At 37.5% G+C, this 57,671-nt stretch carries 49 protein-coding genes and 1 riboswitch (1 of these 50 cut by a window edge); of the genes, 38 read left to right on the top strand and 11 right to left on the bottom strand.

Annotated features, from left to right (window positions below):
* The first annotated feature begins 128 nt into the window (after positions 1–128).
* The gene (locus AC6CHR_RS10440) at positions 129–1,271 is read left to right on the top strand and encodes an SEC-C metal-binding domain-containing protein (protein WP_498248648.1); all 1,143 of its coding nucleotides are present in this window, start codon (positions 129–131) and stop codon (positions 1,269–1,271) included.
* Positions 1,272–1,353: 82 nt separating this feature from the next.
* Here the strand turns inward: AC6CHR_RS10440 and ade are convergent, their stop codons facing one another.
* Entirely contained in the window at positions 1,354–3,087 is a 1,734-nt protein-coding gene (ade, locus tag AC6CHR_RS10445; protein ID WP_498248649.1) for an adenine deaminase, read from the bottom strand.
* A gap of 402 nt (positions 3,088–3,489) precedes the next feature.
* Between ade and AC6CHR_RS10450 the strand changes: the two genes are divergently transcribed.
* The 16 genes from AC6CHR_RS10450 (at position 3,490) to AC6CHR_RS10525 (ending at position 20,338) form a co-directional block, all read left to right on the top strand.
* A complete protein-coding gene (locus AC6CHR_RS10450) occupies positions 3,490–4,245 on the top strand; it encodes a threonine/serine exporter family protein (RefSeq protein WP_498248650.1) in 756 nt (251 codons plus the stop codon).
* Between the two features lie 226 nt (positions 4,246–4,471).
* A complete protein-coding gene (locus AC6CHR_RS10455; protein ID WP_498248811.1) occupies positions 4,472–4,918 on the top strand; it encodes a threonine/serine exporter family protein in 447 nt (148 codons plus the stop codon).
* Positions 4,919–4,995: 77 nt separating this feature from the next.
* A complete protein-coding gene (gene purU / locus AC6CHR_RS10460) occupies positions 4,996–5,895 on the top strand; it encodes a formyltetrahydrofolate deformylase (protein WP_498248651.1) in 900 nt (299 codons plus the stop codon).
* Positions 5,896–6,377: 482 nt separating this feature from the next.
* Positions 6,378–7,193, top strand: coding sequence for a uroporphyrinogen-III synthase (locus AC6CHR_RS10465; protein WP_498248652.1), 816 nt, complete (start codon positions 6,378–6,380; stop codon positions 7,191–7,193).
* Between the two features lie 186 nt (positions 7,194–7,379).
* Positions 7,380–9,428, top strand: coding sequence for a catalase (locus tag AC6CHR_RS10470; RefSeq protein ID WP_498248653.1), 2,049 nt, complete (start codon positions 7,380–7,382; stop codon positions 9,426–9,428).
* A gap of 962 nt (positions 9,429–10,390) precedes the next feature.
* Positions 10,391–10,714, top strand: coding sequence for a PadR family transcriptional regulator (locus AC6CHR_RS10475; RefSeq protein WP_498248654.1), 324 nt, complete (start codon positions 10,391–10,393; stop codon positions 10,712–10,714).
* The gene (locus tag AC6CHR_RS10480; protein WP_498248655.1) at positions 10,707–11,261 is read left to right on the top strand and encodes an HAAS signaling domain-containing protein; all 555 of its coding nucleotides are present in this window, start codon (positions 10,707–10,709) and stop codon (positions 11,259–11,261) included. Before AC6CHR_RS10475 ends, AC6CHR_RS10480 begins: the two co-directional genes overlap by 8 nt.
* Positions 11,262–12,104: a DUF4097 family beta strand repeat-containing protein gene (locus AC6CHR_RS10485; protein WP_498248656.1), complete on the top strand. Its 843-nt coding sequence runs from the start codon at positions 11,262–11,264 to the stop codon at positions 12,102–12,104.
* Between the two features lie 323 nt (positions 12,105–12,427).
* A riboswitch (SAM riboswitch) is annotated at positions 12,428–12,536 on the top strand.
* A gap of 166 nt (positions 12,537–12,702) precedes the next feature.
* On the top strand, positions 12,703–13,719 hold the full coding sequence (locus AC6CHR_RS10490; protein ID WP_498248657.1) for a BMP family protein: 1,017 nt from the start codon (positions 12,703–12,705) through the stop codon (positions 13,717–13,719).
* A 75-nt stretch (positions 13,720–13,794) separates the two neighbouring features.
* A complete protein-coding gene (locus AC6CHR_RS10495) occupies positions 13,795–15,315 on the top strand; it encodes an ABC transporter ATP-binding protein (RefSeq protein ID WP_498248658.1) in 1,521 nt (506 codons plus the stop codon).
* Positions 15,299–16,375 (top strand): ABC transporter permease, encoded by a 1,077-nt coding sequence (locus AC6CHR_RS10500; protein WP_498248659.1) that lies wholly within the window; start codon positions 15,299–15,301, stop codon positions 16,373–16,375. The genes AC6CHR_RS10495 and AC6CHR_RS10500 overlap by 17 nt, the downstream gene beginning before the upstream one ends.
* Positions 16,362–17,279, top strand: a complete 918-nt coding sequence (locus AC6CHR_RS10505) for an ABC transporter permease (RefSeq protein WP_498248660.1) — start codon at positions 16,362–16,364, stop codon at positions 17,277–17,279. Before AC6CHR_RS10500 ends, AC6CHR_RS10505 begins: the two co-directional genes overlap by 14 nt.
* 150 nt (positions 17,280–17,429) lie before the next feature.
* Positions 17,430–18,092, top strand: a complete 663-nt coding sequence (locus AC6CHR_RS10510; RefSeq protein ID WP_498248661.1) for a sulfite oxidase-like oxidoreductase — start codon at positions 17,430–17,432, stop codon at positions 18,090–18,092.
* Between the two features lies 1 nt (position 18,093).
* Entirely contained in the window at positions 18,094–18,804 is a 711-nt protein-coding gene (locus AC6CHR_RS10515) for a nucleoside phosphorylase (RefSeq protein WP_498248812.1), read from the top strand.
* Between the two features lie 131 nt (positions 18,805–18,935).
* Positions 18,936–19,256 (top strand): hypothetical protein, encoded by a 321-nt coding sequence (locus tag AC6CHR_RS10520; RefSeq protein WP_498248662.1) that lies wholly within the window; start codon positions 18,936–18,938, stop codon positions 19,254–19,256.
* A gap of 98 nt (positions 19,257–19,354) precedes the next feature.
* Positions 19,355–20,338: an aldo/keto reductase gene (locus AC6CHR_RS10525; RefSeq protein ID WP_498248664.1), complete on the top strand. Its 984-nt coding sequence runs from the start codon at positions 19,355–19,357 to the stop codon at positions 20,336–20,338.
* Between the two features lie 108 nt (positions 20,339–20,446).
* On the opposite strand, the gene AC6CHR_RS10530 is transcribed toward AC6CHR_RS10525, so the two are convergent.
* Positions 20,447–21,643, bottom strand: coding sequence for an MFS transporter (locus AC6CHR_RS10530; protein ID WP_498248665.1), 1,197 nt, complete (start codon positions 21,641–21,643; stop codon positions 20,447–20,449).
* 5 nt (positions 21,644–21,648) lie between these two features.
* Complete coding sequence (locus tag AC6CHR_RS10535) at positions 21,649–22,074, bottom strand: MarR family winged helix-turn-helix transcriptional regulator (RefSeq protein WP_498248667.1); 426 nt, start codon at positions 22,072–22,074, stop codon at positions 21,649–21,651.
* Positions 22,075–22,285: 211 nt separating this feature from the next.
* On the opposite strand from AC6CHR_RS10535, the gene AC6CHR_RS10540 reads away from it, so the two are divergent.
* Entirely contained in the window at positions 22,286–22,831 is a 546-nt protein-coding gene (locus tag AC6CHR_RS10540; protein ID WP_498248668.1) for a hypothetical protein, read from the top strand.
* Positions 22,832–22,981: 150 nt separating this feature from the next.
* Here the strand turns inward: AC6CHR_RS10540 and AC6CHR_RS10545 are convergent, their stop codons facing one another.
* The 3 genes from AC6CHR_RS10545 to AC6CHR_RS10555 form a co-directional block, all read right to left on the bottom strand.
* Positions 22,982–24,358, bottom strand: a complete 1,377-nt coding sequence (locus AC6CHR_RS10545) for a class II fumarate hydratase (protein WP_498248669.1) — start codon at positions 24,356–24,358, stop codon at positions 22,982–22,984.
* Between the two features lie 177 nt (positions 24,359–24,535).
* A complete protein-coding gene (locus tag AC6CHR_RS10550; RefSeq protein ID WP_498248670.1) occupies positions 24,536–24,709 on the bottom strand; it encodes a Fur-regulated basic protein FbpA in 174 nt (57 codons plus the stop codon).
* Positions 24,710–24,919: 210 nt separating this feature from the next.
* Positions 24,920–26,125: a NarK family nitrate/nitrite MFS transporter gene (locus AC6CHR_RS10555; RefSeq protein ID WP_498248671.1), complete on the bottom strand. Its 1,206-nt coding sequence runs from the start codon at positions 26,123–26,125 to the stop codon at positions 24,920–24,922.
* A 398-nt stretch (positions 26,126–26,523) separates the two neighbouring features.
* On the opposite strand from AC6CHR_RS10555, the gene nirB (AC6CHR_RS10560) reads away from it, so the two are divergent.
* The 5 genes from nirB (AC6CHR_RS10560) (at position 26,524) to cobA (ending at position 36,282) form a co-directional block, all read left to right on the top strand.
* On the top strand, positions 26,524–28,953 hold the full coding sequence (nirB, locus tag AC6CHR_RS10560; RefSeq protein WP_498248672.1) for a nitrite reductase large subunit NirB: 2,430 nt from the start codon (positions 26,524–26,526) through the stop codon (positions 28,951–28,953).
* A gap of 215 nt (positions 28,954–29,168) precedes the next feature.
* Entirely contained in the window at positions 29,169–31,301 is a 2,133-nt protein-coding gene (gene nasC / locus AC6CHR_RS10565; protein ID WP_498248673.1) for an assimilatory nitrate reductase catalytic subunit NasC, read from the top strand.
* Positions 31,302–31,733: 432 nt separating this feature from the next.
* Positions 31,734–34,148: a nitrite reductase large subunit NirB gene (gene nirB, locus AC6CHR_RS10570; protein WP_498248674.1), complete on the top strand. Its 2,415-nt coding sequence runs from the start codon at positions 31,734–31,736 to the stop codon at positions 34,146–34,148.
* A gap of 58 nt (positions 34,149–34,206) precedes the next feature.
* Positions 34,207–34,536: a nitrite reductase small subunit NirD gene (gene nirD, locus AC6CHR_RS10575; protein WP_498248676.1), complete on the top strand. Its 330-nt coding sequence runs from the start codon at positions 34,207–34,209 to the stop codon at positions 34,534–34,536.
* A gap of 255 nt (positions 34,537–34,791) precedes the next feature.
* Positions 34,792–36,282 carry a uroporphyrinogen-III C-methyltransferase gene (cobA, locus tag AC6CHR_RS10580; protein ID WP_498248677.1) on the top strand — a complete coding sequence of 497 codons (1,491 nt, stop codon included), beginning with the start codon at positions 34,792–34,794 and terminating at the stop codon, positions 36,280–36,282.
* 165 nt (positions 36,283–36,447) lie between these two features.
* Here cobA and AC6CHR_RS10585 read toward each other — a convergent pair whose 3' ends face one another.
* On the bottom strand, positions 36,448–36,600 hold the full coding sequence (locus tag AC6CHR_RS10585) for a hypothetical protein (protein WP_498248679.1): 153 nt from the start codon (positions 36,598–36,600) through the stop codon (positions 36,448–36,450).
* 364 nt (positions 36,601–36,964) lie between these two features.
* Positions 36,965–38,479: an FAD-dependent oxidoreductase gene (locus AC6CHR_RS10590; RefSeq protein WP_498248813.1), complete on the bottom strand. Its 1,515-nt coding sequence runs from the start codon at positions 38,477–38,479 to the stop codon at positions 36,965–36,967.
* A 267-nt stretch (positions 38,480–38,746) separates the two neighbouring features.
* Here AC6CHR_RS10590 and AC6CHR_RS10595 point away from each other — a divergent pair, with 267 nt between their 5' ends.
* The 6 genes from AC6CHR_RS10595 to AC6CHR_RS10620 all read left to right on the top strand — a co-directional run bounded on the left by AC6CHR_RS10595 (position 38,747) and on the right by AC6CHR_RS10620 (position 43,536).
* The gene (locus tag AC6CHR_RS10595; RefSeq protein WP_498248680.1) at positions 38,747–39,097 is read left to right on the top strand and encodes a lmo0954 family membrane protein; all 351 of its coding nucleotides are present in this window, start codon (positions 38,747–38,749) and stop codon (positions 39,095–39,097) included.
* Positions 39,098–39,393: 296 nt separating this feature from the next.
* Complete coding sequence (locus AC6CHR_RS10600) at positions 39,394–40,041, top strand: PspA/IM30 family protein (protein WP_498248681.1); 648 nt, start codon at positions 39,394–39,396, stop codon at positions 40,039–40,041.
* A 188-nt stretch (positions 40,042–40,229) separates the two neighbouring features.
* Positions 40,230–40,964 carry a cell wall-active antibiotics response protein LiaF gene (liaF, locus tag AC6CHR_RS10605; protein WP_498248682.1) on the top strand — a complete coding sequence of 245 codons (735 nt, stop codon included), beginning with the start codon at positions 40,230–40,232 and terminating at the stop codon, positions 40,962–40,964.
* Complete coding sequence (locus AC6CHR_RS10610) at positions 40,961–42,001, top strand: sensor histidine kinase (protein WP_498248683.1); 1,041 nt, start codon at positions 40,961–40,963, stop codon at positions 41,999–42,001. Before liaF ends, AC6CHR_RS10610 begins: the two co-directional genes overlap by 4 nt.
* On the top strand, positions 41,998–42,630 hold the full coding sequence (locus tag AC6CHR_RS10615; RefSeq protein WP_498248684.1) for a response regulator transcription factor: 633 nt from the start codon (positions 41,998–42,000) through the stop codon (positions 42,628–42,630). The genes AC6CHR_RS10610 and AC6CHR_RS10615 overlap by 4 nt, the downstream gene beginning before the upstream one ends.
* A gap of 69 nt (positions 42,631–42,699) precedes the next feature.
* Complete coding sequence (locus tag AC6CHR_RS10620) at positions 42,700–43,536, top strand: STAS domain-containing protein (RefSeq protein WP_498248685.1); 837 nt, start codon at positions 42,700–42,702, stop codon at positions 43,534–43,536.
* Positions 43,537–43,810: 274 nt separating this feature from the next.
* Here the strand turns inward: AC6CHR_RS10620 and AC6CHR_RS10625 are convergent, their stop codons facing one another.
* Positions 43,811–44,251 carry an Rrf2 family transcriptional regulator gene (locus AC6CHR_RS10625; protein WP_498248686.1) on the bottom strand — a complete coding sequence of 147 codons (441 nt, stop codon included), beginning with the start codon at positions 44,249–44,251 and terminating at the stop codon, positions 43,811–43,813.
* Positions 44,252–44,477: 226 nt separating this feature from the next.
* Between AC6CHR_RS10625 and AC6CHR_RS10630 the strand changes: the two genes are divergently transcribed.
* The 4 genes from AC6CHR_RS10630 (at position 44,478) to AC6CHR_RS10645 (ending at position 48,344) form a co-directional block, all read left to right on the top strand.
* Entirely contained in the window at positions 44,478–45,347 is an 870-nt protein-coding gene (locus tag AC6CHR_RS10630; RefSeq protein ID WP_498248687.1) for an SDR family oxidoreductase, read from the top strand.
* A 395-nt stretch (positions 45,348–45,742) separates the two neighbouring features.
* Positions 45,743–46,141, top strand: a complete 399-nt coding sequence (locus AC6CHR_RS10635; RefSeq protein ID WP_498248688.1) for an Rrf2 family transcriptional regulator — start codon at positions 45,743–45,745, stop codon at positions 46,139–46,141.
* A 269-nt stretch (positions 46,142–46,410) separates the two neighbouring features.
* The gene (locus AC6CHR_RS10640; RefSeq protein WP_498248689.1) at positions 46,411–47,274 is read left to right on the top strand and encodes a class I SAM-dependent methyltransferase; all 864 of its coding nucleotides are present in this window, start codon (positions 46,411–46,413) and stop codon (positions 47,272–47,274) included.
* 164 nt (positions 47,275–47,438) lie between these two features.
* Positions 47,439–48,344 carry an NAD(P)/FAD-dependent oxidoreductase gene (locus AC6CHR_RS10645; protein ID WP_498248690.1) on the top strand — a complete coding sequence of 302 codons (906 nt, stop codon included), beginning with the start codon at positions 47,439–47,441 and terminating at the stop codon, positions 48,342–48,344.
* Between the two features lie 343 nt (positions 48,345–48,687).
* Here the strand turns inward: AC6CHR_RS10645 and AC6CHR_RS10650 are convergent, their stop codons facing one another.
* Positions 48,688–50,238, bottom strand: a complete 1,551-nt coding sequence (locus AC6CHR_RS10650; protein WP_498248691.1) for an ABC-F family ATP-binding cassette domain-containing protein — start codon at positions 50,236–50,238, stop codon at positions 48,688–48,690.
* Positions 50,239–50,473: 235 nt separating this feature from the next.
* Here AC6CHR_RS10650 and AC6CHR_RS10655 point away from each other — a divergent pair, with 235 nt between their 5' ends.
* Positions 50,474–52,651: a DNA topoisomerase III gene (locus AC6CHR_RS10655; protein WP_498248692.1), complete on the top strand. Its 2,178-nt coding sequence runs from the start codon at positions 50,474–50,476 to the stop codon at positions 52,649–52,651.
* A 20-nt stretch (positions 52,652–52,671) separates the two neighbouring features.
* On the top strand, positions 52,672–53,136 hold the full coding sequence (locus AC6CHR_RS10660; protein WP_498248693.1) for an SRPBCC family protein: 465 nt from the start codon (positions 52,672–52,674) through the stop codon (positions 53,134–53,136).
* Between the two features lie 783 nt (positions 53,137–53,919).
* Here AC6CHR_RS10660 and AC6CHR_RS10665 read toward each other — a convergent pair.
* Entirely contained in the window at positions 53,920–54,192 is a 273-nt protein-coding gene (locus AC6CHR_RS10665; protein ID WP_498248694.1) for a spore morphogenesis/germination protein YwcE, read from the bottom strand.
* 277 nt (positions 54,193–54,469) lie between these two features.
* Between AC6CHR_RS10665 and AC6CHR_RS10670 the strand changes: the two genes are divergently transcribed.
* From AC6CHR_RS10670 to AC6CHR_RS10680, 3 genes are all read left to right on the top strand, one after another.
* The gene (locus AC6CHR_RS10670) at positions 54,470–55,678 is read left to right on the top strand and encodes an MFS transporter (protein ID WP_498248695.1); all 1,209 of its coding nucleotides are present in this window, start codon (positions 54,470–54,472) and stop codon (positions 55,676–55,678) included.
* A 105-nt stretch (positions 55,679–55,783) separates the two neighbouring features.
* The gene (locus AC6CHR_RS10675; RefSeq protein WP_498248697.1) at positions 55,784–57,082 is read left to right on the top strand and encodes a hypothetical protein; all 1,299 of its coding nucleotides are present in this window, start codon (positions 55,784–55,786) and stop codon (positions 57,080–57,082) included.
* Positions 57,083–57,224: 142 nt separating this feature from the next.
* On the top strand, positions 57,225–57,671 hold the 5' portion of the coding sequence (locus tag AC6CHR_RS10680) for an SDR family oxidoreductase (RefSeq protein ID WP_498248814.1). Its footprint extends 459 nt past the window's final position; only the first 447 of its 906 coding nucleotides appear in the window; the start codon lies at positions 57,225–57,227; its stop codon lies beyond the right edge, outside the window.

The following is a 57,671-nucleotide window of genomic DNA, read 5'->3' on the forward strand; positions in this document are numbered from 1 at the left end:
TCTTGCAACATTGTTTCAATAAGATACACGTGATAAAACATATGTAAGAATATTGTTTTTTTTAGGCTGAAATGACCAAAAGTAATCAAATTATAATAGATTGATTTGACAGAGGAGACAATTTAAAAATGACTTTTATCGAAAGAATTGAGCCATTCCTTTTATCAGAGGATGTTATTATTCAAGACTTTGTTTTACATGCTTTGCATGATTACCCAGGTAAAAAAAGAAGCTGGAATGAACAACTAGTCAGAGAAGGGATCAGAAATGAAGAAAAGCGTACATCAATTTTAATATACTTATCGATTGACCCAATGCATGAAGAGCTTGTTAGTTTGTTAGTGGAGGGGGTAAATCAAGCGCCAATTGAAATTCAACATATTTACAGTCAAGTAATTGCAGATATAGCTCCTGAAATTGCATTGAAATATAAGCAGATTCTTTCTCCATTTATTCCTAAGGAAACGTGGGATTTATATGAATTGGTAATGAATGGAACCGAAAAGGAGGTAAAGGGGGTATACCAATCTATTCTTATGTATTTGAATAGCGGCGAAGGCAATCAATCAAGTTTATATAATCAAGCTAAGAAGGTTGCTTTTATGCTCGTCAAAAAGGAATGGATAACTGAAGCAGAGATCGATCGAGATTTTGAAGCAAGCCTTTTAGAAGAATGGTTTGATTTTAAAGGGATTTTAACTGTATATATGATAGGGCTAATCAAGAAGCATCAATATATCCATAAATTAGCACCGCTGCTGGTTCGAGACGATGACATTCTTTTAGATGAGGTAGCTGCAACGTTAATCACCTTCCAAACGAATGAAGTAGTCGAGGCAGTGTCGCCCTATATTAATAAGGTAGAATCCAATATCTACGCAACCTCAATTATAGAAAATATCAAAACAGATCGATCAATCAAGGTTTTACGCGATGCGTATCATCAAGTTGACGATGAAGATCTAAAAGCTACGGTAATCGAAGCTCTTGCCCATCAGTTAAGTGTAGAGGCCGAACCGGAGATTAATGACTATGTAAGTAAACGACCTACAACTTTTTTATATGATGTTGAAGAGTTAGCGTATAGCTATTATAAAATGATCGGTATGGACCATCCGCTTCTTAACGAATGGAAGGGAATTATTGAAGGAAGAAACGATGATGAAGATGGCATCACAACCTTTGACCAGCCTGTAAGTATAGAAAAGGTTGGTAGAAATGAACCTTGTCCGTGTGGTAGTGGGAAAAAGTATAAAAAGTGTTGTGGATAGGAGAAGGCTGTTATCGGTCAGGAATATAAAAAACCTATCACTTCAGGGGACCATCCTTAGGAGTGATAGGTTTATTTTTGTGCTAATGATCTTTCATTACATCAACATGTGTAAACTTACTGACTTGAAAGAGTCCAAGATCGGTTATCTTTAGTTCTGGAATAACAGGTAAGGCTAAAAAGGATAGTGTTAAAAAGGGATTGAAGCTTCCAATGAAGCCAATCTTCTGCAAAGCAATGTTAAGTGAAGCAAGTCGTTCATTTACAAATTCAAACGGCTTTGTCGTCATTAAACCTGATAATTCTAAAGGCAATGAAGCAAGGATATTTCCATCCTTAACGACAACTATTCCACCACCAATTTCCGTTAAGTAGTCAGTGGCTTTGCAAAGATCGTGATCGTTTGTTGTCAGAACAACGAGATTATGTGAGTCATGGGCAACAGTCGTTGCAATAGCTCCACTCGTTAACCCAAATCCCTTTACAATGCCAAGACCAATGTTTCCAGTGTTAGCGTGTCGTTCAAAAACAGCTATTTTTAGCTGGTCTTTTTTTACGGAGGGTTTGAAAAATCCATTCTCTGTTTCTATTTCTTCGATAAGATGTTTTGTGATAATTTTATTAGGAATGATTTCAATGATATTAGCCGTTGTTTTTTTCTTGCATGTAATTTGTAGTTTCTCAACACTGTAAGGTTTTAATTTTACAGTGTTCAATAACGTTTGTGGTATCTTCTTTTTATTGTTCGTATCCTCAATAATTTCACCCTTTTTAGATACAAGGCTCCCATTTATAATGACTTGATCTATTTTCACAGTTTCAAGGTCACTCAAGATAACAAGATCAGCATCATAACCAGGTGCGATAGCTCCTTTTGTTTGCAACCCAAAGCATTCTGCGGCATTTAATGTTGCCATTTGATAGGCGATAATGGGCTCTAATCCATTTTTAATCGCTAAGGATATATTGTAATCAATGCTACCTTCATCAACTAAATCATCTAAATGCTTATCATCTGTAACAAATAAGCAGCGGCGTGCATTTCTTTCTGTAATGACAGGTAGTAGGGATACTAAATCCTTTGCGGCTGATCCTTCTCTAAGCATGACGTACATACCTCTTTTTAGTCGGTCAGATGCTTCCTCAGCTGTTACACATTCATGATCAGAGGTAATACCAGCGGTTAAGTAAACATTCAAAGGATCTCCCGATATCCCTGCAGCATGACCATCTATTTTTTTCTTAAGCAGATTTGCAGCAGATAATTTTTTTAGCATAGCGGGATCTTGATTAAAAACCGAGGGGAAATCCATCACTTCACCTAAGCCTAACACATTGTCATACTCGTAAAATGGCTGTAAATCCTTCGCAGAAAGGATAGCTCCTGCATTCTCAAATGAAGTTGCTGGAACACAGGATGGTAGCATGTAATACGTATTTAATAACGTATCCTTTGCAGCATCGATCATATATTGAATTCCATTTGCTCCACTAACATTTGCTATTTCATGTGGATCGGCAATAACCGTTGTAACTCCATGAGGAATAACCACATGGGAGAACTGTTTAGGTGTAACCATTGCAGACTCAATATGTACATGTCCATCGATAAAACCTGGAGAAATATATTTTCCTTGTGCATCAATGGTTTGCTTTCCTTGATAATCGCCAATGCCAACGATTACACCATCTGAAATAGCAATAGTCTCTTCAATAAGTTCACCATTAAAGACATCGATTATTTTCCCATTTTTAATAACTAAATCTGCCTCTTTTTTCTTAGCAGCCACTGCCAGTTTTCTCTTAAATGAGTCCATTTTCAAACCCCCTTTTTGTATACCTTTGCTAAAGAATGAATGTTAGCGTAAATTGTAAAGTTTCCACTATTGTATAACATTTAAAAGTTCTTTTACTCAATAATGTTCTCTTTTCTAACAAACTTTATAGCGTATTTAAACGAACAATTTCTCAGCTAATGATAATAAGTCTATTAATAAAAGGTAGTGGATTTCGTAACAGTACTGCAAAACAAAATATAATCTGTGCGTTGTAGCTTGCTTTTAAAATAGCTCCAATTTATATCGTGAAAATCCAAAAGTCGATTTTCAATTTATCACAGAGCTGCAAATTTTACATAAAAGCCTGCTAGAAAGATTTGCTTAATTGAATGTTCTTATTTAAACTCATTATAGACATAGCTAATATGGAGTGAAGGAAAGTTGGAAATTGAAAAAAATCAAACCTTTGAAATAATCGAACTCGTTTTATTAGCAGGGAAAATTATGCTGAGAAGTGGCGCCGAGACGTATCGTGTGGAAGATACAATGACACGGATAGCAGCATCATTTGGCATTCTACATTCTCATAGCTATGTAACACCAACAGGGATCATTTTTTCAATCGATAGTCATAATCCGACCAAGTTAGTAAGAATAGTTGATCGTTCCACAGATCTTCAAAAAGTGGAAAAAGTAAATAGTGTATCAAGGCGGATTTCAAATGGAGAGCTTACGATAGGGGAAGCATTTGATTCGCTTAAGGAAATTGAGCGCGATCCTCATGCATACCCAATATGGGTACAAATCATGGCGGCATCAATTGCGAGTGGCTGTTTTTTAATTATGTTTCAAGGGGGATGGATAAACTTTATTCCTGCGTTAATTTCGGGAGGAATTGGGTTTTCATGCTTGATTTATGTACATAAATTAATCGAGATAAGATTTTTTGCTGAATTTTTAGCCTCTTTCATCATCGGGTTACTTGCTGTTTTGTTTGTTGTACTGGATATTGGAACCGAGCTTGATAAGATTATTATCGGTTCTGTGATGCCATTGGTGCCAGGCTTATTAATTACCAATGCGGTGAGGGATTTAATGGCTGGTCATTTGGTTTCAGGGATTTCAAAGGGGGCAGAAGCGTTTTTAACCTCATTTGCCATTGGAGCTGGGGTTGCCGTTGTCTTTTCGTTTTATTAAGCTCTTTCCGAAAAAATGATATAGCCCTATACCTGAAAAATAGGCACTTGGATTTTTTCTGTAAAAGTAAGACAAATTTTGAAGAGAATAACAAGGTAGTGACGCAGAAAGAGCACAGAGTGATTGGATAAATCAATTTATAAGTGCTTTTTGCTGAAAGTTTTTTCTGAAATATGTTGCTCTATACAAATAATAATCGGCACTTACGCTTTTGGTAGGAGGTTACATACTAGTGTTTGAACAGCTTATAACTAGTTTTATTGCGTCGGCAGCTTTTGGTGTTATTTTTAATGCACCGGTTAAAACGTTGCTAAAGTGTGGATTAGTTGGTATGGTCGGATGGATGGTGTATATTGGTTTGAATCAATATACGAACGATAGTGTGTTTTCATCGGTCATTGCTTCTTTCTGTATTGCAATTATTAGTCAATTTTTTGCGAAAACATATCGGACACCTGTCATTATTTTTAATGTTTCGGGTATTATACCGTTAGTACCTGGTGGTCTGGCATATGATGCGATGCGGCGGGTTGTCGAGAATGATTATAATGCGGCTATTTCACTTGCTGCTGAGGCGTTTATGATTTCTGGAGCGATCGCAATCGGGTTAGTTTTTTCAGAAGTTATTAATCAAATTATTAAGAAGTCTAGTCAAAAGAAGATTATTCAGTAGAAACTGTATTAAAATTCCTTAAAAAGTCTGTCAGTCTACTGTATAATGTTTTCATCACTTATAGAGAGGTTTTTATTATGAAGTCATATATTAAAGAACATATCGATTCATTTCAACAACGTAATCAAAATCGCGGACGATTATTAGTAAGTTGTCCTGACCAACCAGGAATTGTCTCGACAATCTCAAAGTTTTTATTTTCACATAATGCTAATATCATTGAATCTAGCCAGTATTCAACAAATCCTGAAGGTGGAACATTTTTCATTCGGATTGAATTTGAGTGCCCTGGTTTAAAAGAAAAGGCGGTAGTAATGGGACAGGAGTTCTCAGAAATCGCTAATTCATTTTCAATGGAATGGAATTTCAATCACGTCCACAATATCAAAAAGGCAGCAATCTTTGTTTCAAAAGAACTTCACTGCTTGTTAGAATTATTGTGGGAGTGGCAAAGTGGAGATCTAATGGCTGATATTGCTCTTGTTATTAGTAATCACGAACAGGCGAGAGATGTTGTAGAAGGATTAAATATTCCTTTCTATTATATTCCCGCTAATAAGGATATCCGTGAACAGGTTGAAGAAAAACAATTGCAACTTTTAAAAGAACATGACATCGACTTAATTGTCTTAGCTCGATATATGCAAATTTTAACCCCAAACTTTGTCGCGGCAAACCCGTATAAAATTATAAATATCCATCATTCGTTCTTACCTGCCTTTATTGGAGCAAGACCTTATGAACGGGCATATGGGCGCGGAGTAAAGTTAATCGGAGCAACCTCTCATTACGTGACAAATGATCTTGATGAAGGTCCGATTATTGAGCAAGATATTGGTCGTGTAAACCATAAAGATAATGTAGATAATTTGAAAAAAATTGGCCGCTCCATTGAACGGAGTGTCTTAGCGAGAGCAGTGAAATGGCATTTGGAAGATCGGATTATTGTTCACGAGAATAAGACAATTGTATTTTGATCTTTGCGAAAATAGTTCTTGATATGTAAGTGAACTTTGCACAAAACCCCTTGATTAAGGGGTTTTATTTTTAAAGTATTATTCCTCTTTTTACATGAAATAAGGACATTTCAAGTAAATAGCACACTTCATTTAGATAATAGTCATCGAAAAAATAGAATGATCTATTTATTAGGCTGTTTTCGCAAAGATTGTTGTTTTTCGTAATAAGTAAATCTTTACGTATTCAGCCTATCTTCGTGCTCTTTTCGTTAAATGACTCTGATATCCCACTGAAGATCGCTTCAATTTAGATAATAAAAATCCAAAAGCCGATTTTTATTCGTATTAGAGCAACAAACTTTTAGAAAAGAGCCATTTATTAACAAATGATGATACAATATTAACAAATCAGTAAAGGCTTCTAAGGTGGTTACTGAAAATAACGGAAGAACAACACGTCTTACGAAGATAGCATTATTACATTATCGGGAGTGGTTGTCGTGAAACGATTAGATGGAAAAACCATAGCACTAGCAGGGCAACGGAAGTCAGCGGAATTAAGCAAACTCGTAGAAAATCTAGGTGGTGTTGCTTTAGTTCGTCCAGCACAAGGGACTGTCTTTCTTGATGAATCGAATATACAAAAGGAGATCGAAGCTTTAGTAAATGGTCATTTTGATTGGCTAATTTTCACGACCGGAATTGGAACAGATAAGCTATATCAAACTGCAGTAGATATGGGATTAGAAGCGTCATTCCTACAAATGCTACAAACGTCGAAGGTTGCAGCCAGAGGTTATAAAACTGTTAATGTATTAAAAAAGTTAGGAATTACGCCTTTGGTAAGAGATGATGATGGAAGTACAGCTGGCTTAGTTAGGGAGCTACAAGCCCATCAAGTTAAAGGGTGCAGAGTTGCTCTTCAGTTACATGGTGATCCTGCCCCAGTGTTAATTAATTGGCTTGAGGAACAGGATGCAGAATATAGAGAAGTATTACCTTATAAGCACACACCACCTAATCCAGAAGTCATGGAACAGCTAGTTACTGAAATTATAAATGGTGAGGTAGATGCTGTTAATTTCACTAGTACACCTCAAGCACGCTTTCTGATGGCCTATGCCAAGGAAGAGGGGAAGGAAGAAGCGGTGTTAAAGGCATTTGCAACGAATGTTGTAGCCGTTGCAATTGGTAAAGTAACAGCACAAGCTTTGCGAGAAGTTGGTATTGAAAGACTTGTCATTCCAGAAGAAGAACGAATGGGGAGTGCCATTATTGCACTTGTTCATTACTATAAGGAGATAGTTTCGAACTAGAATGTAAAATTGCTAGATGATGTGAATGGGCGACAACCTTTGTCGTTCTTTTTTTGTCTATTTTTCTAGCATACTAACTATTAAAATGACTTCTACATTAGTTTATCAGCCACCTCAGCCGGGTATGAGATATCAAACAATATCTTTTACTTATTCAGGGATTTAACCTACAGGGAGGTAAGGCGATTGAGAAATGGGCAAGATAAGAAGCGGAACGAAAAGAGTGAACAATTAGAATCGTATCGAGTAGATGATCGAGGGGAGAAATTAACGACGAACCAAGGGTTACGAGTAGCAGAGGATGAATTTTCTCTAAAGGCCGGTGAACGTGGTCCTACTTTGCTGGAGGACTTCCATTTTCGTGAAAAGATGACCCATTTTGATCATGAACGGATTCCTGAGCGAGTCGTTCATGCTAGAGGGTATGCTGCACATGGTGAGTTCGAAGTCTACGAATCGATGAAGGAGTTTACTAAGGCAAAATTCTTACAGGATCCATCTGTTAAAACACCAGTATTCGTTCGTTTTTCAACAGTTGCAGGATCGCGAGGTTCGGCTGAAACTGTTCGAGATGCACGAGGCTTCTCTACGAAATTTTATACAAACGAAGGGAATTATGATCTAGTTGGTAATAACATTCCTGTGTTTTTTATTCAAGATGCAATAAAATTTCCAGACTTAGTACATGCACTCAAGCCTGAACCACATAATGAAATGCCACAAGCGGCATCAGCGCATGATACGTTTTGGGATTTCGTTGCTAACAATCAAGAATCAGCACATATGGTGTTATGGACAATGTCTGACCGCGCAATTCCTAGAAGCTTCCGGATGATGGAAGGCTTTGGTGTTCATACTTTTCGCTTTGTAAATGAGCAAGGAAATGCACATTTTGTGAAGTTTCACTGGAAACCAGTATTAGGTGTCCATTCGCTTGTGTGGGATGAAGCACAAAAAATATCAGGTAAAGACCCAGACTTCCATCGCCGTGATTTATATGAAGCGATTGAAAATGGAGATTACCCTGAGTTTGAGTTAGGAGTACAGTTGATTAAACAAGAAGATGAATTTGCATTTGACTTTGATGTTCTAGATCCAACAAAGCTATGGCCTGAGGAAGATATACCAGTTAAAATAATTGGGAAAATGACGCTAAATCGCAATGTTGATAACGTATTTGCTGAAACAGAACAAGTTGCTTTTCATCCAGGCCATGTAGTACCGGGTATTGATTTTTCGAATGACCCATTATTACAGGGGCGTTTATTCTCTTATACAGATACACAGTTAATTCGCTTAGGTGGTCCAAACTTTCATGAACTGCCGATTAATCGTCCGGTATGTCCTTTCCACAATAACCAACGAGATGGATATAGTCGCCAAACGATTAATAAAGGACAAGTTAGCTATCACAACAATTCACTTGCCGCAAATACACCTTCACCTGCAAGTGAAGAAGAAGGTGGCTACGTCCATTTTCAAGAAAAAGTCGAAGGTAGAAAAGTGCAAAGAAGAAGTGATAGCTTCAAAGATCACTTTACACAAGCAACACTGTTTTGGAATAGTATGAGCAGCACGGAAAAGCAGCATATCATTGAAGCCTTTAGTTTTGAGTTAGGCAAAGTAAAAAGCAAATTGGTCAGACAACAGGTTGTCGATATGTATGGCAACGTCAGCATTGAGTTAGCTACAGCATTTGCTGAAGCAATCGGGGCGAATCCTCCTCAAAATGGTGTGATGAATGGAACAAAGTCTTCGCCGGCACTTAGCCAGGAAAATACTAAGAAAAACCATATCACACGTAAGATTGGTGTAATTGTAAGCAATGACTTTAATGGGGAAGAGGTCATCACCAGTTTAGAAAAATTAAAGGCATATGGTCTCCAGCCTGAAATTATTAGCGAGAATTTAGGAATGGTAAATGGTACCGACAATGCTAGTCTAGAAGTTGATCATACATTTCTTACCTGTGATTCAGTCTTATTTGATGCCCTTTATGTTGTTGGAAGTACCACAATTAATCAAACGTTTAAACAACAAACGACTCATTTTATTAAAGAAGCCTTTTCACATTACAAACCTATCGGAGTCACACACGGAGTTAAGAATGTATTCTTAACTGAAAACATGGTGAAGAGTCCTGGAGTGATAATTGGAGATGAAAAAAGTGAGTTTATTTCCAACTTCACTGAAGCGATAGCTGCACACAGGCATTGGGATCGAAACTATAAATGACCTTAAACTTTAGAAAAGTGCTGGATTCATTCAGCACTTTTTTTGTGGTGTGCCATCCGCAGGAGCGGACTCAATAATGGAAGTTAGTGGTGCAATTAACGTGGGAAGAGGTGCAATAAATAGCTGAAGTGGTTCAATTAAATGAGAGAGTGGTTCAATTCAGAGGAGTGGACTCAATCATGGAAGTTAGTGGTGCAATTAACGTGGGAAGAGGTGCAATAAATAGCTGAAGTGGTTCAATTAAATGAGAGAGTGGTTCAATTCAGAGGAGTGGACTCAATAATGGAAGTTAGTGGTGCAATTAACGTGGGAAGAGGTGCAATAAATAGCTGCAGTGGTTCAATTAAATGAGAGAGTGGTTCAATTCAGAGGATCGGACTCAATAATGGAAGTTAGTGGTGCAATAAACGTGGAAAGAGGTGCAATAAATAGCTACAGTGGTTCAATTAAATGAGAGAGTGGTTCAATTCAGAGGATCGGACTCAATCATGGAAGTTAGTGGTGCAATAAACGTGGAAAGAGGTGCAATAAATAGCTGCAGTGGTTCAATTAAATGAGAGAGTGGTTCAATTCAGCGAAGAGGCCTCAATAATGGAAGAAAGAGGTGCAATCTAGGCCAGTCAAATAAAATAATCATGAAAAGTGATACACAACTGGTGGAATTGCTACCTACATCCCCTAAATAAATATTAATCAGTACCTTGCATTGTTCACTAGTGCATGATAAGATAGATATATAATATAAATAAAGGCTGTTTCGCAAAGATTGTTGTTTTTCGTTATAAGCTTTGTTATATGTCTTTAGTCTTTCTTCGTGCTCTTTTCGCCTAATGACTTTGCCATTTTTCATGTTTGAGAACGACAAACTTATAGAAAAGAGCCTAAATGGAAAAAGAATTATTTTTGGTCCACTAGTAGACAATACACAGTAGTGATCAACATATAGTAGGAGATGACCGAAAATGAATGTTCAATTTAAAAAGGGAGTACTTGAGCTTTGTGTTTTAGTACTGATTTCAAAAAAGGATCAATATGGATATGAGCTAGCTCAAAATATTTCAAAGCGAATTGATGTAGCAGAGGGTACGTTATATCCATTGCTACGAAGATTAACGAAGGAAGACTATTTTACAACGTATCTAGTTGAATCCTCCGAGGGTCCGTCCCGAAAGTATTATACCCTTACCAAAAAAGGGAGAGAGTATATGCAGGAATTAATAGGTGAGTGGAGACAGTTTAGTCGAAGTGTTGATGAATTATTAGGGGAGAGTGAGGACCATGAATAAGCGGGAGTTTCTTAACGAATTAGCTAGTCAACTTAAGAAGGTACCTGAACATGATCGCAAAGAGATGCTTTATGATTTTGAGGAACATTTTGAATTAGGTATGACGAACGAAAAATCGGAAGAGGAAATCGCTGAAGATCTAGGAAACCCAAAGCTGATAGCAAAGGACTTGTTAGTTGATTATATGGTGTCACAGGCAGAAACCGATCAATCGGTAAAAAGCATGTTTCAAGCTGTACTTGCAACCATTAGCCTTAGTTTTTTTAATATCATCTTTTTATTAGGGCCAATTATTGCTGTCATTGGTGTTTATCTAGCTTTATCTGCATCAGCTATTACACTTACCCTTTCACCGCTTGCGTTGATTATTTCTCTCATTTTTTATGGTCCGACTAATATCGTAGTCGAATTCTTTATGGGACTCATTCTTTGTAGTTTAGGGGTATTAATGAGCATTGCAATGATTTATGTTGGCAAATTTTTATACAAAATGATTTTAAAATATGTGAAGTTTAATATCCGAATTGTAAAAGGGGGAAACAAATAAATGAAAAAGGTAGCATTAGGAGCATTAATCGCCCTTGTCATAGGTGTAGTTGGTTTGTTCACAGTAGGTGGGAATGCATTTTCCATGGGTAAAAATGCAAATATAAATGAACAAGAAACAATTTCGGCTAACGGAATAAAAACGATGAAGATTAATGTGGATGTAGGGGAAGTACGAATTAGAGAAGGAGAAAGTGACCAAATAGACATCAAACTACATGGGAGTGTAGCTGAAAAATTAAAGGACCAAATAAAATTCAAGGTTGTTAAGAGCGAAACAAAAGTCGAGGTTGTTGTTCGTGAATCAAATAAATTTTTCATTCAAATCCCTTTTGTGAATTCAGGTCTCCAAAGTGAACGTATTCTGGATGTAAGCATACCAAAGAGTTTATTAGATAAGCTTGAAGTAAACACAAATGTTGGTGAAATCGATATTGAAGGTGTTGAACCAACTGAATTGTATGTTAATAGTGATGTTGGCGAAATATATGTTAATCAATATAGTGGAAATGGAAATTATGTAACTGATGTAGGGGATATCGAATTAGAAAATATTAGTGGTAAAACGAATGCAGAGACGGATACCGGTGACATAGATATTGCTTTAATTGATATGAAAGATGATCTTGAGTTGCGATCAGATATTGGCGAACTAAAGGTTACCTTTGCAGAAGAACCTGGAAATATAGAGTTTGATTTAAATAGTGAACTAGGGGATGTGTCAATCTCAGGATTTAAAGGATACAAAGACTCGGATTCTCGAAGTATCATCACTCAAATTGGAACCAATGGACCTACCCTGAAAGCAACGACAGAGATTGGTGACATATCAGTTAAGAGATAACTGGTTCAAAGGTCTTCTATTACCTTGAAAGTAAGAAGGGTCATCATCCGGGATTGATTGGCTAAGACTTCTAATAACAAGCTTTATGAAAATAACTTTTAGTAAGAGATGGTCATGAGACTATCTCTTTTCTTATGTTTAAATCTTAGGCATTGTGCGGGTACAGATGTAGTTACCTTTCCTGTCAGCTGCAACAAATGACACGCTCAAATAAATTAATTAATAGTTTAGAAATATTAAATTTTTAGTGAAAACAACTTGCAATTTCCTTAATATTCTTTAAAATAAGAAATAATTAAATTTTACGACAAATTTAGACAAAATCCTTATCGAGAGTGGCAGAGGGACTGGCCCATTGATGCCCAGCATCCGCTATAGAATGATAGCAAGGTGCTAATTCCTGCAGAATGTTAAAGTTCTGATAGATAAGAAGAGATATAAAAATGCTCTTCCTTAAAAGGAGGGGTTTTTGTGTTTAAAATACGAACGAATATAAATGTTTTATCGATAATGTTTGCCTATAGGTCTTTAATTTGTACGATAACTAGTGTATATTTGTCTGTAGAAGAAAAAACACGAATATAAAGGTGGGGCATACATGAAGAAATTATTTGTATTTATTGCTTTATTCACGGTGTTATTGGCGGGCTGTGGAGCTAATGAGACAACAAAATCATCAGGTGAGAAAACAGAAGCAAAGTCAAAGAAAATTGCTCTTGTACTCCCTGAGAAAATTGGTGTGAATCCATTCTTTCAACAAATGGATGAGGGTGCAAAAAAAGCAGCAGAAGAATTCGGTTTTGAGCTGAAAACGATCGAATCGACAGACCTTGCAGCAATAGAAGAGAATTTACGAGTAGCTGTAGCTGAGGGTTATGATTTAATTATTACCTCTTCATTTGAATCAGAAGATGCATTAAAAAAGGTTGCGAGTGAAAACCCAGACAAGCAATTTGCCATTATTGATACAACAGTAGATTTACCAAACGTACGAAGTGTAAACTTTAGAGAACATGAGGCAGCCTACTTACTAGGTGCAGCTGCTGGTTTATCAACAAAAACGAATACAGTTGGCATGGTTACCGCAGTTGATATACCACTAATGAAAAAGTGGACAGTTGCGTTTGAGCAAGGCTTAAAGTCAACAAATCCAGATGCAGAGTACTTAGTGAATTATGTAGGAAGCTTTGATGATCCAGCTAAGGCAAAGGAACTTGCCATTCTTCAGGCGTCTAAAGGTGCTGACTTCATTGCTGGAGCAGCGGCAGTTGGAGATCTTGGCGTTTTTGAAGCAGCTAAAGAAAAGGGCTTTTTCACAGCAGGACAAGATATCGATCGTACCGTACTTGATCCCGAACATATTGTCTTATCACAATTAAAAGGAACAGATGCAGTAGCATATGAAACGATTAAAGCATTTTCTGAAGGGACATATGAACCAGGGGCTGTCGCTTATGGTCTGAAAGAAGATGGTGTTGGTTTGACCTACGTAACAGCGGAAAGTGAAACACCATTAAATGATTTTGTCGGACAAGACGTAATCGAAAAAGTGACGACTATCAAAGATAAGATTGTAAGTGGTGAGCTAGAAATTGCCAATCCATTAGAAAACTAATTATATAAGGTAAAATCGGAACCGACTACAGCTATTGCAGTCGGTTCCCTGTGTGTCACTGAGGGAGGATGAATAATGCCAAACCGTTTAGAAATGAAAAATATGACAAAAAAGTATGGAAGTTTTACAGCGAATGACTCTATTTCTCTAGCGCTAAAAGTAGGTGAGGTTCATGCAGTCGTAGGAGAAAATGGCGCAGGAAAAACCACATTAATGCGCATGCTCTATGGAATGGAATTGCCTACCTCAGGTGAGATTTATATAGATGGAAAGCAAATGAACTTCACAACACCAAATGACGCAATTGAAAATCGGATTGGAATGGTTCACCAACATTTTATGCTGTTTCCTGACTTCACAGCTGCCGAAAATATTGTGATTGGGCATGAACCGAGAAAGGCTGGTTTTTTCAATCGAAAGCAGGCTATTGAGAAAGTACAGCAACTAGTAGACCAATACAAAATTCCAGTTAGACCAACAGCAAAAACAGCTGATTGTTCTGTCGGAGAGCAACAGAGAATGGAAATCCTCAAAGTACTCTATCAAGGGGCGGAAATGATTATTTTAGATGAGCCATCGGCGGTATTAACACCCCATGAGGTAAAGGATTTATTAGGAACTATTCGTCAATTAGCTGATCAAGGTAAAAGCATTATTCTTATTACCCATAAACTTCGTGAAGTGATGGAGGTTGCGGACCATATTACCGTTCTCCGTAATGGAAAGGTCACTGGATCTGTAGCTAGAGATGAGACCTCAGTTGATGAGTTAGCAAAGCTGATGGTTGGTCGTGACCTTCAAGAGTTAACTAGCCGTGCCCAAATAAATGGTGAGGCGATTCTTGAAGTGAAAAATGTAACTGTCCAGGAAAAGGCGAATAAACCGGTTCTAAACCGTATTTCTTTTAAAGTGAATCGTGGCGAAATTGTTGGGATTGCTGGTGTTTCAGGAAATGGACAATCAGAGCTACTTCAAGTAATTTCTGGATTGAGATCAATGAACTCAGGAGCCGTTTTCATTGATGGAAAACAAGTAACAAATCAATCCGTTAAGGCGATTCGTCAAGCGGGATTATCACATATCCCAGAGGATCGTTATTTATGGGGGGCTGCGAAACAGGCAAGTGTTGAAGAGACCGCGATTATGGGGTATCACACAAAGAAGGAGTATCGTTCTTTTTCCTTTTTGCGAAAGAAACCTTTTCGAACCATTTTGAAAAGTTGGATAAATAAATTTGAAATTAAGGCAGGATCAATAGATGAGCAATCCGGTTATTTATCAGGTGGAAACCTTCAAAAGTTAATAGTGGCTAGAGAATTAGGACAAGAAACACCAATCCTGATTGCTGCTGAACCTACTCGTGGTGTTGATATAGGGGCAATGGAAACGATTCATGAAGCTCTTATTGAAAAAAGAAATAAAGGTGAAGCTGTATTACTTATTTCCTCAGAGTTAACCGAAATCATGACACTTTCAGATCGGATTTTAGTGATGTACGAAGGTGAAATTGTTGGGGAATTAGACCGTTACGATGCATCGGAAGAAACAATCAGTGTACTAATGGCAGGGGGGAAGCACAATGAAGGTGCAGAGTAGTTTAGTACGATTGTCTCGTTCGTTGCTACAGCCATTTTTAGCGATTTTTATTGGCCTGTTAACAGGTGCAATAGCTATTAGTATTGTCGGAGAACCTGTTCTTGCGTCATACAAAGAAATGTGGAATGGTGCTTTTGGCAACTTTTATTTTTTCTCTTCCACATTAGCGAGAGCTACGCCAATTATGCTGATCGGTCTTGGAGTGGCACTTGCATTTCGAGCTGGTGTATTTAATTTAGGGTCAGAGGGGCAAATGGTGCTTGGCGCTGTAAGTGCTGCATTAGCTGGTGTCTATCTACCTGGCAGTGGCATCGGCAAAACATTGCTTGTTTTACTAATCGGTATTTTAGCAGGTGGCCTATGGTCTCTTTTTGCAGGCTGGCTGGAAGCGAAATTTAAAGTTCAGCTGCTTATTTCTACATTACTTTTAAATTATATTGCTGTTTTATTTGCAAGTTATCTAGTGTCAGACCCATTTCAAGATAAGTCAGGATCAGCAGCGCTTGCTCAATCTGAAATGCTTGATCAAAGTGTGTGGTTACCTAAGCTATTTCAAGGAATGAGTGTTCACTGGGGCTTTATTATAGCAATCGTTGCAGCAATTATCATGTATATCATATTTAAGACAACCTCGGCTGGCTATGAAGTGAAAATGCTCGGACTTAATCCGTTTTTTGCTTCCTATGGTGGTGTAAATAAGGTAAAGGTTATGCTGACTAGTATGTTTATTAGTGGTGCATTAGCAGGACTTGCAGGAACAGTAGAAGTGCTCGGCTCGCAATATCGCTTTATTGACGGGGGTTTAACAGTACCAGGCTATGCATGGACAGGATTAATGGCAACTCTTCTAGCAAACTCCCATCCGCTTGGAACGGCTATTACATCGATTTTCTTAGCTGCAATTGAAACAGGAGCTATGGGAATGGAACGGAATACACAAGTTCCACTAGAGGTTTCGAGTATTATACAGTCTGTTTTAATTCTATTTATTTCAGCTAAAGTCACTTTTAAATGGTGGAAGCGAAAAAAGAAAGCGGGTGGCTCAAATGGAACTTTTTGACCTCACATTGTTAAACTCGACAATCCGGATGGTTGCGCCGATCTTACTTGCTGCATTAGGTGGAGCCTTGTGTTCCCGTGTTGGGATATTTAATGTTGGTTTGGAAGGATTAATCCTTATTGGTGCCTTTTCCGCGATCGTTGGTAGCCATTTTACTGGCAGTGTATTTATGGCGGTTCTTTTTGCAGCAGGTATGACGCTGGTCTTTGCGATGTTATTTGCATATATGACAATTCAGCTCAAAGCAAATGATATTGTTGTAGGTGTGGCCATTAACTTCTTAGCCCTTGGACTCACTACTTTTGCGCTGCGGACAATTTTTCAGGTAAAGGGTGCCTATTATAACAAAGACATGCAGGGATTGCCTAAGTGGGATATTCCATTTATTGAAGACATACCGGTATTAGGAGCACTTTTCTCTGGACACTCACCACTTGTTTACTTATCATTTTTAGCAGCGATTTTACTATATGTGTTTCTATATCGATCAGTCACTGGTTTTCGAGTTCTTTCAGTGGGGATGAACCCAGTAGCAGCGAAAAGTCTAGGCCTGAAAGTTAAATCTCTACAATACTTAGCAATCGGTCTATGTGGAATCCTATGTGGACTAGCAGGAGCTCAATTATCGTTAGGACAAGTCACGATGTTCACAGAAGGTATGACTGCAGGACGTGGATTTATCGCCCTAGTCGCTACAATGCTAGGACAATCACACCCGATCGGTATCATGGGCTCAAGTCTACTATTTGGCTTCATGGACGCAATCAGTATTCGCCTACAAGGCTACTCCCTACCAACACAATTTACATCCATGCTCCCATACGTCATAACCATCTTCGCCATGTTCCTCTTAAGAGACCGTGGAATGGGATCGCAGGAAGTGAATCAGCAAAGTGGGAGGTAGGAAAAACCGCCCTATGTTTTTCCTCTAGATACAACAACAAAACTAATTAACACAAAGTACTACTGCTAAACGAGGAAAAATCGCCCTTTATTTTTCCCACGAGAGCTATACCAATTTGTAAATTATATACTCCCAGAAAGGAGCATCATCATGAAAAAAGCAGACCGAATCAAACGAATGAAAGTACCAGCCGCTGATCCGAAACTAGCAAAACGTTTACCACAAGGACAAGTATTAACAGAACGGTTTCCGATTTTACATGAAGGAGATGTTCCAAAGTGCGAGTTAGAAAATTGGTCACTTCGACTATTTGGCGCTGTTAATAAGGAAGTAACATTATCATACGATGATTTAATGAAAATGAAGCAGTCATCTGTTAAGTGTGATATTCATTGTGTTACAAGATGGTCGCGTTTTGATAATACATTTACAGGGATTTTGTTTCAGGATTTAATGAAGGAAGTTGGCATTCAACCGAAAGGGAAGTATGTCATGCTTCATGCAGATCATGATTATACGGCTAACCTGGAATTATCTGATTTAGATCGCGAAAACGTTCTGCTTGCACACTCCTTTGAAAATGAACCTTTAACCGATAAACATGGCTGGCCACTAAGAATGGTTGTTCCACATCTTTATTTTTGGAAAAGTGTCAAGTGGATCAGAGGTATTGAATTTATCGATGAAAATCAACCGGGGTTTTGGGAGCAAAATGGTTTCCATATGAATGGGGATCCCTTTAAAGAAGAACGCTTCTCAGGCGAGGATCTTCCAATACCTGAGGATGAATGGGAGAGAAAAGATTATGACTGAGTTGCTACCAAATTTAAAAGTGAACCCAGAAGAATTACCAAAAAGAGTGATCGTATGTGGTGATCCAAAACGTGCACAACAAATTGCGAGCTTACTAGATGGTATGCAACCTCTTGCTAAAAACAGAGAATATGATAGTTATAAAGGAAGCTGGAAAGGCGTAGCTGTGGCTGTTATTAGTCATGGTGTCGGTTCACCAGGTGCTGCTGTATGCTTTGAAGAACTGGCAAAGGGTGGAGTCGAAACGATCATACGAGTTGGAACAGCTGGCTCTTATCAAAAGGACATACAACCAGGTCAATTGGTCATAAGTACAGCGGCCGTAAGAAGAGATGGCTTAACAAGTCAGCTTGTACCTGAGGGATTTCCTGCTCTTGCAAATCGATTAGTGGTTGAAAAATTAGTCGAAGCTGCGGCACTACGGAATCAAAAGGCACATGAAGGAATTACTTTAACACTTGATGTCTTTTATGCTGGGATTGTCCAGTTCCCTCATGATCTATATAAAAGATCTGGTGTACTTGCAGTGGAAATGGAGAATGCTGCTTTATTTACAATTGGTGCGATTCGGGGCGTGAAAACAGGCGCAATTCTAGCAATTGATGGTTATGCCGACGCAGATCTAAGAAATGATTACAATCCTCATACGGATTTAGTTGCTAAGGCTATCGAACAGGAAGCCCTGATAGCTTTAGACTCTATCATTTTATAAATAAATATATTTTAGAGGAGTGGGAGAAAAAGGTCTCTTACTCTTCTTTTTATCATAGGCATAAGAATTCATAAGTACGATATGATAAAGTAAAAGATAGTGAGTGAATGGATATGAATTAGGAGGGGAATATGAAAAAGTTTTTTAAACATCCTTTTAAGGTTTCGATCATTTCTTTAGTTGCTACAATTGTCACTGTTGTTTTACTCATTACATTGCTGCAGTTTTCTAGCAACGATTCTAGTGTTTTTCGCAGCTTTGCCAGAGTCTTTATTGCAATTGCCTTACCATTCTTAATCGTTAATCCTCTACTTGGATTTATTTCTTCTTTTTTTATAAAAGGGAAGAAAAAGTTTATCTATATCCTCTTACATCTCGCTTGCGTTTGTACAATATCGTTAGTTGCCTTAGTGAGTTTCATGTTTAGGTACTTTGTTCCTTTTGCCCCTTAATAAGTCCAATTTCTTTTGTTAACGCTTTATTTCTATTATACTAACTATTGTGAAAATGAATGTAATAATAGACTTACATAACAGGGATGGTGGAATGAATGAATTATCGTAGATTAGGTAATACAGAGTTAAAGATTAGTGAACTAAGCTTTGGAACGTGGGCAATTGGTGGATCTTGGGGTAAATCAGATGACCAAGAAGCGTTAAAAGGGTTAGAGCAGGCAATGGATGCTGGAGTTAACTTCTTTGATACGGCTGACGTCTATGGTGATGGTCATAGTGAAGAATTACTAGCGAAGGCAACAAAGGGAAAAGAAGATAAGATCCATATTGCAACAAAATTCTGTCGCGCAGGGGATATTACGGATCCTGAAAACTATTCTGAAAAAGCGGTTACTGATTTTTGTGAAGCGAGTTTAAAGCGCCTTCAACGTGAAACAATAGACCTTTATCAAATTCATTGTCCACCTATGGAAATTTTAAAAGATGGCCGAGTATTTGAAGTGTTGGATAAACTACAAAAACAGGGTAAAATCCGTCACTATGGTGTAAGTGTAGAAACGATTGAAGAAGGGTTGTTCTGTATTGAACAGACGAATGTTAAAGCTTTACAAGTCATCTTTAATATATTCCGTCAAAAGGCGGTTACTGAATTACTTCCACAAGCAAAGGCAGAAGGTGTTGGAATATTAGCACGTGTCCCATTAGCGAGTGGATTATTAACAGGGAAATTCACTAAGCAAGCTCAATTTGAGGCAGATGACCACCGCCATTTTAACAAAGATGGTGAGCATTTCAATGTAGGTGAAACATTTGCAGGAGTTGAGTTTTCTAAAGGTGTAGAGCTAAGTGAACAATTAAATTGGATTGCTGAAGGTCGTGGAAATATGACAAGAGCAGCACTTCGTTGGATTCTTGATCATGAAGAAATTACAACAGTTATTCCAGGGTTCAAAACAGTGAAACAAATAGAAGATAATATGCAGGCGACTGGTGTTCCTTCATTCAGTCAAGCTGAAATATCTCGATTGACAGACTTTTATAAAGAGGAAATCCATCCGAATATTCGTGGGGTCTATTAAAAGAGGAAAGGAGTTAAAGCTAATGTGCTTTAACTCCTTTTTATTGCCCTTTGCTCACAAATCAATAAAAAGGTGACTACGCAACAGCCACCTTCACTCGTTTTTAGCTTAATTTGTCTCTTTTAACTTTAATGTGGGGCGTTCTTTACGATGTAACACTAATTTATAAAATACTAAAACAACGATCATAAATAGAGCTGTATAGAAATAGAGATCTCCGTAACCAAGCTGTGTTGCGACGATCCCTAAGGCGTATGAGCCAGCAGCTATACCTGTGTCGAATAGGGTGAAAAATGTTGCTGTTGCATGCCCGCTTCGATGGCGATCTGTTGCTTGGATAGCTAGAGTTTGTAGAGATGGGACGATTGTTCCGTAACCAAGCCCAATGAATGCTCCTGACAATAGAAGCATGAAGGTTGAATGAGTAACACTTAATAACAGCAATCCGATAAAAAATAACACAAGGGCTGGATAAATCACGATATGTGGACCCTTTGTATCAAATAACCGACCACTGAAAGGACGAGCTACCAACATCACAACAGCAAAGACGACGAAGAAAAAGCTTGCTGCATCTAATAAATTTAGTTCTTTTGCATAAATGGATAGAAAGGAAAGAACACTTGAATAAGCAAAAGCAACTAGGCTACCGATAAAGGCAATTGGTAGCGCCTTTTTATCAATTAAATCAGAGAACTGTATTCGTTTTTTCTCCTGGGAAGCCGAAGAATGTACCTCATCAATTTGACTTGTAGCTGTAAAAATGACTCCAGCTGTAATTAACAAAGCTAATACAAGAAAGAGGATTGAAAATGATGCTACTTGGATAAGTGTAAGTGCGACTAATGGTCCAAAGACAACGGCAAGGTTTGTGGACATCACAAAATAGCCAAGGCCTTCACCACGCCTTTTGATTGGAACAAGGTCTGCAGCAATTGAGCCAGTAGCAGTTGTCGCAATACTGAACCAAATGCCTTGAAAGAATCGTAACGCCAATAGGAGAGCGTATTGATCAATCCATAGATACAAAAATGAGCATATCGTAAAAAGAATGAGACTAATCATCAGCATTCTTTTTTTACCGAAGTCTTCTAAGAGTTTTCCTGAAAAGGGGCGTACAACAATCGCAGATAGTAAGAAGATTGTAACGATTAACCCTGCATCAACCTCTGAACGATTAAGTTCATCTATTACATAAATTGGTAAAGATGTAAGTAGGCCATAAAAGGCAACAAAAATAAAAAAGTTGCTTAATGAAATACTAATAAAGTTTTTACTCCAAATCGGTTGTTTGTCTTCAATCATTAAGTTTATTCCCCCTTTGTAGTAGACGTACCAAGTTTGTTTAGTATATTAAAAAAGAAATCAAGTTCTTCATCAGATAAACCATTAACCATAGTATCTTCGAAGCCTTTGACCTCTTTTTCAACCATTGGTAGGTTCTCTATTGCTTTTTCTGTCAGTGAAACAACCCGTTCGCGACGGTCATTCCCTTGTGTCCTTATTACCCAACCGCTTTCCTCAAGCTTGACGAGTGTTCTTGTAACAGTTGGTGCCTCAACGACTAAATAGCGCCAAATATCACTTTGGATCATTGGTCCATGAATCTTAAGACAATAAAGAATCGCAAATTGTGAGCTATATAATTCATGTTTTTGTAATTGCTCATTGAGTTCCTTGGTCATCAAGCGTGTTTTTTGGTAGAGTAAATGGAATATTTTGTTTGTATTCTTCATAGCATTCACCTCAAATTAGGAATAAACAGTTAGATAATTACTTACCTAGGTAAATAAGTACCTTTCTAATGATAACAGAAATGAAGTATTTGTAAAGAATGTGCGATTACACTAAGCTTATTATGATAATAAAAAATAATTAATTCCCACCAGAAACTGCTAAAATTAGCTAGATAGGATTGGGGAAAGTAAACAAGAAAAAGGAGACAAGATGAACAGCATAACGAGATCTTACTTTGAAAACCTGGAAGCAAAAGACAAAACTCTTCAATTAGAAGCATTTCACAACATAATTACTGCTACAAAGGAAGAAGTAGATTGGTCTTATGAAGTGTGGGATCAATTAAAAGCATGGCTAACAGATCCAGATAACCACCGAAGAGCTAGAGCCGCTCAGTTTCTCGCAAGCTTAGCAATCAGTGATCCTGAAAAGCGGATGGTACATGATTTTTCAGCGCTTTGGGAAGTAACAAAGGATGCTAAATTTGTTACCGCACGACACAGTTTACAGTCTATTTGGAAAGTGGGTTTAGCTGGACCGGAACAAAAGGAGATGGTAATTAATCATATTGTTGACCGCTTTCGAAACGGAGAAAATGAGAAACATTATACGTTGATTCGTTATGATATGATTCAAGGTTTAAAAAATTTATATGACGAAGTTAAGGATGAACAAATTAGGAATATTGCGATTGAATTAATTGACTCTGAGGAAGATAGTAACTATCGAAAAAAGTATATGTCCGTCTGGAAATAAGTGAGATCATCTATTGTATTTCTTTGATAGAAAGCACTAAAAGGCGCTATCCTTTAAGGAATTAGCGCCTTTTTAAGATGCAATTGTTTTCACATTTGGATTTAGTCGTAGTATTTTCATTGTGAGTTAACACCATATTTCTATGTCTACTTACACCATTCCTCTCGGGTCAATGGCCTTAATTACTTCTTCTGTCAGTAATCCTTTTTCTTGGAGTACTTCCTTTAAGGTTTTATTCTCTTCATCTGCTTTCAATCCGATCTGTGAAGCGATATCATAACCCATTTTTGAGCTTAAACCGGTAACCAAAGCTAGGCTTTCTTCCATCAGTTTTTTGCATGTATCCTCGTTTGCTTGAATACCAGTAATACACTTTGTTACAAGGGTTTGAATTGCGTTAGTCAGCAAGTCAATTGCGTGAAGTAAGGTATGAGCAATGACGGGCATCATCACATTGATTTCTAATTGACCTGCCATTCCTGCTGTTGCAACGGCTGTTTCGTAACCGATCACTTGGCAGCAAACCATATGTGTCATTTCTAAAATAGCTGGATTCACTTTCCCAGGCATAATCGTTGATCCAGGCTGAACCGAGGGAAGCGTGATTTCAGCTAATCCTGTTCTGGGGCCAGAACTAAGTAAACGCAAATCGCTAGTGATTTTAATTAGGTGAATCGCAAGCTCCTTTAGTGTGAGCATACAACGGATTGGCTCATGCGTATTCTGCATAAATGTAAAGATGTTTGTAGGCTCACGGAAGGGTAAGTTGGTTCGGTTACACACCTCTTGAATAATCTTTGGTATATAGCTAGCTTGCAAATTCATTTTTGTCCCAATCGCATTTCCCCCTAGTCCGATTTTATATAAGGAATCTAATTTGTCCTCAAGTTGCCGATAAACAGCATGGATCGTTTCAGCAAAACCTGAGAATTCCTGCCCTAAACGAATTGGTATGGCATCATGCAAATGAGTTCGTCCAGACTTTAAAATCGGCATAAATTGATCAGCCTTTTTATGAAGTTCCTGTTGCAATTGTGATAGAGCAGGGAGAAGCCCCTCAATTATCGTTTCAGCAGCTGCAATATTTAATGCTGAAGGGAATGTGTCATTTGTAGATTGTGACATGTTTACATGATCATTTGGATGGACTCGCTGAGAACCAGCCAATAGTTCTGAAGCACGATTGGCAATTACCTCATTGGCATTCATATTCTGTGAAGTACCTGCACCTGCTTGGTACACATCAACTACAAAATGCTCATCCCATTTTCCTTCAATGACCTCTTCGGATGCGGTGATGATTGCATGTCCAATTTCAGGGGGAAGGTTACCTAACTCTACATTTACAGTTGCGGCTGAGGCTTTAATGACCCCTTGTGCTTTAATAAATGATCTTGGCAATCGTATTCCACTTATTTTGAAGTTTTCAATGGCCCGTTGTGTTTGAGAACCATAATAGGCGGATGTTGGGACCATGATATTACCTAAGGGATCATTTTCCATTCGATAGTGTTTGGAAGAATTCATTTTTGTCTCCTTAAAGTTAGTTACATAAAACGTTATTGTTATTGTTTCCATTGTGGATTGGATTAAACACGGTTGGATATGAGTGGATGATCTTTATGAGAGATGACATTCGAAAAGGACAGAGGGAGTAAAAGTAAAATAGACTGACAACAAAATGACATGTCAGTCTACCCTTGCTTAAGAATATAGATTTTTAACAGCCATTAGTCTGTCTTTATGTTCCTTCTCTAGTTCACTTAATGACAATTCATACAGTTGCTTCTCAGATGATTTAAAGATGCCATGTTGCAATAATTCGTTTATAAGTATGTTTTTCTTCGTTTCGATAAGTTTACGTAGGTGAGTAGACAAAACTAAATCACTCCTAACAGAAAATGATAATCATTATCATTTAGATTATAAATGATAATCCGTTCTTTGTAAACCATAAGGATGTATCTACTGTTTATTTAGAAAGTTAGTACTGTGTACAGAAAAAACAACAACCTTTGTGAGTACAGCCTTAGTTAAAAAGAGGTTGACCCAAAAGAGTCAACCTCTAACCAAAACAAGAGCAATTTACTAGATTTTCACAGCATCGCCCTTTACTTCCCACGATTTTTTCCAAGAGAAGCTTGCGACTAATAAAAGAACAAATGCCATTAATGCAATGACAGAAAAGGTGATAAAGCCTGACGCGTATGATCCAGTTACCTCTTTCATAGTCCCTAGGATATTAGGTAAAAAGAAGCCACCTATTCCACCTGCAGCACCAACTATTCCTGTAATCATCCCAATTTCCTTTTGAAAACGTTGTGGTACTAATTGGAATACGGCGCCATTACCCATCCCTAAGCACATCATGCCTACAAAAAGTAAAGCAGTTATCGCAAATAAAGGAGGAAGTTGACTGACGCCAAGCATACAAACGGCTACTCCAATAAATAAAAATGACAAAACCTTAACGCCGCCGACTCGATCGGATATATAGCCACCAACAGGTCGGAAAAAGCTTCCAGCAGCAACACATATTGTTACGAAGTCTCCTGCTTGGACATTTGTTAAACTGTATTCATCAACGAAGAACATGCTGAGAAAGCTTGATAACCCGACAAAGCCTCCAAATGTTACCCCGTAAAGTAAACAGAAAAACCACGTATCCTTAAATGCAAATACCTTGAAGTAATTAGCTAATGGTTGTGGTGCTGGTTGGGATGGTGCATCTTTCGCTAAAACAATAAATATGATGAAAGTAATGAACAAGGGGATAAGTGCGATACCCATTGTTACATGCCATCCGAAGTTTTCTGCTAAACGCGGCCCGAATAATGTGGCAAATAACGTACCGCTGTTTCCTGCACCAGCAATTCCCATTGCTAATCCTTGCAGGTGTGGAGGATACCATCTACTAGCCATCGGTAAGGATACCGCAAAGCTTGCTCCGGCAACTCCTAATAGGATACCGATCATATAAATTTCAGGTAATGTGTTTCCTGCTAATAATCCCCAAAGTAAGGGAATAGTTGTAATACTCATTCCTAATATAGCCGTTTTCTTAGGACCCATTCGATCGGTTAGTACCCCTAAGATAATTCGGAAAACAGACCCCGCTAGTATTGGCACAGCGACAATCATTCCCTTTTGAGAGGGAGACAAACCAAACTCCTGCGTAATGAAAACGCCAAGTGCTCCAAGTATAACCCAAATCATAAAGCTTACATCAAAATATAAGAAAGACGAAAAGAGGGTTTTAGGATGACCCGAGGTTTTTAGTTCTGATAATTTCATGTTAATAACTCCTTCCAAAAGTAAATTGATTAAATTTTCGAATTTTTATCATGTCGTCATTATAAGCGGATTATTCTTAACAAGAAAAGTCACTTGTTAGGAAATATAACGTGGAAATATCTTCATCAATGAAAAAAACAACTGAAGGACAATGATTAAAGTGAAATCAGTTTCACAAAGAATAACATGACTTAAACCAGTGGAATTCTGATTTAAACTGAAATTTCATGTTAGAAAATATAACATCAATTACCTTTTAAAAGAGAATATATGAAATAATACAACTATTGAAAACACGCACTTATAAAGGATTGTTGTTAACTCTATAACGATTTATCTCTTTTTTATGGAAAGTAAAATTTTTTATAGGAATAGTTGAACGTTGATCAGTTAAAAAAGTGCTAGAACTATATACGAAAACGATAATGAATGTAGAAAATAATTTGGAGAAATACAAGACCATTAATGCTGGAGGGTTTAATGTGAAGCGAAAATTGGTGGTAATCGGTAACGGAATGGCGGGTGTCCGCTGTGTTGAGGAAATTTTAAAACAAAATTCTCAAGTTTTTAAGATTACAATAATTGGGAGTGAATCGCACCTAAATTATAATCGAATTTTATTATCTTCTATATTACAAGGTGAGGCATCCCTTCAAGACATCACAATTAATTCGCAAGAATGGTATCAAGAAAATGAGGTAAAGCTCTTATCTGGTGAGACTGCTAGTAAGATTGATACAGCTAAGCGAGAGGTTTTAACAGATAAAGGTCGTTCGATCTCCTATGACAAATTGATTATAGCAACAGGTTCAACTCCGTTTGTCTTGCCTATTCCAGGAATTGATAAGCATGGAGTTGTCACATTCCGAACGATTGAAGATTGTCAGAACATCATGGAAGCTTCATTACAGTACAAAAAGGCAGTTGTAATTGGTGGAGGTGTACTAGGGTTAGAGGCAGCAAGAGGTTTACTAAATTTAGGTTTAGAAGTTAGTGTTGTCCACAATACAGATTATTTGATGCAACGGCAGCTTGATTCTATTGCATCAAGCTTGCTTCAAAAGGAGCTGGAACAACAAGGGCTTGAGTTCCATTTAGGTAAAGTGACCAAGGAAATTGCTGGAGATAACAGAGTGGAAAAACTGCATTTCACGGATGATACATCAATAGAGGCGGATTTAGTTGTGATGGCAGTAGGTGTCATCCCTAATAGTAAGCTTGCAAAGGAAAGTGGCATTCAGATCAATCGTGGAATCGTCGTTAATGACTTTTTACAAACGAATATTGAGGATGTTTATGCTGTTGGTGAATGTGTTGAACATAATGAGATTGTTTATGGACTAGTCAAACCTTTATATGAACAAGGGCAAATTTTAGCTAAACATATATGTGGGTTGACTGGTGAGGGATATAAAGGATCTGTGTTATCAACCAGTTTGAAAGTTCCGGGCGTCGATCTCTTTTCAATTGGAGATTTTACAGAGGACAATTCGACTAAAACGTTAACGATGTTTAATGAACTAGATACGATTTATAAAAAAATGATTTTTCGCGGAGATATCATCGTTGGGGCCGTTCTATATGGGGATACAAAGGACCAGGCAAAACTAATCGATATGATCAGCAAAAGGAAGCATATTAGTGATGACGAAAAGCGTAGGTTACTGGAATCATCCAATAAGGAAGCCACACTTTTTAAAGGGATGAAGCAAAGTGAGATCATTTGTAATTGTAATGGTGTATCGAAGGGAACTATTGTTGAGGCTGTTCAGCGGGAGAGCTTAACAACGGTTGATCAAGTGAAGAGATGCACGAAGGCAACTGGTTCTTGTGGTGGGTGTAAATCATTGGTTTCAGATTTACTAAAGTATATTCATAGTGATGAGTGTGATGAATTTATCCAGAATAAGTCCTTTTGTACTTGTACGACGTTAACAGAGGACGAGGTTGTATTGCAGATTCAACAAAATAATGCATCTTCATTGCAGGGCGTTTTTCGTTCACTAAATTGGAAAACGAAAAGTGGTTGTGCCAGTTGTGTCCCAGCTATTACTTATTACTTGGCAATGATTTATCCAGAGAATGAAGGAGCTTATGAAATATATGATCAACTTAAAACTGAGGAAACATTGCTTGAAAATGATGGAACCTATTCTGTCATTCCACAAATGTATGGAGGCAAGACGAGCGCATCAGACTTACAAAGGATTGCAAGTGTTGTTGAAAAATATCAAATAAGAGATGTTGGGATCACTTCTGAACAGAGAATTCAGTTAAAAGGGATCAAAAAGGATTATCTTCATGCTGTTTGCTCAGAGTTGAAATTGCGCTTAATTCCAGTTAAGCAGAATACTGTTCGCCATCTCAATACCTATTTTGGACATCAACATTGTCGGTGTAATCAGGAGTTTTCTTTGCAATTAGCGATTGAATTAGAAAAGGAGTTGGACCAAGTCCTTACACCACATAAAGTTGTTTTGGGTGTAGCTGCCTGTAAGCATGGGGAAGTAAATATGCTGACGATGGATATTGGTGTTATCGGAACAAACAGAGGTTGGGAAGTGTATGTTGGAGGAAGTGTTAACCCGATTTTCCAAGAAGGGGAGTTGTTAACTGTGACAAATACAAGCGATGAAGTGAAACAACTTATCTGTGGGTTCATTCAATATTACAGAGAAACAGCCAATTTTCTAGAACAAGTTTGTGATTGGACGAGGAGAGTCGGGATTATTCATATTAGAGAAGTTTTATTTGAAGATTCATTACGTGAACAGTTGTTAGAACGACTAGAGATAGAGTTGCTTCCTAATACAGAGAAATCTTTATAGAACGTAAACTAGTATAAAATTTTGAACTTAGTGTCTAGCATTAGACGCCATCGGCTCGAGGGGAAAAACGAAACACCCTTTTCTTAGGTCATAAACCAATTCGTCTAGAAGGTTAAAGAGCAACCAACAGCGGTCTTGTCTTATGCTTGTCGTCGATAGGTGGTTGCCTAGCGCTTTTCTTATTGTCAGATTACTAGAATAAAGGATGATGTGCCTTGACTGATCTACTATTGAAATATTTCCGGACAAAGCAACAAGAGGTTCAAACAGAAAAGGTTTATGATACGCAATGTCCATTTTGTAGTATGCAATGTAAAATGCAATTAATTGAACAATCAATCGTATCAAGAAAAAAGTATACAACTGTAGGGAAGGATAATCCGACATCAGAAGGTAGATTATGTATTAAAGGAATGAATGCTCACCAGCATGCCTTCCATCAAGATCGGATTAAATTCCCTTTACTAAAAGTGAATGGAGAATTTGTGAGAATCTCCTGGCAAGAGGCTTTGGAGCATATTAAAGAAAAGTTCACTAGAATACAAGGAGAAGATGGGCAAAATGCATTATCTGTATATGGTAGTGCATCGATCACGAATGAAGAGGCTTACCTACTAGGAAAGTTTGCTCGTGTTGCCTTAAAGACACGCTATATAGATTATAATGGTCGCCTATGTATGTCAGCTGCAGCAACAGCCGCTAATCAGACATTTGGAATGGATCGAGGTTTAACAAATGCATTAACAGAAGTACCATTTACACGAGTGATCATATTGGCTGGGACGAATATTGCAGAGTGCCAACCGACGATTATGCCTTATTTTGAAAAGGCGAAGGAAAACGGAGCATATATCATCGCAATTGATCCCCGGGAAACAGCAACCACACAGATAGCTGATTTACATCTAAAGGTAAAGCCTGGTATGGATGCTGCATTAGCAAATGGACTTCTAAAGGTAATTATCGAAGAAAACTTAGTCGATGAAACATTTGTTCAAGAGCGAGCAACAGGATTTGAGGAAGTAAAGGAATATGTATCCACATTAAATCTAGATGAACTTTCAGAGCTGACTGGGGTTCCAATGGAACAGATTCGAACAGCTGCAATTAAATTTGCAAGTGAGGATTCTGGAATGCTTTTCACAGCAAGAGGTGTTGAACAACAGACAGACGGAACTGTTGCTGTTAGGAACTTGCTGAATATCCTGATTGCAACAGGCAAAATAGGTAAGCCGTATTCTGGGTATGGAGCAATAACAGGTCAAGGCAATGGACAAGGAGCGCGGGAACATGGACAAAAGGCAGATCAGCTGCCAGGTTATCGCCTCATTGAAAACATAGAACATCGTCAATATATCTCCAAAGTTTGGGGAGTAAAGGAGGAAGAGCTACCGGGAAAAGGAGTATCTGCCTTCGAAATGTTTCATAAAATCGATGAAGGTGAAATTACAGGGATGTTCCTTATGTGTTCCAATCCAGTCGTTTCAAATCCCAATGCACATTTTGTAAAATCAGCCTTGAAAAAGTTGAAATTTTTAGTGGCAGTTGATTTGTTTGTTTCTGAAACAGCTGAATTAGCTGATCTTATTTTACCTGCTTCCTCCTATTTAGAAGATGAAGGAACAATGACGAACCTAGAAGGCAGAGTCATCCTAAGAGAAGCGAGTCGACCTTGTCCTGGAGAAGTGAAGCATGATTGGCAAATTATTTGTGAGATTGCTAAAGTGCTAGGTAAAGAGGCGTTTTTCCCATACCAAAATGCAGAAGAGATTTTTAACGAGTTAAGAGTCGCTAGTCGTGGAGGTATTGCTGACTATAATGGGATAACCTATGAACGAATACGAAAAGAAGAGGGAATTCTTTGGCCGTGCCCAGAAGAGGATCACGGGGGAACAACACGCTTATTTGAACATACCTTCGCACATCCTGATGGGAAAGCAAAAATGATCGCTGTAAAGAATATACCTTTGATACCAAAGGAAAAACCTAATAGTGAATTCCCGTTATATTTAACAACAGGTAGAGTTATGTCTCATTACCTGACAGGTGTTCAAACGAGAAAGAGTGCAGCACTATCAGCGAGAAATTTTGAATCCTACCTAGAAATTCATCCAGAAACAGCTAAAAAATACGATATCGAAAATAACCGCTTAGTATCAGTCACCTCAAGAAGAGGAACGATTGTTGTAAGAAGTAAATGGTCAGAAAAAATAAGAGAAGATACTGTATTTGTCCCCTTTCACTGGGCAGAAGGTCAAAATGTGAATTTGTTAGTAGGTGAAGAATTAGATCCATTTTGTAAAATGCCAGGATTTAAGGTAAGTGCTGTAAAGGTCACGGCAATATAAACGCTTTGGGGTGCAAACATGCACCTTCTTTTTTGTGTGTTCAGCTTTGTGTTATCCCGAGGTGAATGGGCCGTAAGAGCCTTTAATTATGGCTATTTTGGTTGATAATTCCCACGAATTTTCTGTTAAACCGCTAGCTTACACCTGGAGTGAAGCGTAATTAAAAAGAAATCTATCAAGTTTGCTTTAACATCTATCAACTTTGCAAGGAAATCTATCAACTTTCACAAAAAATCTATCATTTAACAAAAATAGACAAAAGTTGCTAATCACAAACATACTTCTCCCGCAGGAACAAAATATAAAATATCCAGCAACTACTCCTGCTTTGTAGTTGTGAAATAAAACCATGTCAGAAAACCTAACATGAATGTAAAATTTTGAAAATTCACGTGATATAGTAAAAGAAACTTTCTGGGGGAGGAAACTCAAGTGGAAAAAAAGCAACTTGTTCTAATAGGAAACGGTATGGCCGGTGTAAGAGCAATCGAAGAAATTTTAAAAGTATCAACTGACTTATTCGAAATCACTATCTTTGGAAGTGAACCACATCCAAACTACAATAGAATCCTATTATCAAAGGTACTACAGGGAGATACAAACGTAAAAGATATTACATTAAACGACTGGGAATGGTATGAGCAAAATAATATCACGCTTTTTACAGGTGAAACAGTAACCGAAATTAATGCTGATAAGAAGGTTGTTGTATCAGATAAAGGGAGAATCGTCCCTTACGACGATGTGATTATCGCGACTGGATCAGTTCCATTTATTCTTCCGCTTCCAGGTGCTGATAAGCAGGGAGTTACTGCTTTCCGTGATATTAAAGATACGGATATTATGCTTGAGGCTTCTAAGAAGTATAAAAAAGCAGCAGTTATTGGTGGGGGATTACTAGGTTTAGAAGCAGCACGTGGCTTATTAAATTTAGGGATGGATGTTTCTGTTATCCATATCGCTCCAACATTAATGGAACGTCAACTAGACGAAACAGCAGGTCGCCTATTACAAAAGGAACTTGAAAATCAAGGAATGAAGTTCTTATTAGAAGCACAAACAGCTGAAATTTTTGGAACCGATCGTGTTGAGGGACTAAACTTCAAAGACGGGACAACACTTGAAGCGGATTTAGTTGTCATGGCTGTTGGAATTAAGCCGAACATAGGATTAGCAAAGGATAGCGGAATAGCTGTTAACAGAGGGATCGTCGTAAATGACTTTATGCAAACGGATATCCCACATGTTTATTCTGTTGGAGAGTGTGCAGAACATAATGGAATTCCATATGGGCTTGTAGCACCACTATATGAACAGGCAAAGGTATTAGCAAATCGTATTTGTGGGAAAGAGGGAGCGCCATATAAAGGATCTGTCTTATCCACACAATTAAAGGTTTCTGGTGTTGAAGTATTTTCAGCAGGTGATTTTACTGAAGGAGAAGACAAAAAGTCATTAAAGATTTTTGATGAACAGGATGGTATCTATAAAAAAATCGTCCTACAGGGTAATAAGATTGTCGGAGCTGTATTATTTGGAGACAGTCGAGAAGGAAATCGACTATTTTCAATGATTAAAAAAGGTGCCGATATTTCAGACACAGAAAAAATCAGTATCCTACAACCTATTGGGGAAGAAGCTGGCGAGAGCTTAGTTGCTTCAATGAGTGCTGATGAAATAATCTGTGGTTGTAATGGTGTATCTAAAGGAGATATTGTTCAGGCTATTCAAGAAAAAGGTTGTACCTCTGTTGATGCAATCAAAGCTTGTACAAGTGCTTCGCGTTCATGTGGAGGCTGTAAACCATTAGTTGCAGATGTCCTTCAACTTACACTTGGCTCTGAATTTGATGCTTCAGCACAAAAGGAAGCGATTTGTGGATGTACGACTTTATCAAGAGATGAAATCGTTGATGGCATTAAAGAAAAAGGGCTAACACATGTAAAAGAAGTCATGAACGTTCTTGGCTGGGAATCTGAGGAAGGTTGCTCAAAATGTCGTCCCGCTCTTAACTATTATTTAGGAATGGTCAAACCAACTGAGTACGTCGATGAAAGAGAATCTCGTTTCGTCAATGAACGGATGCATGCAAATATCCAAAAGGATGGCACGTATTCAGTCGTACCAAGAATGTACGGTGGTGTAACAAATGCGAAGGATTTACGACGAATTGCTGATGTTGTTGATAAATTTGAGATTCCACTAGTTAAGGTAACTGGGGGACAACGTATTGACTTGTTTGGAGTGAAAAAGGATGATTTGCCAAAAGTATGGCAGGAACTTGATATGCCATCAGGTTATGCGTATGGAAAATCACTTCGAACAGTAAAGACATGTGTTGGAGAACAATTCTGTCGCTTCGGAACACAGGATTCAATGGGTCTTGGTATCGACCTAGAAAAGAAATTTGAAGGATTACAAACTCCTCACAAAGTGAAGATGGCTGTCTCAGCTTGTCCTAGAAGTTGTGCTGAATCTGGCTTCAAAGATATTGGTTTTATTGGTATTGATGGTGGGTGGGAAATTTACGTTGGTGGAAATGGCGGAACTCACGTACGTGGTGGGGATCTGTTATACAAAGTGAAAACAGATCAAGAGGCGATGGAAATTACAGGCGCGTATTTACAATATTACAGAGAAACAGCAAATTATCTAGAACGTACATCTGCTTGGATCGATCGTGTTGGCTTACCTCATGTCCTATCTGTCTTAGATGATAAAAATAAGCGTACTGAATTAAACGCTCGAATGGATGAGACGTTATCAGTCTATAGAGACCCTTGGAAAGAAATTATTGAAAGTAGAAAAACAACGAAAGAACTATTTGAAACAGTAAACCTTTCGTAAGTAGCTACTTTTAACTAGGTATAGACGGAACGAACAGAATATTTCATTAGGGAGGAAGATGGACATGAAGGAAATCACAAGGGTAAAGGTGTATGTTGGCTCGTTTTTAGAGCTACCTGAACGTGTGGGGAAAACAGTTCAAATTGAAAAAGATACGGAAGTTGCCGTTTTTAAACTTTCTGATGGTAAAATAAAAGCAGTAGAAAATAAATGCCCACATAAGGGTGGAGTGTTAAGTGAAGGAATTGTTAGTGGCGATTCTGTATTTTGCCCGATGCATGACTGGAAAATTTGTCTTGAGGATGGGGTTGTACAGGAACCTGACTTTGGTTGTGTAAAAACCTATGAGACGCAGGTTGAAGATGGAGAAGTTTATCTTCTATTATAAGGTTCTTTTCTAAAAGTTTGACTTGAAACGTGTACAATAGTACTTTGTACGGAAACCAACAATCTTTGCGAACAGCCTACTATAAAAGAGCTACATGACTAGTTAAGCAGACTCAAGTAATACGCTAATAGAGCCTAAATATCTACAACAATCATTGCAAAAAGTTTAGGTAATGATTGTTGTAGTTTTATAAAACGTTTTAAAGGTAGTAAATGACAGCTAGATAGATGAGAGTAAGTTAGGGAGGATACAACAATGGAAAAAGGTAAGGTTTATTTAGTTGGAGCAGGTCCTGGGGATAGTGAATTAATTACAGTTAAGGGGCTAGAAGCAATTAAGAAAGCTGATGTTATTTTATATGATCGATTAGTTAACCCTAGACTACTTGAGAATGCTAAAGCAAACTGTGAACTAATCTATTGTGGCAAACTTCCGACTCGTCATTTTATGAGACAAGAAGAGATTAACCAAACATTATTGGAAAAGGCATTGGCAGGTTATACGGTCGTTAGACTAAAGGGTGGTGACCCTAGTGTTTTCGGTAGAGTAGGTGAGGAGGCGGAGGTACTAGCCGATCATCAGGTTGCTTACGAAATGATTCCTGGTATTACTTCTGGCATTGCAGCCCCACTTTACGCAGGGATTCCTGTTACTCATCGCGATTACGCTGGTTCATTTGCGATGGTCACTGCACATGATAAGTCTAAGAATGGTAAACCTGATATTGATTGGGAAGGGCTAGTAAGAGGCGTCCAAACGATCGCCTTTTATATGGGTGTTTCAAATTTAGAGCATATTTGTGAAAATCTGATTATTCACGGAAAATCCCCTGAGACTCCGGTTATTGTCATTCGTTGGGGAACGTGGAGTCGGCAAAAAAGTGTTGTTGGCACTTTATCCTCAATAGGTAAATTGGTCCGCGATGAAAAGATTGAAAATCCTGCGATTACTTTAGTGGGCGATATTGTAGCAACAAGAGATAAAATAAAATGGTTTGAAGAAAAACCGTTATTTGGCCAACAAATTGTTGTTGTTCGTGGACGTGCTGAAGAAGAAAGCATCGCAAATGAATTAATCAGCCAGGGAGCTGACGTTATTGAATTCCCTAAATGGAAAGTAACTGAACGTTATTTAGAAGAAACAATCAGAAAAAAGGTCGCAACCTATCATCGAATGTTGTTTACAACTACCGAAAGCGTCACGTCTTTTTTCAACCTTTTAAAAAAGCATAAAGTGGATTTACGACAACTACAGGCTAAGCTTTATTGTAAGGAGTCTAACGCAATAGTAGCGATTGAAAACAAAGGCCTACTAGCTTTCCCAGCTGAAGAGATGGGGAATGAAGGAAGCTTATTAATAATTGGTGCTAAAGAAAGACAGGAACCAGTGTGGATGCATGATTACAAATACGGTGTTCATGATTATGCAGATGTGTATCAAACGGTAATCGATGATAGATTTACATCTTCGATTAAACGATCAATTGAAGATGCTGCGATTACGTCAATAATTTTTCCAACATGTGAATCAGTTCTCACATATAGGAAGAGTGTAAAACAATATTGTGACGCAATCGACTCATTAGAACAATCCGCTCACATCATTTGCTTGAATAAAGAAGCATGGCAGGTAGCTAAAAACAATGGTTTTAAACAACCACATCTGCTTTATAAGTACAAGGGGTTAATTAACAAATTAGTATTGAATAAAAATGCTAACGTGCCACTTAAAGAAACAACTGTTTAAGAATAGCCTAATTTAGGGGTCCTTTAAAATCAGGAGGGAGACCAAAAATTAGGCTATTTTTGTGCCGTTTATTGGATTCGGTATTAATTTGATATGGGGCTTGGTAGCTAAATCAAGTATTCCTACAATTTTTATCTTGTGCATTCCAAATTCGTATTGCGGAAATCAATATTCAATTTCTTCGTAGTCCTTTGGTTGGTGAGTTGGTTGTTCCAATAGTGACAAGTTGTATTCTGATAAAGCTTCAGATCTTCTTTTGTATATTTTACCTTTATGCTTGTAGTTTGTTCGAGGTTGTTCATAGTCTATTTTGTTCATAACAGCATCTCCTTTGCGTATCTTACTTTTAGTCTAACCATTAACATGAAGAAATACAGCGTTAATTGACTTGTTAAAAATAGACAAAGAACACAGGAAAAAGGATCAGATATTGGTCTGATCCTTAGAGAGGTTATCGATAATTTTAAAAATAAGAAATCATGATTATGTTTAAAAAATAAGAAAGCATAAGTTTTGTACTTGGTTTGGTGTCTTGCTCCAATTACCATCGGCTCGAAAAACTAAAATCTATTTTCCTAAGGCATAAGCCAATCTATCCGGAAGGTTAAAGAGAAGCCTTTAAAGCAGCCTCGTCTTATGCTTTTCGACGGTAGCTGGCCGCCGTGCGCTTTTGTTCTAACGTTTAGTCTAGATCTACTTGTTTTAAAGGCTTCTTTGCTGGACCTTCAATAACTTCTCCCTCGACAGAGAATCGCGATCCATGGCATGGGCAATCCCAAGAGCGATCACCACTATTCCATTCAACCTCACAGCCCATATGAGTACAGGTCGTGTCAACAAGGTTAATGTGTCCCTCAACATCACGATAACAACCAGCCCGCTGCCCCTTAACAACCACAATAGCACCTTCGTCATTACTAACATCTTCAATCCGTTTGTCAGCGATATCAAATTTTCCCTCTATTAAATGCCCTGCCACATCTAAGTTCTGTGAGAGGAATTTCTTGATACTAGGATCTGTATAAAATCTGGAAGGACTATATAACTCTGCATAAGGATTTTCTTTTTCTAATACGAGATCAGTAAGGATTTTTGCTGCTGCATGACTGTTTGACATTCCCCATTTGCGATAACCTGTGGCCACGAGAATGTTTGGTTTCTTTGCCGTAATCGGACCTACATATGGGAGTTTATCCAAAGTATAAAGATCCTGTGCTGACCACCGATACTTAATTTCCTTTATACCTAATACATCTTCTCCGAATTCCTCTAATGCCCTGTAATGTTTATACGTTGAACTGCCTTGTCCAGTTTTATGACCATCGCCACTAATTAGTACTAACTTTTCACCGTTCATAGGTGTATAGCGTAAGGACCGGGATGGAGTATCGGCACTGTAATACATACCGCCTGGGAATTCCTGTTTTGTCGTAACACCAAGAACGTAGGAACGATCCGCTGCCAACCTTGTAAAGTAATACCCCTTCCCATCAATGAAAGGGAAGTGTGAACAGGATATCGCATATTTACAATCAACCTTATGTCCTTCTTGAGTTGTTACTGTAGGATTAGCAGATTCTTGATCGATTTTAACAGCAGTTGATTTTTCATAAATTTCTCCACCGGCTTTTACTATTTCATCAATAAGTGTTTTCAAATAAAGTAAGGGGTGGAATTGTCCCTGGTTCTTCATAATCAGAGTGCCCTTTATATCAATAGGTAAAGGAATCGTTTCAGCAAACTCACTAGGTATGCCAAGCTTTTGATAGGCCTCATATTCCTTTGCGATTTTTCGGGCATATGTATCACTCACTGCATACATGGAAGCATCTTCATCTGTTAAATCACAGTCGATTTGTAGATCCTTAACCGTTTGTCTGACGAAACGTAGTGCATCATTATTTGCCTCATAATATAGCTTTGCTTTTTCTACCCCCATATGTTGAATAAACTCATCATAGATCAATCCATGCTGGGCTGTTACCTTTGCTGTTGTATGTCCAGTCGTACCATTAAGAACTCGATTTGCTTCAACAACAGCAACCTTCAATCCATTTTTAGAAAGCAAGTAGGCGGTAGTAATTCCGGTTATTCCACCCCCAACAATCGCAACATCAACTTTTGTATCATTTGAAAGTGGAGAAAAAGTAGGTAATTGCGTTGACTCTTGCCAATACGGCGCTGGATCGAATGGCATTTTACCCGTTGGGAATTCTTCAGTCAATTAAAAGCCCTCCTTTTTATAACAGCTCATACTAGATAACTTTTACCCAAATTAGCTAAAAATATGTATGAATAAGGGATTTTCTTAGGGGACTGAGACTCACTACGTCTTAAGTCTTAGTTCAAAATAAAGCTAAGGCACGTTATTGGAAAGCTTAAATGTAGGTAAGATAAGTACATAGAGAGAAGCCAACATGGTGAACACAACACACACCATAAAATTTGAAAGGAGGAAATAATAATGAAAAAACTTGGTTACTTACTTTTAGGCGGGGTGGCTGTAATTGTCCTACTATCAAACCTTGCACCAATGATTGCGTTAGGAATAAGCTTATTGATTATGTATTACTCATACAAAGGATTTCTCAAAACAGACTCAACATTTAATAAAGTAATCCTTGCGATAATTGGTGTCATTGCATTATTCGCTTCAGTTTCAAATTTACCAGCGATCTTAGGATTTGTTGCTATCTACTTCTTATTTGTTATCTATAAAAAATGGAACAAACCAACAGCAACAAAAAACACTGAAGATAATGACCCATTCACAAACTTTGAAAAAGAATGGAATGAATTAAAAGGTAACTATTAATTAGTAATTTAGCAGGAGACGGTCGTTTAAAACCGTCACAAATTCAGAAAAGTATTTATAAAAGGTTGTTTTCGCAGAGGTTGTTGTTTTTCGTAATAAGAGCTTCTATACGTATGTAACCTATCTTCGTGCTCTTTTCGCTAAATTACTCGGCCATTTTCTTTTGAAATAGCTTCTAATTATACGAAAAAAATCCAATGACCGATTTTTTAGGTGAAACAGCAACGAACTTTTAGAAAAGAGTTTAAAAAAACAGTAAGTAGGTTCAGCCTACTTAAGAAAAAGGAGAGAATATAATGGCTAACATTTTTACAAGAATTAAGGAATCAGTTTCAGCAGATTTACATGAGGTAATCGATCAGAAGGAGCAAAAGAACCCACTTTCAGTACTCAATCATTATTTAAGACAATGTGAAGGTGAGACAGAAAAGGTTCGTAAACTAGTTGAACGCCAATATATCTTAAAAGAAGAGTTTAATCGTGAATATAACGAAGCTCAAGCTATGGCTGAAAAGCGTAAGCATCAAGCGGAAGTAGCATCAAACGCTGGTGAGAGTGAGCTTTATGAATTTGCTTTGAAAGAACAAACACATTACGAGGAACGCGTTGAGCGCTTAAAAGAGTCACGTCAGCAAACCAATCGCCAGCTTGAAGAACTTGAGCAAAAATATGAAGAAATGAAACATAAGCTAAAGGATATGCAAATTAAACGGATGGAGCTAATGGGTAGAGAGAATATCGCTCGTGCTCACCACCGTATGAATAAAGTAGTTGAAAACAACAGTTTTTCAACAAAGTCATACTCTAAGTTTGACGAAATGGAAAGCTACCTTGATCGATTAGAGCATCAAGTCAATACAGCTTACCACCGCAATACAATTGATTCTCGAATTGCGCAGTTAGAAAAACAACAAAAAACAGAAGAAACAAATACTATTTCTTAAGCAAATCATGGTATTCTTATAAGGCGTAGGGACTCTACGCCTTATTTTGAAATTAGAAAAATTTTTAGATTAGTAGGTAATAAATCACTTCATAATAGCGGGGCATGTACCTTTTATTATGAAGTGATTTATATCAAAGGTCAGGCCTTTAGAAAGCCGGTACACAAGATGTCGAAGGGGGGATAACTATGCTAAAGAATATAAAAATGGATTATTTAAACTGGATTCTTTTAATAGGGATTCTCCTTCTTCTTTTAGAAGTCCTCTTCTTTAGTGGCGGTTTAATTGTCACGTTTATCTTATCAATTGGAAGTATCTATTTAGGGAAGAAGTGGAAACCTCGTTTTATTGGGAAGGCGCTATTCTGGATTGGATGGTTTTGGTTAATTTTAACCGTTTTAAATATGATCACATTTCGTTACTTTTTATGTGTGATTCTTCTTTATATTGCCGTGCAATTTTTTCAAAAACAAAAAAGTGCCAATGAAATTAAGCCAATGATCTTAACAGAAACGGATAACATAAGGTCTGGAAAATTCATCACGCGAAAAAAAATATTTGATAATAAGTTCTTTTCAAATCAATCAACACCCGAACAGGTTTATGAATGGAACGATGTCAATATACAAGTCGGTATTGGCAATACAACAATTGATCTAAGTGAAACGGTTTTACCCAAAGGAGAAGCAATTATTTCGATTAGAAGCTTAGTAGGAAATGTGTTAGTTCTTGTTCCATATGAAGTTGAGGTTCATTTGAACCATTCAATTATAGCTGGTACTGTAACGATTTTTCAGGAGCGGGAGCAAAGAGTTGTCAATGAAACAATCATGTTTGAAACGGAAGAGTATGAACATGCAGAACAGAAGATTAAGTTGATTACCTCCGGATTAACAGGCAAGCTTGAGGTGAAACGAATATGAGCATTATTCAGCGGCAAATTCTTCTAAGTGCTTTGTATTCACTGCTTTTATTTATCTTATTATCTGCCATGACCTTTATCGCCTTCCCATTGGAGAGCTGGCGATCATTATGGGTCCAAAAGGTGTTTGATTTACCGTTTATCTATATGGTACCTAGTATAAGTATTTTGGCTGGTGTATGCTATGGGATTGTCTCAGGATACTTTTGGAAAAAACAATTGAACACCGTTGAAAATGCTGTAAAAGAGCTTGGCATGGGAAGACCGATTCCAATCGAACAGCAAGTACTGCCTGAAATTCATGATATTTGGTTAAGAATTGAAAAGGTCCAAAATAATATCATGGAGCAAACGAAGCTATCGCAAAAGCTTGCTAATGAGAAGGCTGAAGACCAGGAGCGTAGGATCCAGGAGATGGTTTCACAAGAACGAAATCGATTAGCCAGAGAACTCCACGATTCAGTAAGTCAGCAGCTATTTGCAGCTTCAATGATGATGTCGGCCATTACGGAGTCTAAACCAATAGATGATACTAGAGAAACAAAGCAACTAAGACTAGTAGAGGAAACAATCCACCAATCACAGCTTGAAATGAGAGCGTTATTGTTGCATTTACGACCTGTTGCTTTAAAAGGAAAATCACTCCAAGAAGGTGTACAAGAATTATTGGTAGAATTAATGCAAAAGGTTACAATGAATATAAAGTGGAAAGTGGAACCAATCCCTTTAGATAAAGGGGTAGAAGACCATTTATTTCGTATTCTACAAGAATCGGTCTCAAATACGCTACGACATTCTAAAGCTTCCAGGCTTGATGTTTTATTAATAAAACGAGAAGACTTTGTAATTATGCGAGTGTCTGATGATGGAGTTGGATTTGACATTAGTGAAGAAAAATCGGGTTCCTATGGCATGCAAAATATGCACGAACGAGCAGTTGAAATAGGTGGTACATTAAAGATTGTCAGTCTTAAAAATAAAGGAACGCGATTAGAAGTAAAAGTTCCAGTACTAGCAGTAGAGGGTGAATCAGAATGATAAAAGTGGTATTTGTCGATGATCATGAAATGGTACGTATCGGGGTATCCTCGTATTTGTCTGCACAGCCAGATATCGAGGTTATCGGAGAAGCGGATGACGGTAAAAAGGGTGTTGAATTGAGCCTAGAGCTACGCCCAGATATTATCTTAATGGACTTAGTGATGAAGGAAATGGATGGGATTGAAGCAACTAAATTAATCATGAATGCCTGGCCAGAAGCAAAAATAATCATTGTCACCAGCTTCCTTGATGATGAAAAGGTATATCCAGCATTAGAAGCAGGGGCAACGAGCTACCTATTAAAAACGTCCAAGGCAAGTGAAATCGCCAATGCGGTGCGCTCGACTTACCATGGTCAATCAATTTTGGAACCAGAAGTGACGGGCAAAATGATGATGAAAATGCGTCAAAAAGATGTAGTGCATCCTCATGAGCAACTAACCACCCGCGAAATGGAAATCCTTATGTTGATGACAGAAGGAAAATCAAATCAAGAAATTGCTGATGCATTATTTATCGCATTGAAAACGGCTAAAACGCATGTTAGTAACATCTTAAGTAAACTTGAGGTTCAGGATCGTACACAAGCAGTAATCTACGCATTCAAACATTCATTAGTAAAGTAATTGATGAGCTAAATGTGGTAAAATTCTAGGTGGATAAACAGCCTAGTACTTTAGTGGGGGAGAATAGCTATGCATAGAAATCAAGACTTATACAATTTCTTAATGGAAAACTCTAAACAAATGACAGAAGATTGGTATCGGATGGTTGACGAGCACGATCCCACCTCCGTCTATGCCTCAACAGATCCTGCTGTTATAGGAAGAATAAAGGAACAAAATCAAGATTATTTTTTGCACATACATAGATTGTTTATAGAGGAAGAAGGAAGCTTTTTTCGGGAATTTAAACAATGGTCAGAAGAGCTTGCTCGAGATCAAAAGCACTTAAGTACGCCTGTTCACTATGTAGTAAGGGAATTTATGAACACTAAAAAGGTCTTTATTAGCTATCTTAAAAAATATTATCTATTAAATAGTGATGAAATTACACTCGATCAATTGTTCTCATGGCTTGAAATTGTTTCTAAAGTAGCGAACCTATCGATTTATATTTACATTGATGAAGCTCATAAAAACACGATGCGACAAATAGAAGCACAGAAGAGTGTGATCAATGAATTAAGTTCACCGGTCATTCTGTTGTTAAATAAAACAGCTCTTTTACCTTTAATAGGCGATATTGATACTACTAGAGCAAAATTGATTTTAGAAAACACGTTAACTCAATGTTCTGAAATGGAAATTGAACACCTTTGTATTGATTTATCAGGTGTGGCCATAATTGATACGATGGTTGCTCATGAAATTTTCAAATTAATTCAAACGTTGAATCTTATAGGTGTTGAGTCAACACTTTCAGGTATAAGGCCTGAAATAGCTCACACAGCTGTTCAATTAGGTCTTGATTTCGATGGAATAAGAACAACATCTTCTCTTGCCCATGCGTTAGAAGAAATTAATTGCTAATCAAAAAAGTAGATTTCCGAATTCATAATATAATAAGTAGCACTTATGTGGTTAGTAGGTCCATTTTTGTTGAGTGAAATCGTAATTAAACTATTAATGAGTAGACCAAATCGCATCTTGTTTGGTCTTTTTTAATTCTGTTATATCCACAATTAAATCCCGTGCATAGTTAGAATCTCTGAGCGGGATTTAATTGATAATTGGTATGCGATTTTCACTGTGAATAAAAGCATTGCTTGTTTTATTGAGTTTTTCTCCATATTAACGGAACTACTTATGATTTAAGGAATGTCTCTTTTTCAACAATATCCTTAATAATCTCTTTAATCGTAACATTTCCTAGTACTTTTTCTAAAGCAAATTGAGCTGCTGATAACACAGGAGTGATAGAATCTTGAATGTTCCTGCCAACGGGACAAGCAGGGTCAGGGTTTTCATGTACACTAAATAATTCTTTTTCATGGACTACATCTACAGCATTATAAACTTCAAGTAATGTTACGTTAGCAGGATCCTTAGCAAGCTTTGCCCCCGCTATACCTGGTTGTACCTTAATTAATCCTGCCTTTTTTAGCATACCCATAATTTTTCTAATCAAAGTGGGGTTCGTGTTTACACTCCCAGCTAAAAATTCCGATGAACTTATTCCTTCTTTGTTTATTTCAATAAGAACCAATATATGAATACCTACAGTAAATCTACTGCTAATGGACATAGTTTCACCTACTTTATATGTTTACAGACTGGATTTCATTTAAAGTCCATGTATCTATTTTGAATACAATGTATTATACCTTAAAATTAGTAGAATATAAAAAAGGCTTATTAAATCTATTGACAAGACTATATCATGTATCTATTATGAGTACAGGTATTCAAAGTGAATACAGGATAGTTCGATTCTTTTATTAACGAGAAAATATAATTGGAGGAATAGAATAATGAAAATGTTAGTGACAGGAGCAACAGGAAAATTAGGAACGAAAGTAGTGGAGACGCTATTAAAAACAGTTCCAGCAGAACAACTGGCTGTTAGTGTACGCAACCCAGAGAAAGCAGAAGGATTACAAACTCGTGGTGTAGAAGTTCGGCAAGGAGACTTTGATCGACCAGAAACATTAGATTCTGCTTTTGCTGGTATTGATAAGCTTTTAATTATTTCTGCGGATGGTGACACTGAAACAAGAATTCGTCAGCACTCGAATGCAGTAGCTGCGGCAGAGCGTGCAGGGGTTAAATTTATTGCTTATACTAGTTTAGCAAACGCAAAGGAAAGTAAGAATTTCCTTGCTCCAACACACCAGGCAACAGAAGCCGCGATCCTGAAAACAGGCATTCCTTACTCCTTCTTACGCAACAACTGGTACCTGGAGAATGAAATTTCGGGTATTCAAGGTATTTTAGCAGGAGCTCCATGGGTGACATCAGCAGGAACTGGTAAGGTAGGCTGGGTATTACAACAAGAATATGCCGAAGCTGCAGCTGCGGTATTATCAGGTGATGGTCACGAAAACACAATCTACGAACTTTCTGGTAAGTTATTGACTCAGGAAGAGATTGCAACTACTCTTGGTAGTGTATTGGATAAAGAGGTACATGTGCAACAGGTTGATGACGCTACTTATGCTGAAATCATGAAAGGTGCTGGAGTACCAGATTTCCTTATTCCGATGCTTGTTGACATCCAAAAAGGCATTCGAGAAGGCACACTAGAAGTCGAGAGCAATGATTTTGTAAAACTTCTAGGACGATCAGTTACACCAATCAAAGAGGCACTGACTCAGATGGTTAATGGAATCTCAGCAAAATAAACAAGATAACTAAAAAAGCCGACCGCTCTCAATCCATAAGAGGTCGGTTTTTAACTATACGAATTTTGTGCTAATCAACCATTTTAAAAAGTAGGAGCAAATATGAATGACAGTTATCAGGAACTCATAGAAAAAACAAAAAAGCATTGGAAGAAGCAGAATACATTTTATAAGGTGGAGGAGCAGCTTTATCCGCTGCTGCTGGTATCTAAGTTAGTGGGAAAAGATTGACGGAGAATTTTGCGCTTCATAGATGGCTAACGGGTTCATCCGTTGTTATAAGTTCCGTATCTATTTTAAATGAGATTACCATTAACTTGACAATCAAAACCTCTATATTATAATGGTTATTAAAGACTCTTAAAGTCCTTTATTAATAAGAAAGGATGAAAGCATTGAAGTATTCAAAAGCTACTAACTATGCACTTCACACGATGCTACACTTAGCAATGTCAAATTCCACTAAACCAGTTGGTGTACAGTTGCTAGCAGAACAGCAAAATGTATCACCTACTTATTTGTCTAAGATACTAACCAAGCTTGTCAAAGAAGGTATGGTTACTTCTGCTTCAGGAGCTAATGGTGGATACTCATTAACGAAAGGGTGGGAATCGATTACGTTTCTCGATATTATCTATGCAATTGAAGGTAAGTCATCATTGTTTGATTGTGATTTTGATCATGGCACTGAATGTTTAATTCAAAAGGTCATGTTGAGATCAGAAGAAAAAATGGAAGAAGAACTAAGACAACAAACAATTGCTGATTTGGTTGTAAAAAGACAACAACATTAGAAAGGCTAAAAGCGCCCGTTTAGCGACGTATGGACTTGAGCGCTCCGTTTGAGGTAAAGGAAACACGAAGAGCGATAACGATTCGATGTTGATTTATTGTAAGGAGGAGTGTGAAGTTCACTAGGCGCTGAGCACTAGAGCTAGACACCAAAACTAAGTACAGAAATGTTGTAGTTTTCTTATCTTTAAAAAGTCTTTTATACCTAAATTAAAGATATAAACTATCTCTCATGTCGTTGAAGTGGGAGTCGAATAGAGGAGGAACCTTTATGGAAGAGAATTTATTTAATCAGCAAGTATGGGAGTCGGCTTGGAACAAAGATCCAACCACATCTCTAAGAATCATGCAAAGATTGGGCCAGGGTAATGATCAAACAAAGGAATTCAGAAAGTGGGCGAAATCATATGATGAAAATTCATTTAGGCATGAAGGAAGACAACGAAGTAATCGAATCTTAACATGGATTGAAGATCAAGTTGTTTCCTTTAAGGATCTTTCAGTTCTAGACATAGGTGCAGCTTCTGGTGTATTCAGTATCCCTTTTGCAGAAAAAGGAGCAAATGTTACAGCTATTGAACCTTCTCCTGACTTGGCTAGAATGCTAGAAAAAAACACTATGAACTACTCAGTTCAAGTGAATGTAATCCAAAAAACCTTTGAAGAAATAGTAACAGATAAACATAATTCATTGTACGATCTCGTTTTTGCATCAATGTGTCCAGCTATGAAGGATTGGGAGATGGTGATGAAAGCTTTAAGTTTCGCCAAGAAATATTGCTATATAAGTACGATGGCCGGTCCAAAAGAAAATCACTTAATCGACGAACTTTTACCGATTCTAGATATAGAATCAAGAGAAATAGGTTCCTCTGATATGGCATACATTTTACAATTACTTTATCTTAACGGTTATTCTTATCAAACGTTAATTGAAAAACAGATGAAGACGGTAAAAATGAATTTAGATGACGCAGTAGATAAATTGGCACAACGGTTTTATGATTATGGGATTTCAGCAGAAGAAAATTCACTTAGAAAGTCTGAAGAATATTTACGTGCAACTTATGAAGATGAAATCTCGCTAAGAATGGGGGGGAGGTTCGGAAAAGTTCTCGTTTACTTAAATGATTAAAAATCAATTGTTTTGATAACTATGCTTATCATGAAAATGTACAACGTATTTGTGAGAATACAGATTAATAAATGATCAATAAATTATTTTTTATCTAATTATAGATATAAAAGGTCTTTGATGTTGTTTTGGGATAAGCTAAAAAATGAAAAAGGAGGGAAAAAATGAATGTTTATGATTGTATCATTATAGGTGGAGGTCCATCTGGGTTAAGTGCTAGTTTAACGTTGGGGAGGGCTAGGAGAAGAATTGCCTTATTTGATGATGGGACGAATAGGAATAGAGTCACACATGAGTCACATGGTTTTATTACGCGTGATGGGATAAAACCCCAGGAGTTTAAAGAAATAGGGCTAAAAGAATTGGAGCATTATCTATCTGTATCCTATTTTAATACAACAATTACTGAAATCATCAAAGAGATTGGTCATGAAAGATTTATCGTCGAAACAACGGATGGTCGGAAATTTGTTACAGAAAGGATTATCTTAGCAACCGGTATTCAAGAGATATTTCCGATTCGGAGTGTAAGAAATTATTATGGGAAAAGCTTGTTTAGTTGCCCATATTGTGATGGCTGGGAGCTAAGGGATAAGCCATTAATTGTAATGGCAGAGAAAGAAGAACATGTCCTGCATATGGCAAAATTAGTTTATAACTGGTCAGAGGATTTAGTTGTTATAACAAACGGTGTTGAACTATCTCAAGCAGGAGTTCAAGCGTTACAAAAACGTTCGATTAAAGTCAAATCGGAGCCGATCAAACATTTAATCGGTGATGACGGTTATCTGCAAGAAATTGAATTTGTCTCAGGAGAAACGATTACTAGGTCTGGCGGATTTGTTGTTCCATCCTTTTTTCGTCCAAATCAATTTGCAGAGAAGCTTGGGTGTGAGGTTCAAGAAGATGGAACAGTTGTAACTGATGGTGTTGGTAGAACAACACAAAAAAACATATATATTGCCGGAGAAACTGAAAAATCAGCACCTTCCTCATTACTTATAGCGGCTGCCGATGGAAATAAAGTAGCAGGGTCCGTAAATATGGATTTAACAGTGGAACGTTTTTGATTTCTTTTAAATAGGCTCTTTTCTAAAAGTTTGTTGCTCTAGTACTTATAAAAATCGGCTTTTGGATTTTTATTATGTAAATTAAAGCGATCTCCAAAGGGATATCAGAGTTATTTAACGAAAAGAGCACGAAGATAGGCTAGTTCCGTGAAGTAGAGTTATGTACGAAAAACAACAATCGTTGCGAAAATAGCCTTTAAATAAAATTTAATAAGCCAAAAACGCTTGGAATTTCAGTTAATCCAAGCGTTTAGTATGAATTCTATTGTGATTCGAGTGTTCTTTATCTGTTATGTTACATTTCTCCACAGTATTGGAACGAGTTACTCGAATTTATCCGAACTTACTTACTTTCTGCCCAATCCTCAATATCCCAAACCTTTGTTACCCAATCTTCGTAAAATTCAGGCTCATGGCATACCAGAACAATCGTCCCTTTGTATGCTTTGATTGCACGTTTAAGTTCTTCTTTTGCGGTAATATCAAGGTGGTTCGTTGGCTCATCAAATAGAAGCCAATTGCTTTCATTCATAAGGAGCTTACATAACCGAACCTTCGCCTGTTCTCCACCACTTAACTGTGTTAATGGTCTAGAAATGTGTTCGTTTTTCAGACCGCATCTTGCAAGAAGTGCTCTAACCTGGTGTTGATCAAGATGTGGAAAGGCATTCCATACATCCTCAATAGGTGTAATCGATCCTGCTTGCACTTCTTGCTCAAAATAACAGGGAAACAGAAAGTCTCCACGATTGGTTGTTCCACCTAAAGGTTCAATTTTTCCAAGGATTGTTTTGAGCAAAGTAGACTTCCCAATTCCATTACAACCAACAATTGCAATCTTTTCGCCACGTTCAATGGTCATTGTTAGCTTCGGCAATAGTGGTTCGTCATAGCCAATCTCAAGGTCTTTCGCCTCAAATACATAACGGCTACTTCCTCTTGACTCTTTAAATTCGAATGTTGGTTTAACAGCAGTTTCAGGTCGATCAATCCGCTCAATTCGATCCAATTGCTTTTGACGGCTTTTTGCACGACCGGTTGTTGAGTACCGTGCTTTATTTTTTGAAATAAAATCTTCTTGCTTCTTAATGAAATCCTTCTGTTTTTCATAAGCATGAATATGCTGGTTTTTATTCATTTCTGCTAGCTCAATAAATTTTTCATATGAAGCCGTATATCTCGTTAATTTTGAAAATTCTAGTTGGAAAATGACGTTGGAAACACTATTCATAAACTCTGTGTCATGAGAGATTAACAGAAACGCATGTGGATATTCCTTTAAATAGTTACTAAGCCACTTAATATGCTCTACATCAAGATAGTTTGTCGGCTCATCTAGTAATAATACATCAGGCTGCTCTAGTAAAAGCTTTGCTAAAAGTACCTTCGTCCGCTGACCACCACTTAATGCTGATACATCACGATCAAGGCCAATTGCATCAAGACCTAGCCCTCTAGCTGTTTCATCAACCTTCATATCTAGCTGATAAAATCCACCCGCATCTAACCGATCTTGGATTTCAGCCATTTGTTCTAGTAACTCCTCAAGTTCTTCAGGAGTGGCAGTTGCCATTTTATCTGTTACAACATTTAATTCCTTTTCTTGCTCAAATAATGGTAAAAACGCATCATTTAAACTATCACGAATTGTTTTACCTTTTGTTAAAACTGTATGTTGATCAAGGTAACCGTAACGAACTCCAGGAGTCCATTCTACACGACCATCGTCATGAATAAGTTGACCTGTAATTATATTCATTATCGTAGATTTACCTACACCGTTAGCTCCAACAAGACCGACGCGTTCTCCTGCTAATAGGCGAAGCGACACATCTTTAAACAACGTACGATCACCAAAACTGTGACTGAGATTATCGATTGTTAATAGACTCATAACTCTTTTTACCCTCCAAAAATAAACAGTATCTTTGCCCATTTTACTATTGTTTTATTTAATATGCTACTGGGAATCAATGTGGGTTGTCATTGTCATAGATAGATTCATTGAGTGTATTTAGCGTATTATCCATTAATAACCAACATCGATGCCAGTTAATTGAATTAGATTTCCATTACAATAAGACATATAATAGTAGGTAAGGAAATAGGTTTTAAGGAAGGATGTTTATATGAGTAAAACAGTCGTTCTAGCTGAAAAACCTTCAGTAGGAAGAGATTTAGCTAGAGTGTTAAAGTGTCATAAAAAAGGAAATGGCTTTCTTGAAGGAGACCAATATATTGTAACATGGGCATTAGGTCACCTTGTCACATTAGCGGAACCTGACGGATATGGAGATCAATATAAATCATGGCGGTTAGAGGATTTACCAATGCTGCCATCACCACTTAAGCTAGTTGTGATAAAAAAGACAGGTAAACAATTTCAAGCAGTAAAAACACAGCTTTTACGAAAAGATGTAAAAGATGTCGTGATCGCAACAGATGCAGGTCGTGAAGGGGAGCTTGTTGCACGCTGGATTATTGAAAAAGCACATGTCAATAAACCACTTAAGCGACTATGGATCTCATCTGTTACCGATAAGGCCATTAAAGAAGGCTTTCGTAAATTGAAAAACGGTAAAGAATATGAAAACCTCTTTGCATCAGCTGTTGCTAGAGCAGAAGCTGATTGGATTGTAGGCTTGAATGCAACTCGTGCGTTAACGACAAAGTATAATGCCCAACTATCTTCAGGTCGTGTACAAACTCCAACACTTGCAATGATTGCCCTGCAGGAAGAAGAGATTAGAAACTTCAAGCCGAAAAAATATTATGGCATCAAAGCAAAAGCAAATAATGGACTAACCCTAACATGGCGTGATGCTAAAACAAATGATACCAAGACCTTTACAGAACAAGAGATTGATCAAAGGATAGGCAATCTCAAAGGTAAATCAGCTACGATTACCGAGGTGAAAATCACACCTAAAAAAACATATTCACCAGCACTTTATGATTTGACCGAGCTGCAACGTGATGCAAACAAACGCTATGGCTACTCGGCGAAAGAGACGCTGTCAATCATGCAAAAACTCTATGAACAGCATAAAGTCTTAACCTATCCGAGAACAGATTCACGCTATATCACAAGTGACATCGTTGAAACGTTAAAGGATAGATTAGAAGCTTGTAGAATGAAGCCCTATGCTCAGGCAATCGCTAAGATTACCAGACAGCCGATAAAAGCAAATAAATCTTTTGTTGATGATCAAAAGGTATCTGATCACCATGCCATTATTCCAACTGAAGAATCTGTACCTCTTAGCGCTTTAACAGACAAGGAACGCAAAATTTATGACTTAGTTGTAAAACGTTTTATTGCTGTTCTTTTACCAGCTTTCCAGTTTGAGCAAACCGTGGTAACAGTTAAAATCGGTGACGAACAGTTTACAGCTAAAGGAAAGAGGATTTTAGCGCAAGGTTGGAAAGAAGTATATAGCGATTATACTGACGACGACCAGGATGATGACCAAAAACTACCAGCCACCTCAAAAGGTGAACAATTAGCGGTTGTCTCTCTAACGAAAACAACTGGTGAAACAAAGCCACCTGCTCGCTTCAATGAAGCAGCACTTCTTTCAGCCATGGAAAACCCAACAAGATATATGGCAGGTGAAAGCAAGGATCTCCTTAAAACAATAGGTGAAACAGGTGGGCTTGGAACAGTTGCAACAAGAGCGGACATTATTGAAAAGTTGTATAGTAGCTTTTTGATTGAAAAGAAAGGCAAAGACATCTTCATTACAAACAAGGGTAAGCAACTACTAAAACTTGTACCTGAAGATTTAAAATCACCTGTCTTAACAGCAGATTGGGAGCAAAAGTTAACAAAGATTTCGAAGGGTTCTTTATCAAAGCAAGCTTTTTTAAATGAGATGAAACATTATGCCAAAGAAGTAGTCAATGAAATAAAAAATAGTAAGCAAACCTTTAAACATGACAATGTCACCGGCAGTAGATGTCCTGAATGCAACAAACTTCTTTTAGAGGTGAATGGCAAAAAGGGAAAAATGCTCGTCTGTCAGGACCGTGAATGTGGTTACAAAAAAGGTGTCTCAAAAGTGACAAATGCCCGTTGTCCAAAATGCCATAAAAAACTTGAACTAAGAGGCGAAGGAGAAGGACAAATGTTCTTTTGCCCTTGTGGACATCGTGAAAAAATGACAGCCTTCCAGGAACGGCGAAAAAAGAATCAAAATACAAAGGTGTCAAAAAGCGAAGTAGCGAAATATATGAAAAAGCAAGATGAAGACTTTACAAACTCCGCCTTAGCAGATGCACTAGCGAAGTTGAATCTTAAAAAGTAATCAAGATAGGAAGATCGAAAGTGCCAATAATTAAAACAGATATGTTTATTTATGCACCGCGCGAAATATGCTTTGATGTCGCACGAGATATTGATATTCATACCCAATCAGCAGGACTTACAGAAGAAAAGGCAATCGCTGGCGTAACAAGTGGCTTGATCGGATTAAACGAAACGGTCACTTGGGAAGCGATCCATTTTGGCATGAAACAAAAATTAACTGCACGTATAACCGAATTCGACTTTCCCAACCGATTTGTCGATGAAATGGAGAAGGGTACATTCAAACGGTTTTATCATTCCCATGAATTTATCGAGAAAGAGAATGGTACACTTATGATTGATACGTTCGATTACACATCGCCATTCGGTTTGATTGGAAAAGTAGCTGACCGGTTGTTTTTAGAGCAATATATGAAGGAATTTCTTATTACGAGGAATCGATTTATAAAACGGATAGCTGAAGAGAGAATTCGTGAGAGATAACGTCGCTATATGTGGCGTTATTTTTTTTGGGTTGTTTTTGAATGAGGAGGTCGAAATTTGTTGAGTTTTGTCAAAAGATAGATTTTAGCCCGAAGTTAATAGATTATTTGAAAAGGTTGATAGATTAAGCGGTAAAGTTGATAGGTTTCAATGGGGAAGGCCATAAAAGATACTCTTCCATGAAGATTTCATGCAGGAATTCGACGGAAAAAGCTGAATATGGGTAACAAAACGTATATTGGAGTGAAAATATGATCATAAAAGAGCGAAGGATACCCCTTACGATTTTAAAATTACAAGCGTTACTACGTCGTACCCCACCAAGATCATCCAAAGATATCAGAAAATGAAGGAAAATCTTTCAAAAGGGCTGTCTGGTTACAAAGGTGAACAGGCTATTGATTATCCCTAAAGTTTCCTGCCAGAAAAAGACTACTATCTACTCACGATCTCCGGCTTAAAGTAGCCAACATTATTTTCTACTAGATTCTATTGTCATAGTTCATAGGTTTATCCTTATACTAGAAGTGAAAAATATAGCTGGTATCCTTTATTTTGATGAAGATTTCCATCAAATGTTTCGTACGCTAGATGGAAAAGTAGCTCTTCGACGTTTGCGACTAGCTTACTTAAATCGATGAATCCGAGTGAGGGAACACACGGGATCGGATCTATCTATTAACAGATCATGTGGACATTGAGTAAGCTTAGGGGTTAATGCTCCAAACGCACAAAAAAGGGCCCAAACTTAAAAGCTGGGCCATTTCTAACTATGTTACGTCCTTACACGAGACTCCTTTTATTTTTTAACTGGTCAAAGAATGGTCTAATAAACACGTAGAATACAGTAATATGGGCAAGAATAACATTTAAAGCAAAGAAACTGCCAAAAACAACATGGCCAGTCATTCCAAAGTCAAAACGGATATAGAGAATGAACATGACCCACATTAAAATCACAACTGGGATTTGGAAAATCGCAAGCTTAATGTTTTCTTTCCATAAAAACAGTGGCGAAGCACTTGCTATTAATAAATAAGCGAAAAATACATCCATACTAATCACTCCTTGTGGTTGTCAACGCTTTCAAAATTGTGTCAAAAAAAAGGATGTTTTGTGAACGTTTTGTTACAATTACTATAACATATCCATTTCTAACAATAAAGTGATAAAATCCAATATTTCATCAATAAAATGAGGGATTATTCAAACTAAATAATAATGTTAAGCAAAAAGCCTTGACTGATGCAATTTAATTGCAGTATAAGTGAAGATGGTGAGATTTACCTTAATAAGAAAAAATACATATTGATTGAACTGAAGGGTGGATTGAATGGTTAAAACAAATGAAATTTCAAGAAAGAAATTACTTGGTGTAGCGGGCTTAGGTTGGATGTTTGATGCGATGGATGTTGGAATTCTTTCTTTCGTTATTGCAGCTTTACATACAGATTGGGGATTAACTACCTCGCAAATGGGCTGGATTGGTAGTGTGAATTCAATTGGTATGGCGGTTGGAGCTTTATTTTTTGGGTTAATGGCTGACCGAGTGGGACGTAAAAAAGTTTTTATTATTACCTTGCTATTATTTTCAGTAGGTAGTGGTTTATCTGCATTAGTTACCTCTTTCACATTATTCCTTATTTTGCGATTTATTATCGGAATGGGATTAGGCGGGGAACTTCCAGTAGCGTCAACACTTGTATCTGAAAGTGTGCCTGCACATGAACGGGGAAGAGTCGTTGTGTTGTTAGAAAGCTTTTGGGCAGGAGGATGGCTTATTGCTGCACTTATTTCTTATTTTGTCATCCCGCGCTTTGGCTGGCAGGCAGCATTATTACTAAGCGCGCTACCTGCATTTTATGCGTTGTATTTACGCTTAAAGTTACCAGATTCACCACGTTTCCAAGCAATCAATGATTCGAAGCAAAAGGAATCATCATTTAAGAAAATAGCCAAGGTCTGGGGAAAACCCTATACTAAGCAAACGGCTATGTTATGGATACTATGGTTCTGTGTCGTCTACTCATATTATGGAATGTTCCTATGGTTGCCAAGTGTGATGGTGATGAAGGGGTTTAGTTTAATCCAAAGTTTTCAGTATGTATTAATTATGACACTTGCTCAATTACCAGGTTACTTTTTAGCGGCCTTTCTCATTGAGCGGTTGGGTCGTAAGTTTGTACTAGTTACCTTTTTGTTTGGAACAGCAGTTAGTGCATATTTCTTTGGTAATGCTGACTCACTTGCATTATTGCTTACATCGGGGATCTTTTTATCCTTCTTTAATCTTGGTGCCTGGGGCGCACTTTATGCCTACTCACCTGAACACTATCCAACAGAGATTCGCGGCACAGGTACAGGTTTGGCAGCATCCTTTGGTAGAGTTGGTGGGATATTAGGGCCGTTAACGGTTGGCTATTTAGTAACAGCTGATGTATCCATTCAGACTATTTTCTTTATTTTTGCTGTATCCATTATGATTGGTGCCTTAGCCGTTTTATTATTGGGAGACGAAACAAAACAAAGAGAGTTAGTATAATAGCTTTATAAAGTACATTCCATGTAAAATAGAGATTAGATAAGAGCTAATCTCTATTTTACGTGGAAGCAATTACATATAAACGAAAGCAGGGGAGATGATCCATTGAAACGATCAATAAAATGGGTAATTGGGATAAGCAGTATCCTATTAATCATATCAATTTTTTACAGTGTTTTTCGGGAACGAGATCCCTATAAATATTACACAGGATTAGGTAGTGAGCTTGCAGTATCTGACAATGATGAGAAATTAGCCTTTTCTTATTATCTAGATGGAAATGAAGGAATTTATACGGCTAAAGCTAATGGGACCGAAGTAACGAAAATTAGCAAAGAAAAGGATGGAAGGCTCCGCGGACCGAAATTTTCCGCTGATGGAGAAAAGATCGTGTATCTATCTGAAAATAAACAAGAAATTCAGACATTAATGATGATGAATGCAGATGGAAGTGAGCCAAAGTCAATCACAACGGATCGTCTGCATGTTACAGATGCTATATTTTCTCCTACGAGTGAAACTGTTTATTATATCGCCATGCCAGCTGAGGCTGCGAATAAGGCAGAGGGTGAAACAAAGGAAGGATATGATCTTTATTCATTGAATTTAAATGAAACCGAAGCGGTACAATTAACCGATAAGGATCACTTTTCAATGAATGATCTTTCAATTTCGGAAGATGGGACGGAGCTGTATTATAGCTTATTTAACGAAAGAGAGCAGTTGTATTCCTATTCAGTGAAAGAGAAGATAGAAACAAAGGCTGACGCTGTAGACGGAATCAAAGGTGATATCTACGCATCTATCTTTTCTAAAGGAGCGAAATATCTTGCTTACGTCACGGTTTCCGAGGAATCCAAAAATGAATCTTTATTTGAATACGAGCTATATAGTAAAAATTTGGAAACAAGTAAAACAAAAAAACTGACAGAGTTAAAATCTAATGTTCAGTCACCTGTCTTTTTTCATAAAACAGATAAAATTGCCTTTTTACATTATGAAAATTGGTCAAGTCTACCAGAGGAATATCAATTAATGACAGTAGCTGTTGATGGCGGTAAACCAGAAGCAATTGACCTAAAGCTTCCGACAGCAGAAAAAAGTCATTGGTTCATGAAAACGATCGAATACCTATTGAGTGATGCTGTTATTTCGGTTTATTACATTGTCCTTATTGGAGCGATCACTGTTTATTTAAGGTTACATTCAAAGAAGGTATATATCCCTTCCTTAATTAGTTTAGGTTTAGCTGTTTTTATTTTTATTACAAGCTTTGTTGTTGGTTCAACAATTAATCCATGGTATGGGATTGGATTAGCGATGGTAGCTATAGCCCTCTTTTTATGTTCCTTGCTATTATTACTATTTGCCTTTGTTGTTAAAAAGGTAATCAAACCACTGTAAAGATGAGCTGTTCAAATGAACTATTTGAGCAGCTTTTTTATTTTTTTCTAAAGAGATCTAAAGAAAACGAAATACATGTTATCTATCCAAGCAGGTGCTGAATAGGCTTTAGGAGAGAGAAATGAAACAGGGAGGGCAAACCATGCATCCATATCCTGTATACCCATATTACTCGATAAGAAGAAAATGTAAGAATCAGCCGATAACCTTTCCGCCGCAACAGCAAAACCATCAGCCTGGCTTTGAATATGAAATGGTACCTAGACCAATATCTGAATTTGCAGGATATAAAGGAAGTGGAAAGTTAAAAGATAAAGTAGCCATTATCACTGGTGGAGATAGTGGGATTGGCAGGGCGGTTGCATATGCATTTGTAAAAGAAGGGGCAACTGTCGTGATATCCTATTTAAACGAGTATCGTGATGCAAATGAGACAAAACAGCGAATTGAAGAGCTTGGAGGACGTTGCCTGTTACATCCTGGAGACCTTGGCCAAGAACAGACATCTTATGAAGTAGTTGCGAGGACAATTAAGGCATTTGGACGATTAGATATTGTTGTAAATAATCATGCAATTCAGTTTGTCCAA

It is taken from the genome of Metabacillus sp. GQ13 (genome assembly GCF_059758525.1).

What these genes read in the sequence shown, in the direction of transcription:
- AC6CHR_RS10440 (WP_498248648.1), top strand. Translation starts at nt 129, where the DNA reads ATGACTTTTATCGAAAGAATTGAGCCATTCCTTTTATCAGAGGATGTT.
- ade (WP_498248649.1), bottom strand. Translation starts at nt 3,087, where the DNA reads ATGGACTCATTTAAGAGAAAACTGGCAGTGGCTGCTAAGAAAAAAGAG.
- purU (WP_498248651.1), top strand. Translation starts at nt 4,996, where the DNA reads ATGAAGTCATATATTAAAGAACATATCGATTCATTTCAACAACGTAAT.
- AC6CHR_RS10475 (WP_498248654.1), top strand. Translation starts at nt 10,391, where the DNA reads ATGAATGTTCAATTTAAAAAGGGAGTACTTGAGCTTTGTGTTTTAGTA.
- AC6CHR_RS10480 (WP_498248655.1), top strand. Translation starts at nt 10,707, where the DNA reads ATGAATAAGCGGGAGTTTCTTAACGAATTAGCTAGTCAACTTAAGAAG.
- AC6CHR_RS10485 (WP_498248656.1), top strand. Translation starts at nt 11,262, where the DNA reads ATGAAAAAGGTAGCATTAGGAGCATTAATCGCCCTTGTCATAGGTGTA.
- AC6CHR_RS10490 (WP_498248657.1), top strand. Translation starts at nt 12,703, where the DNA reads ATGAAGAAATTATTTGTATTTATTGCTTTATTCACGGTGTTATTGGCG.
- AC6CHR_RS10495 (WP_498248658.1), top strand. Translation starts at nt 13,795, where the DNA reads ATGCCAAACCGTTTAGAAATGAAAAATATGACAAAAAAGTATGGAAGT.
- AC6CHR_RS10500 (WP_498248659.1), top strand. Translation starts at nt 15,299, where the DNA reads ATGAAGGTGCAGAGTAGTTTAGTACGATTGTCTCGTTCGTTGCTACAG.
- AC6CHR_RS10505 (WP_498248660.1), top strand. Translation starts at nt 16,362, where the DNA reads ATGGAACTTTTTGACCTCACATTGTTAAACTCGACAATCCGGATGGTT.
- AC6CHR_RS10510 (WP_498248661.1), top strand. Translation starts at nt 17,430, where the DNA reads ATGAAAAAAGCAGACCGAATCAAACGAATGAAAGTACCAGCCGCTGAT.
- AC6CHR_RS10520 (WP_498248662.1), top strand. Translation starts at nt 18,936, where the DNA reads ATGAAAAAGTTTTTTAAACATCCTTTTAAGGTTTCGATCATTTCTTTA.
- AC6CHR_RS10525 (WP_498248664.1), top strand. Translation starts at nt 19,355, where the DNA reads ATGAATTATCGTAGATTAGGTAATACAGAGTTAAAGATTAGTGAACTA.
- AC6CHR_RS10530 (WP_498248665.1), bottom strand. Translation starts at nt 21,643, where the DNA reads ATGATTGAAGACAAACAACCGATTTGGAGTAAAAACTTTATTAGTATT.
- AC6CHR_RS10535 (WP_498248667.1), bottom strand. Translation starts at nt 22,074, where the DNA reads ATGAAGAATACAAACAAAATATTCCATTTACTCTACCAAAAAACACGC.
- AC6CHR_RS10540 (WP_498248668.1), top strand. Translation starts at nt 22,286, where the DNA reads ATGAACAGCATAACGAGATCTTACTTTGAAAACCTGGAAGCAAAAGAC.
- AC6CHR_RS10545 (WP_498248669.1), bottom strand. Translation starts at nt 24,358, where the DNA reads ATGAATTCTTCCAAACACTATCGAATGGAAAATGATCCCTTAGGTAAT.
- AC6CHR_RS10555 (WP_498248671.1), bottom strand. Translation starts at nt 26,125, where the DNA reads ATGAAATTATCAGAACTAAAAACCTCGGGTCATCCTAAAACCCTCTTT.
- nirD (WP_498248676.1), top strand. Translation starts at nt 34,207, where the DNA reads ATGGACATGAAGGAAATCACAAGGGTAAAGGTGTATGTTGGCTCGTTT.
- cobA (WP_498248677.1), top strand. Translation starts at nt 34,792, where the DNA reads ATGGAAAAAGGTAAGGTTTATTTAGTTGGAGCAGGTCCTGGGGATAGT.
- AC6CHR_RS10585 (WP_498248679.1), bottom strand. Translation starts at nt 36,600, where the DNA reads ATGAACAAAATAGACTATGAACAACCTCGAACAAACTACAAGCATAAA.
- AC6CHR_RS10590 (WP_498248813.1), bottom strand. Translation starts at nt 38,479, where the DNA reads ATGCCATTCGATCCAGCGCCGTATTGGCAAGAGTCAACGCAATTACCT.
- AC6CHR_RS10595 (WP_498248680.1), top strand. Translation starts at nt 38,747, where the DNA reads ATGAAAAAACTTGGTTACTTACTTTTAGGCGGGGTGGCTGTAATTGTC.
- AC6CHR_RS10600 (WP_498248681.1), top strand. Translation starts at nt 39,394, where the DNA reads ATGGCTAACATTTTTACAAGAATTAAGGAATCAGTTTCAGCAGATTTA.
- liaF (WP_498248682.1), top strand. Translation starts at nt 40,230, where the DNA reads ATGCTAAAGAATATAAAAATGGATTATTTAAACTGGATTCTTTTAATA.
- AC6CHR_RS10610 (WP_498248683.1), top strand. Translation starts at nt 40,961, where the DNA reads ATGAGCATTATTCAGCGGCAAATTCTTCTAAGTGCTTTGTATTCACTG.
- AC6CHR_RS10615 (WP_498248684.1), top strand. Translation starts at nt 41,998, where the DNA reads ATGATAAAAGTGGTATTTGTCGATGATCATGAAATGGTACGTATCGGG.
- AC6CHR_RS10620 (WP_498248685.1), top strand. Translation starts at nt 42,700, where the DNA reads ATGCATAGAAATCAAGACTTATACAATTTCTTAATGGAAAACTCTAAA.
- AC6CHR_RS10625 (WP_498248686.1), bottom strand. Translation starts at nt 44,251, where the DNA reads ATGTCCATTAGCAGTAGATTTACTGTAGGTATTCATATATTGGTTCTT.
- AC6CHR_RS10630 (WP_498248687.1), top strand. Translation starts at nt 44,478, where the DNA reads ATGAAAATGTTAGTGACAGGAGCAACAGGAAAATTAGGAACGAAAGTA.
- AC6CHR_RS10640 (WP_498248689.1), top strand. Translation starts at nt 46,411, where the DNA reads ATGGAAGAGAATTTATTTAATCAGCAAGTATGGGAGTCGGCTTGGAAC.
- AC6CHR_RS10645 (WP_498248690.1), top strand. Translation starts at nt 47,439, where the DNA reads ATGAATGTTTATGATTGTATCATTATAGGTGGAGGTCCATCTGGGTTA.
- AC6CHR_RS10650 (WP_498248691.1), bottom strand. Translation starts at nt 50,238, where the DNA reads ATGAGTCTATTAACAATCGATAATCTCAGTCACAGTTTTGGTGATCGT.
- AC6CHR_RS10655 (WP_498248692.1), top strand. Translation starts at nt 50,474, where the DNA reads ATGAGTAAAACAGTCGTTCTAGCTGAAAAACCTTCAGTAGGAAGAGAT.
- AC6CHR_RS10665 (WP_498248694.1), bottom strand. Translation starts at nt 54,192, where the DNA reads ATGGATGTATTTTTCGCTTATTTATTAATAGCAAGTGCTTCGCCACTG.
- AC6CHR_RS10670 (WP_498248695.1), top strand. Translation starts at nt 54,470, where the DNA reads ATGGTTAAAACAAATGAAATTTCAAGAAAGAAATTACTTGGTGTAGCG.